The 43,119-nt window shown below is 67.1% G+C and carries 28 protein-coding genes, 3 rRNA genes and 1 pseudogene; 8 read left to right on the top strand and 24 right to left on the bottom strand.

The genetic code is table 11. The features are described from left to right. The first annotated feature begins 245 nt into the window (after window positions 1-245). The 3 genes from E3T40_RS13195 to rrf all read left to right on the top strand — a co-directional run bounded on the left by E3T40_RS13195 (window position 246) and on the right by rrf (window position 5,628). Window positions 246-1,767 (top strand): 16S ribosomal RNA (locus tag E3T40_RS13195). Between the two features lie 463 nt (window positions 1,768-2,230). Further along, a 23S ribosomal RNA gene (locus tag E3T40_RS13190) occupies window positions 2,231-5,376 on the top strand. A gap of 135 nt (window positions 5,377-5,511) precedes the next feature. Then, window positions 5,512-5,628 (top strand): 5S ribosomal RNA (rrf, locus tag E3T40_RS13185). Together the 16S, 23S and 5S rRNA genes form the textbook arrangement of a ribosomal RNA operon. Window positions 5,629-6,109: 481 nt before the next feature. On the opposite strand, the gene E3T40_RS13175 is transcribed toward rrf, so the two are convergent. From E3T40_RS13175 to E3T40_RS13145, 7 genes are all read right to left on the bottom strand, one after another. Beyond that, window positions 6,110-6,721 (bottom strand): histidine phosphatase family protein, encoded by a 612-nt coding sequence (locus E3T40_RS13175; protein ID WP_134544068.1) that lies wholly within the window; start codon window positions 6,719-6,721, stop codon window positions 6,110-6,112. A 96-nt stretch (window positions 6,722-6,817) separates the two neighbouring features. Further along, window positions 6,818-7,702: a fructose-bisphosphatase class II family protein gene (locus tag E3T40_RS13170; protein WP_134544066.1), complete on the bottom strand. Its 885-nt coding sequence runs from the start codon at window positions 7,700-7,702 to the stop codon at window positions 6,818-6,820. Window positions 7,703-7,838: 136 nt separating this feature from the next. Continuing rightward, window positions 7,839-11,144, bottom strand: a complete 3,306-nt coding sequence (locus tag E3T40_RS13165) for a DEAD/DEAH box helicase (RefSeq protein ID WP_166786638.1) — start codon at window positions 11,142-11,144, stop codon at window positions 7,839-7,841. A gap of 63 nt (window positions 11,145-11,207) precedes the next feature. Beyond that, the gene (locus E3T40_RS13160) at window positions 11,208-12,761 is read right to left on the bottom strand and encodes an APC family permease (RefSeq protein WP_104170722.1); all 1,554 of its coding nucleotides are present in this window, start codon (window positions 12,759-12,761) and stop codon (window positions 11,208-11,210) included. 15 nt (window positions 12,762-12,776) lie between these two features. After that, the gene (locus E3T40_RS13155; protein ID WP_241981780.1) at window positions 12,777-13,664 is read right to left on the bottom strand and encodes a universal stress protein; all 888 of its coding nucleotides are present in this window, start codon (window positions 13,662-13,664) and stop codon (window positions 12,777-12,779) included. A gap of 36 nt (window positions 13,665-13,700) precedes the next feature. After that, window positions 13,701-15,674, bottom strand: coding sequence for a primary-amine oxidase (locus tag E3T40_RS13150; RefSeq protein ID WP_134544062.1), 1,974 nt, complete (start codon window positions 15,672-15,674; stop codon window positions 13,701-13,703). 67 nt (window positions 15,675-15,741) lie between these two features. Continuing rightward, the gene (locus E3T40_RS13145; protein ID WP_370287924.1) at window positions 15,742-17,172 is read right to left on the bottom strand and encodes an aminobutyraldehyde dehydrogenase; all 1,431 of its coding nucleotides are present in this window, start codon (window positions 17,170-17,172) and stop codon (window positions 15,742-15,744) included. Between the two features lie 240 nt (window positions 17,173-17,412). Here E3T40_RS13145 and E3T40_RS13140 point away from each other — a divergent pair, with 240 nt between their 5' ends. After that, window positions 17,413-19,602: an ATP-dependent Clp protease ATP-binding subunit gene (locus tag E3T40_RS13140; RefSeq protein ID WP_134544058.1), complete on the top strand. Its 2,190-nt coding sequence runs from the start codon at window positions 17,413-17,415 to the stop codon at window positions 19,600-19,602. Window positions 19,603-19,705: 103 nt separating this feature from the next. Further along, window positions 19,706-20,752, top strand: coding sequence for a zinc-dependent alcohol dehydrogenase family protein (locus E3T40_RS13135; RefSeq protein WP_104194295.1), 1,047 nt, complete (start codon window positions 19,706-19,708; stop codon window positions 20,750-20,752). Here E3T40_RS13135 and E3T40_RS13130 read toward each other — a convergent pair. From E3T40_RS13130 to E3T40_RS13095, 8 genes are all read right to left on the bottom strand, one after another. Next, entirely contained in the window at window positions 20,730-22,244 is a 1,515-nt protein-coding gene (locus E3T40_RS13130; protein ID WP_104170717.1) for an NAD(P)/FAD-dependent oxidoreductase, read from the bottom strand. The genes E3T40_RS13135 and E3T40_RS13130 overlap by 23 nt on opposite strands. After that, complete coding sequence (locus tag E3T40_RS13125) at window positions 22,225-22,980, bottom strand: nitroreductase family protein (protein WP_134544056.1); 756 nt, start codon at window positions 22,978-22,980, stop codon at window positions 22,225-22,227. Before E3T40_RS13125 ends, E3T40_RS13130 begins: the two co-directional genes overlap by 20 nt. Window positions 22,981-23,166: 186 nt before the next feature. Next, window positions 23,167-24,858 carry a long-chain-fatty-acid--CoA ligase gene (locus E3T40_RS13120; protein WP_104170715.1) on the bottom strand — a complete coding sequence of 564 codons (1,692 nt, stop codon included), beginning with the start codon at window positions 24,856-24,858 and terminating at the stop codon, window positions 23,167-23,169. After that, window positions 24,855-25,943 carry a low specificity L-threonine aldolase gene (locus E3T40_RS13115; protein WP_104170714.1) on the bottom strand — a complete coding sequence of 363 codons (1,089 nt, stop codon included), beginning with the start codon at window positions 25,941-25,943 and terminating at the stop codon, window positions 24,855-24,857. The genes E3T40_RS13120 and E3T40_RS13115 overlap by 4 nt, the downstream gene beginning before the upstream one ends. Window positions 25,944-26,113: 170 nt before the next feature. Further along, the gene (locus E3T40_RS13110) at window positions 26,114-27,151 is read right to left on the bottom strand and encodes an ABC transporter permease (RefSeq protein WP_134544074.1); all 1,038 of its coding nucleotides are present in this window, start codon (window positions 27,149-27,151) and stop codon (window positions 26,114-26,116) included. Window positions 27,152-27,267: 116 nt separating this feature from the next. After that, entirely contained in the window at window positions 27,268-28,152 is an 885-nt protein-coding gene (locus E3T40_RS13105) for an ABC transporter ATP-binding protein (RefSeq protein ID WP_104170734.1), read from the bottom strand. 58 nt (window positions 28,153-28,210) lie between these two features. Next, window positions 28,211-28,882: an SDR family NAD(P)-dependent oxidoreductase gene (locus tag E3T40_RS13100; RefSeq protein ID WP_233199278.1), complete on the bottom strand. Its 672-nt coding sequence runs from the start codon at window positions 28,880-28,882 to the stop codon at window positions 28,211-28,213. Further along, window positions 28,875-30,272 carry a DUF6421 family protein gene (locus E3T40_RS13095; protein WP_134544054.1) on the bottom strand — a complete coding sequence of 466 codons (1,398 nt, stop codon included), beginning with the start codon at window positions 30,270-30,272 and terminating at the stop codon, window positions 28,875-28,877. The genes E3T40_RS13100 and E3T40_RS13095 overlap by 8 nt, the downstream gene beginning before the upstream one ends. A 442-nt stretch (window positions 30,273-30,714) precedes the next feature. Between E3T40_RS13095 and E3T40_RS13090 the strand changes: the two genes are divergently transcribed. After that, on the top strand, window positions 30,715-31,095 hold the full coding sequence (locus E3T40_RS13090; protein ID WP_134544052.1) for a DUF1622 domain-containing protein: 381 nt from the start codon (window positions 30,715-30,717) through the stop codon (window positions 31,093-31,095). 59 nt (window positions 31,096-31,154) lie between these two features. Here the strand turns inward: E3T40_RS13090 and E3T40_RS13085 are convergent, their stop codons facing one another. Both E3T40_RS13085 and E3T40_RS13080 read right to left on the bottom strand, forming a co-directional pair. Then, entirely contained in the window at window positions 31,155-32,393 is a 1,239-nt protein-coding gene (locus E3T40_RS13085) for a class I SAM-dependent methyltransferase (RefSeq protein WP_104170710.1), read from the bottom strand. A gap of 78 nt (window positions 32,394-32,471) precedes the next feature. After that, window positions 32,472-33,464 (bottom strand): LLM class F420-dependent oxidoreductase, encoded by a 993-nt coding sequence (locus E3T40_RS13080; protein WP_104170709.1) that lies wholly within the window; start codon window positions 33,462-33,464, stop codon window positions 32,472-32,474. Between the two features lie 86 nt (window positions 33,465-33,550). On the opposite strand from E3T40_RS13080, the gene E3T40_RS13075 reads away from it, so the two are divergent. After that, complete coding sequence (locus E3T40_RS13075) at window positions 33,551-34,717, top strand: glycerate kinase (protein ID WP_134544049.1); 1,167 nt, start codon at window positions 33,551-33,553, stop codon at window positions 34,715-34,717. A 66-nt stretch (window positions 34,718-34,783) separates the two neighbouring features. Here E3T40_RS13075 and E3T40_RS13070 read toward each other — a convergent pair whose 3' ends face one another. From E3T40_RS13070 to E3T40_RS13040, 6 genes are all read right to left on the bottom strand, one after another. After that, window positions 34,784-35,596, bottom strand: a complete 813-nt coding sequence (locus tag E3T40_RS13070; RefSeq protein WP_134544047.1) for a 2,3-bisphosphoglycerate-dependent phosphoglycerate mutase — start codon at window positions 35,594-35,596, stop codon at window positions 34,784-34,786. Window positions 35,597-35,763: 167 nt separating this feature from the next. Then, window positions 35,764-36,345 (bottom strand): hypothetical protein, encoded by a 582-nt coding sequence (locus tag E3T40_RS13065; RefSeq protein ID WP_134544044.1) that lies wholly within the window; start codon window positions 36,343-36,345, stop codon window positions 35,764-35,766. An 83-nt stretch (window positions 36,346-36,428) separates the two neighbouring features. Then, window positions 36,429-38,516: an acetate--CoA ligase gene (acs, locus tag E3T40_RS13060; RefSeq protein ID WP_241981779.1), complete on the bottom strand. Its 2,088-nt coding sequence runs from the start codon at window positions 38,514-38,516 to the stop codon at window positions 36,429-36,431. Further along, the gene (locus E3T40_RS13055; RefSeq protein ID WP_134544041.1) at window positions 38,507-39,412 is read right to left on the bottom strand and encodes an ABC transporter permease; all 906 of its coding nucleotides are present in this window, start codon (window positions 39,410-39,412) and stop codon (window positions 38,507-38,509) included. Before E3T40_RS13055 ends, acs begins: the two co-directional genes overlap by 10 nt. A 118-nt stretch (window positions 39,413-39,530) precedes the next feature. Next, complete coding sequence (locus E3T40_RS13045) at window positions 39,531-40,589, bottom strand: aliphatic sulfonate ABC transporter substrate-binding protein (RefSeq protein WP_134544038.1); 1,059 nt, start codon at window positions 40,587-40,589, stop codon at window positions 39,531-39,533. A gap of 95 nt (window positions 40,590-40,684) precedes the next feature. Next, complete coding sequence (locus E3T40_RS13040) at window positions 40,685-41,617, bottom strand: ABC transporter ATP-binding protein (RefSeq protein WP_134544035.1); 933 nt, start codon at window positions 41,615-41,617, stop codon at window positions 40,685-40,687. A gap of 120 nt (window positions 41,618-41,737) precedes the next feature. On the opposite strand from E3T40_RS13040, the gene E3T40_RS13035 reads away from it, so the two are divergent. Continuing rightward, complete coding sequence (locus E3T40_RS13035) at window positions 41,738-42,574, top strand: SDR family NAD(P)-dependent oxidoreductase (protein WP_134544032.1); 837 nt, start codon at window positions 41,738-41,740, stop codon at window positions 42,572-42,574. Between the two features lie 103 nt (window positions 42,575-42,677). Here the strand turns inward: E3T40_RS13035 and E3T40_RS16405 are convergent. Further along, window positions 42,678-43,119: pseudogene (locus tag E3T40_RS16405) on the bottom strand (hypothetical protein); the annotation flags it as partial.

The raw sequence follows: 43,119 nt of genomic DNA, 5'->3' as shown, positions 1-43,119 counted from the left end.
TGAAGTCGAGTGCGTCCGATCCTTGAGAACTCAACAGCGTGCACAATGTCAAATGCCAAAAACCTCGGCCGTAGGGCTCCTTTCTAGGGGGTACCGCGGAAGAGATTCCTTTGGAAAACATTTAAACAACAAAGCAAGTCAGTAATGATTTGTTCTGTCAGTTTCAAACTTGCAGATTGTTCGCCTATTCCGGTGGCTTTCTGCACTAGATGTGCCGGTCACTTCGGTGGCCGTGCAGTCAAACATTTACGGAGAGTTTGATCCTGGCTCAGGACGAACGCTGGCGGCGTGCTTAACACATGCAAGTCGAACGGTGATGAGGAGCTTGCTCTTTTGATCAGTGGCGAACGGGTGAGTAACACGTGAGCAATCTGCCCTTGACTCTGGGATAAGCGTTGGAAACGACGTCTAATACCGGATACGACCTTGGAAGGCATCTTCTGGGGTGGAAAGAATTTTGGTCAAGGATGAGCTCGCGGCCTATCAGCTAGTTGGTGAGGTAATGGCTCACCAAGGCGACGACGGGTAGCCGGCCTGAGAGGGTGACCGGCCACACTGGGACTGAGACACGGCCCAGACTCCTACGGGAGGCAGCAGTGGGGAATATTGCACAATGGGCGAAAGCCTGATGCAGCAACGCCGCGTGAGGGACGACGGCCTTCGGGTTGTAAACCTCTTTTAGTAGGGAAGAAGCGTTAAAGTGACGGTACCTGCAGAAAAAGCACCGGCTAACTACGTGCCAGCAGCCGCGGTAATACGTAGGGTGCAAGCGTTGTCCGGAATTATTGGGCGTAAAGAGCTCGTAGGCGGTTTGTCGCGTCTGCTGTGAAAACCCGAGGCTCAACCTCGGGCCTGCAGTGGGTACGGGCAGACTAGAGTGCGGTAGGGGAGATTGGAATTCCTGGTGTAGCGGTGGAATGCGCAGATATCAGGAGGAACACCAATGGCGAAGGCAGATCTCTGGGCCGTAACTGACGCTGAGGAGCGAAAGCATGGGGAGCGAACAGGATTAGATACCCTGGTAGTCCATGCCGTAAACGTTGGGAACTAGATGTGGGGACCATTCCACGGTCTCCGTGTCGCAGCTAACGCATTAAGTTCCCCGCCTGGGGAGTACGGCCGCAAGGCTAAAACTCAAAGGAATTGACGGGGGCCCGCACAAGCGGCGGAGCATGCGGATTAATTCGATGCAACGCGAAGAACCTTACCAAGGCTTGACATATAGAGGAAACGGTTGGAAACAGTCGCCCCGCAAGGTCTCTATACAGGTGGTGCATGGTTGTCGTCAGCTCGTGTCGTGAGATGTTGGGTTAAGTCCCGCAACGAGCGCAACCCTCGTCCTATGTTGCCAGCACGTAATGGTGGGAACTCATGGGATACTGCCGGGGTCAACTCGGAGGAAGGTGGGGATGACGTCAAATCATCATGCCCCTTATGTCTTGGGCTTCACGCATGCTACAATGGCCGGTACAAAGGGCTGCAATACCGCAAGGTGGAGCGAATCCCAAAAAGCCGGTCTCAGTTCGGATTGAGGTCTGCAACTCGACCTCATGAAGTCGGAGTCGCTAGTAATCGCAGATCAGCAACGCTGCGGTGAATACGTTCCCGGGCCTTGTACACACCGCCCGTCAAGTCATGAAAGTCGGTAACACCCGAAGCCAGTGGCCTAACCCGCAAGGGGAGGAGCTGTCGAAGGTGGGATCGGTGATTAGGACTAAGTCGTAACAAGGTAGCCGTACCGGAAGGTGCGGCTGGATCACCTCCTTTCTAAGGAGCACAGCAGTGCCGTCTGTCTACAGCGGAGTAACACTGCCAAGCCATTTCGGGAGCACATGTTTCCCGGTGGCGCTCATGGGTGGAACATTGACATTGATGCGCAGAGTTCACTTTTGAATCCAGTACGCCTGGTGTTGCTTGCAACGCCTCGTTGGAGCGGTTTGGTTGTGGATGACGCGCATATGCACGCTGTTGGGTCCTGAGGGACCGGAACGACTGGGGCTTCGGCTTGGGTTGGACTGTTCCTCTGGACCTTTTCCTGTCTCCATCAATCGGTGGCAGGTGAGGGTACCGCCCGTACTTTGAGAACTACACAGTGGACGCGAGCATCTTATATTTGACAGTCTTCGGACTGCGAATTACAAAGATCAACACACTTTTTGAGTGTGTGATCATTGGTCAATTTCGGTCGCGAATTTATTCGCGGCACTTAATCGATTCAAACTCATGTGATGATCAAATTTCTAAGAGCAAACGGTGAATGCCTTGGCATGTAGAGCCGAAGAAGGACGTAGTAATCTGCGATAAGCCTCGGGGAGTTGATAAACGAACTGTGATCCGAGGATTTCCGAATGGGGAAACCCCGCCAGGCCCTTTGGGTGACCTGGTGACTCCCGCCTGAATATATAGGGCGGGTAGAGGGAACGTGGGGAAGTGAAACATCTCAGTACCCACAGGAAGAGAAAACAATAGTGATTCCGTTAGTAGTGGCGAGCGAAACCGGATGAGGCTAAACCGATCATGTGTGATAGCCGGCAGGCGTTGCATGGTCGGGGTTGCGGGACTTTTCTGCTGCTTCTGCCGAACAGTGAGGGTTAGAGCGTTGTATAGACGAACAGGATTGAAAGCCTGGTCATAGAGGGTGCGAACCCCGTAGTCGAAATGCAGTTATCGCCCGAAGAGTATCCCAAGTAGCACGGGGCCCGAGAAATCCCGTGTGAATCCGTCAGGACCACCTGATAAGCCTAAATACTCCTACATGACCGATAGTGAACAAGTACCGTGAGGGAAAGGTGAAAAGTACCCCGGGAGGGGAGTGAAATAGTACCTGAAACCGTTTGCTTACAAACCGTTGGAGCCAGGCTGTGCCATTCGTGGTGCGGATTTCTGGTGACAGCGTGCCTTTTGAAGAATGAGCCTGCGAGTTAGTGATATGTGGCGAGCTTAACCCGAGAGGGGAATGCGTAGCGAAAGCGAGTCTGAATAGGGCGATTCAGTCGCATGTCCTAGACCCGAAGCGAAGTGATCTATCCATGGCCAGGTTGAAGCGACGGTAAGACGTCGTGGAGGACCGAACCCACTTCAGTTGAAAATGGAGGGGATGAGCTGTGGATAGGGGTGAAAGGCCAATCAAACTTCGTGATAGCTGGTTCTCTCCGAAATGCATTTAGGTGCAGCGTTGCGTGTTTCTTGCCGGAGGTAGAGCTACTGGATGGCCGATGGGGCCTAAAAGCTTACTGACGTCAGCCAAACTCCGAATGCCGGTAAGTGAGAGCGCAGCAGTGAGACGGTGGGGGATAAGCTTCATCGTCGAGAGGGAAACAACCCAGACCACCAACTAAGGTCCCAAAGCGCGTGCTAAGTGGGAAAGGATGTGGAGTTGCACAGACAACCAGGAGGTTGGCTTAGAAGCAGCCACCCTTGAAAGAGTGCGTAATAGCTCACTGGTCAAGTGATTCCGCGCCGACAATGTAACGGGGCTCAAGCACGCCACCGAAGTTGTGGCATTGATATTTTTGGTAAGCCGCACCCTTGTGGTGTTGGTTCAGCCGTGTTGATGGGTAGGAGAGCGTCGTGTGGCCAGCGAAGCGGCGGTGTAAACCAGCCGTGGAGGCTACACGAGTGAGAATGCAGGCATGAGTAGCGAAAGACGGGTGAGAAACCCGTCCTCCGAAAGATCAAGGTTTCCAGGGCCAGGCTAATCCGCCCTGGGTAAGTCGGGACCTAAGGCGAGGCCGACAGGCGTAGTCGATGGACAACGGGTTTATATTCCCGTACTGGCGAAAAACCGCCCAAACTAATCCAGTAATGCTAAGCATCTGAATCCTCTAGATGGATCCCTTCGGGGTGAAGCGTGGGGCCTAGCGTGCGACCCTATGCTGGTGCGGTTAGCGTATTAACAGGTGTGACGCAGGAAGGTAGCTGAGCCGGGCGATGGTTGTCCCGGTCTAAGGATGTAGGCCGAGAGATAGGCAAATCCGTCTCTCATGAAGGTTGAGACCCGATGGGTAGTCCTCACGGACGAAATCAGTGATCCTATGCTGCCAAGAAAAGCATCGACGCGAGGTTTTAGTCACCCGTACCCCAAACCGACTCAGGTGATCAGGTAGAGAATACTAAGGAGATCGAGAGAATCGTGGTTAAGGAACTCGGCAAAATGCCCCCGTAACTTCGGGAGAAGGGGGGCCTGAGGCGTGAAGGGATTTACTCCTGGAGCGTTCGAAGGCCGCAGAGACCAGTGGGAAGCGACTGTTTACTAAAAACACAGGTCCGTGCCAAGTCGCAAGACGATGTATACGGACTGACGCCTGCCCGGTGCTGGAAGGTTAAGAGGAACGGTTAGCCGCAAGGCGAAGCTGAGAATTTAAGCCCCAGTAAACGGCGGTGGTAACTATAACCATCCTAAGGTAGCGAAATTCCTTGTCGGGTAAGTTCCGACCTGCACGAATGGCGTAACGACTTCCCAGCTGTCTCAACCGCGAACTCGGCGAAATTGCATTACGAGTAAAGATGCTCGTTACGCGCAGCAGGACGGAAAGACCCCGTGACCTTTACTACAGCTTGGTATTGGTGTTCGGTGTGGCTTGTGTAGGATAGGTGGGAGACTGTGAAGCTTGGACGCTAGTTCAGGTGGAGTCAACGTTGAAATACCACTCTGGTCATATTGGATATCTAACTTCGAACCGTGATCCGGTTCAGGGACAGTGCCTGGTGGGTAGTTTAACTGGGGCGGTTGCCTCCTAAAAAGTAACGGAGGCGCCCAAAGGTTCCCTCAACCTGGTTGGCAATCAGGTGTCGAGTGTAAGTGCACAAGGGAGCTTGACTGTGAGACTGACAAGTCGAGCAGGGACGAAAGTCGGGACTAGTGATCCGGCAGTGGCTTGTGGAAGCGCTGTCGCTCAACGGATAAAAGGTACCTCGGGGATAACAGGCTGATCTTGCCCAAGAGTCCATATCGACGGCATGGTTTGGCACCTCGATGTCGGCTCGTCGCATCCTGGGGCTGGAGTAGGTCCCAAGGGTTGGGCTGTTCGCCCATTAAAGCGGTACGCGAGCTGGGTTTAGAACGTCGTGAGACAGTTCGGTCCCTATCCGCTGCGCGCGCAGGAAATTTGAGAAGATCTATCCCTAGTACGAGAGGACCGGGATGGACGAACCTCTGGTGTGTCAGTTGTTCCGCCAGGAGCACCGCTGATTAGCTACGTTCGGAACGGATAACCGCTGAAAGCATCTAAGCGGGAAGCCGGCTTCGAGATGAGATTTCCATCCCTTCGGGGGAGAGGCTCGCAGCTAGACTACTGCGTTGATAGGCCGGATGTGGAAGAGGGGACTAAAGACCCTCGGAGCTGACCGGTACTAATAAGCCAATAATTTGATAACACACCAGTTTGAATAAGCTGCAAGCGTCCACTATGTGGTTCTCGATGTACGGTCGAGAACAACGCCCCACGGTGCCTCATAAACACCGAGGGGCTCTATAACTAAAAAATATAGGTTCGATTCATCGAAAGATGTTTCGGCGGCTATAGCGAGAGGGAAACGCCCGGTCACATTCCGAACCCGGAAGCTAAGACTCTCAGCGCCGATGGTACTGCAGGGGGGACCCTGTGGGAGAGTAGGACACCGCCGGACTCAACGTAGCAACACACACAATGGCCACCCTAACGGGTGGCCATTGTGCGTTAACCAGCACCACCAGCACCAGCACCACCACCACCACCACCGCCCCGCCCCGGTGGCCCTCCGACAGCAACAGCCCCGCCCCATCCGTTCACCGCCGCACACGACCCGGCGGTACACCAGCCGAACCCACACAAACCAAGCGCGCACCACCCCCCACCCCGCGGCGCACATCTGGGAGCGGTCGTGGCCAACTCAGGAGATCCAGCCGGGCCGTGCCGGGCATCCGCACCTATGCCGCACTAACCCGCGGCGGCCGTCTACTGCGGGCAACGGATGTCCTGAGTTAGCCACACACACGCGGGCCCTGGTGCGAGGGCGCACACCTGCACCAACGACAGAGGGCCACCCCGCGAGGGGGCCTGCCGTCGTTAAGCGAGGGTGAGTAGGCCCGTTCCGGGAACAGTCATGCGGGGTGCGGGACCGGCGGCTGCTAGTTGATGGGGAGGAGGTTGCCGGCGGAGACGGGCTCGCCGTTGAGGATGTCGAGGGTCCAGCCGGCCTGGTCATGGACGACCACGTTGAGGGAGGCGTTCCTGATCGTGTCGACGGGCTTCTCGAGCGCCTGCATCAGCGTCAGTCGGATCAGCGTTCCGTGGCTGACGACGATGATGCGGGCACCCGGGTGGTTGCGGGCGAGCAGCTGCAGGGCCTCGACTCCGCGGTCGGCGACACTGGCCTCGGTTTCGGCGCCGTGGAAGCCGCCGATTCCGGTGGGGCCGCCGGGGACGCGGAGCGCGTCCAGCTCGGGGCCTGCGCTCAGTCCCTCGGCGGAACCGTAGTTGCGCTCGACGATCCCAGGGATGCGACCGGTGACGGTCAGGCCGAGGCCTCGGGCGATGAGATCGGCCGTCTCGGCTGCGCGGCTGAGCGGTGAGGAGACGATGAAGTCCCACTCCTGTGCGGCCAGGTGGCCGACGGCATCCGCTGCCTGGCCACGCCCGGTGTCATTGAGCGGGATGTCGGAGTGGCCCTGGATACGCAGAGCGGCATTCCAGTCGGTCTGGCCGTGGCGGATCAGGGCGAAGGTAGTTGTGGAACTCACCGTTCTATTCTGCCTCGGGCTGAGGTCGGGAGATGAATCGGGTCTCGACCGGGTCGAACATCGGGCGGATCGACTTTTGGAACAGAGCGCGGTGGCTTAGGTGACCGGGGACGACGCGAAAAGCACGTGCTTGCTCGCCACCAGGTCTGCTGCGTTGTAGATGCGGGCGAGGTCGAGGCCCGCGGCCCGGGCGCCGCGCTCTTCGGGCTCACTCTGCGGGGCCATCCGCCCGAGCATCACGCCGCCGAGGGCGCGCACGGCGCAGGCCGCGATGACGCCTTCCGGGGTACCGCCGATTCCCATCGAGAGGTCGACCGCGGCATCCGTCGATGCGGCGGCGATGGCCGTGGAGACGTCACCCTCGGCCGTGCGGAGCACGCGTGCTCCGGCGCACTCGAGTTCGCGGATGAGTTCGACGTGGCGCGGTTTGTCGAGCACAGCGACGGTGAGCGCGGTCTCGGGGATGCCGCTGGCGAGCGAGAACGCACGGAGGTTGCGGGTGGCGGAGACGTGCAGGTCCAGCACGCCGTGACCGGCTGGGCCTGAGATGAGCTTCTCCATGTAGAAGACACCGGCGGGATCGAACATCGTGCCTCGGGGGGAGATGGCGATCACGCACACCGCCCCGGGCAGGTTCCGGGCGACGAGGGTCGTGCCGTCGAGCGGGTCGACTGCGATGTCGCAGTCCGGTCCGTTCCCCGTGCCGAGCTGCTCCCCGTTGGCAAGCATGGGGGCCTGGTCCTTCTCGCCCTCGCCGATCACGACGGTTCCGCGAAAAGGCGCGGCCAGGAGAACGGCACGCATGGCGGTGACGGCCGCCTGGTCGGCGGCGATCTTGTCGCCGCGACCCACCCAGGGCAGTGTGGCGCGTGCCGCCGCCTCGGTCGACGCGCGCACGGCGGCGACCAGCCCGGCCGGCCAGCCCTCGGCTCCGATCACGGTGGATTCGGCCAGGGGAGCGAACGGGCGGTGCTGCGGCATGGGCTACCTCTTGCTGGGACGGCGGTCTCGTGACCGGCAGCTGAAAGCCTACTCGCGTGCCCGGGGCGGGCACTCGTGCGGGCGACAGCGCTGGCGACAGCGCGGGCGACCCAGCGGACGGGTACCGGTGCGTGGGCTAAGCGAGCAGCTCACGGATGTCGGCGGCCGTCAGGGCGGTCCCGCGCGCGGCGCCATCCGTCATCACGCTCTCGAAGAGACGGGCCTTCGTGGCCTTGAGGGCCATCACCTTTTCCTCGATCGTGTCCCGGGAGACCAGGCGGTAGACGAAGACGTTCTTCGTCTGGCCGATCCGGTGCATGCGGTCCACGGCCTGCGCCTCGGTGGCCGGGTTCCACCACGGGTCGAGCAGGATGGCGTAGTCGGCCTCGGTCAGGTTCAGGCCGAACCCGCCGGCCTTGAGGCTGATCAGGAAGACCGAATTGTCGCCGGTCTTGAAGCTCTCGATCACCTGCGCCCGGTTGCGGGTCTTGCCGTCGAGGTAGGAATAGCTGATGCCCGCGGCGTCGAGGCGTGCGCGTGCCTTGCCCAGGTACTTTGTGAACTGGCTGAAAATGAGGGTGCGATGCCCGCCGGCGACGACGTCCTCCAGCAGTTCGAGGAGCACGTCGAGCTTGGTCGACGGGATGTCGTCGTACTTCGTGTCGTAGAGGCTGGCATCGAGGCTGAGTTGGCGCAGCATGGTGAGCGAGCGGAAGATCTCGAAACGGTTGGAGTTCATGTCGTCGATCAGGCCGAGCACCTTCTGCCGTTCCCGCTGCAGGTGGGTGTCGTAGACCGCGCGGTGCTTCGGGTGCAGCGTGAGCTCAAGCACCTGCTCCTGCTTGGTGGGCAGGTCGCCGGCCACCTGCTCCTTCGTGCGGCGCAGCATGAACGGGCGGATGCGGCGGCGCAGCTGGTCGAGCCGGTCGCCGTCGGCATCCTTCTCGATCGGTTTCTGGTAGTAGTCGCCGAAGCGGCCGGGGCTGGGGAACAGTCCCGGTGCCGTGATTGAGAGCAGCGACCAGAACTCCATCAGGTTGTTCTCCAGCGGCGTGCCCGTGATCGCGAGCTTGAACGGGGTGGCCAGGCGGCGGGCGCACTGGTGGGCGCGGGACTTGCGGTTCTTGACGAACTGGGCTTCGTCGAGCAGTAGCCCGGACCAGGCCAGGGCCTCGTAGTCGCCGAAGTCCAGCCGGAATAGCGTGTACGAGGTGACGACGACGTCCGCGCCGGCGTGCAGCGAGGCCAGGGTGCTGCTGCGCTTGCCGGCGGTCTCGGTGATCGCGGCCACTCGCAGGCCGGGCGCGAATCGGGCGCACTCGGCCGCCCAGTTGGAGACCACGCTGGTGGGTGCCACGACCAGGAACGGCGCGCTCTGCCCCGGCTGCTCCCGCACGCGTTCCATCAGGGCGATGGCCTGCAGGGTCTTGCCGAGGCCCATGTCGTCGGCGAGGATGCCGCCCAGTTGATGGTCGTAGAGAAAGCTCACCCACTCGAAACCGGCCTGCTGATAGCCGCGCAGGGTGGCGTCGACCCCGGCCGGCAGCGGCTGTTCCGGAATCTGGGCGACGTCGGTGAGCCCGGACACGGTGTCGCGCCACGCGGCCGCCTGGCCGGCGACGACCCCGAGGGACTGCAGCTCCTCCCAGAGGTCGGCCTGGAACGGGCTGATCCCCAGGGACTCGGCGCCGGCGTCCTGCAGCCCTCGGGCCTCCTCGATCAGCCGGCGGAGCGTGTGCAGTTCGGGGCGGTCGAGGTTGAACCAGGTGCCGCTGGGCAGGATCATCAGCTGCTGACCGACCGCCAGGGCCCGGAACAGGCTGTCGAACGGGATCTCCTCCCCGTCGATGCTGACGGCCACCTGCAGGTCGAACCAGTCCCGGTCATCCGGGCGTTCGGTGGTGCCCACGGTGATCACCGGCGCCTCGTCGGCCTGGCGGTAGTCGGGGGCATCGCCGGCGACCAGCACGGTGACATGGTCTGCGGCCGCCAGGGTCGGCACCACGGAGTCGAGGAAGCCGAGCATGGCGGTGTCGGCCAGGGTGGCGCGCTCGATCAGTACCGGCAGGCCGCTCTGCTGCCCTACCAGGGCCGGCACGGAGGTGAGGAGCGCCTGCACGTCGTGCAGGATCTGTCCCTCCCGGGTGCCGTCGCGAAACCTGTCATCGTCCGGCACCGGGCGGAGTGGCTGGTGGTATTCCGGGTAGTGCCACACCCAGTGCAGGGTGATGCGGGCATCCATCTGGTGCGTGACGGTCAGGGCCAGCACGGGCTGCGGGGTCTCGGGCAGGGCGAACGACTCGTCCCGGCTGGTCACGGTGACCCGGTGTCGAAGGAACGGGTAGAACTCGGCCAGGAAGTCGGCCTCGTCCGCGCCGGGCACCGCGATGGTGTCGGAGGCCGCCATGGCCCGCAGCTCCCGGCTGATCTCGCCCGACAGCGGGGCGAGGGTGATCTGCGGGGAATCGCTGCCGGACTGGCCCGCCCAGGTGTAGACGCCGTGGGCGGGGTTGCCGATGAACCCGAACGTGCCGCGCGCCTGCGGCTCGTCGCCCAGCAGCAGGACGGGGCGTAGCGTGAGGCCTTCGGACACACGACGGATGTCCAGCTCGAGGCACGCAGGAACGGGCGAGACGAGCACGGGATCCTGCTGCGCCGTGGCAGAGACCAGGGGGAGCCCGGCGTTCGCCGCGTCGTCGAGCAGGTCCCAGAGCGCTCGGTCGGGGAAAGCGTCGACCGGAATCCACTGGGTGGAGGTGGCGTAGTACGGGCGGGCCGCGAACTGCAGCGCGTAGAGCACCGAGAGCACCCGCAGCTGGCCGCGGTCGAGCGCCCCGTCGGTGGTCAGGTTCTCCCAGGTGACGCTGCCCCGGATCCACTTGCCCTGCTTGCCCATCATCACGGGCCGCGCCGCCAGCCGGCGCAGCCCCGGCTGACTGGCGAAACGCCCGTGCTCAGGAGCGAGAAGTTGGAACTGGAGGGCGAGGCGGGTGTCTGCGGACGGCGCGGAATCCGGTCGCGCCAGAGGAGCCAGCGTACTTCGCCATGCTGCCCTTGCGGAGAACCCGGCGGTGCCGACGGCCGACCCGGGCTCGCGGCCCAGGGCGGTGGCGGGGGCACCCGGCACTCCGCCGAGGCTGCGGCCCACGGCGCCGCCCTGGCTCGCGATCAGCAGCGCGGCGACATGCTTGCAGTTGCGCTTCATCGGGCAGGTGCAGACGCCGGATGCCCGCACCGCGGCGCCGGCGGAATCAAGGGTGAACGAGACGGTCACCGAATAGGGCGTCGGGTGAGAACCGCGCACCATGCCGAAGAGCTGGGTGTTCGAGCCGAACCAGGTCTCGGCATCAACGTGGCCGTTGCGGGCGTAGCGTTCGCCGCGTGAGAACGCCTGGCTGCCCACAAGGAGCGCGATGTCGTGGGAGCTGAACGTGTGGGCCATGGCGGGAACCATTCTTTCATGCCCCGGCCCGGCCGTGCAGGCCCGGCCGGGCGCATCAGGGAGCTACTCGACGTGCCCGTGTTCCTTCGAGGACCCCTTCGTCAACGTCTTTCCCTGGAAGAAGGCCGGGTTGACGCTGCGCTGGATCAGCATCAGCACGAGGCCGCCGATGAACAGCACCATCGCGAGGATGAACACGAGCCCGACCCCGCCGATGTTCGATCCGCTGCCGTAGTCGGGGTTCATGCTGTCGTAGAGAGTGGTTGCGAAGATGACCAGCAGGATGACCCCGCCGATCAGCGGCGCCAGGAGTTTGAGCAGGATGGCCCGGGGCCCGTTCAGCGAGTCGCGGAAGTACCAGACGCAGGCAAACGCGGTGACCCCGTAGTAGAAGCAGATCATCATGCCCAGGGTCAGGATCGTGTCGGTGAGCACATCGGTGCTGAGCACGCGCATGATCGCGTAGAAGCCCCAGGCCACGATTCCTGCCATTACGGTGGCGAAGGCCGGGGACTTGTAGCGCGGGCTGATTGAGGCGAACCGCTTCGGGAACGCTTTGTAGTGGCCCATCGAGAGCATGGTGCGTGCCGGCCCGACGAAGGTCGACTGCAGCGACGCGGCCGAGCTGGACAACACGGCCAGCGACATCAGAATGGCGAAGGGACCCATCACCGGTCCGGCGAGGGCGGCGAACACGTTGCCCTGGATCTCCTCATTGCCGAGTCCGAATTCGCCGGCGCCGATGCCGGAGAACATCAGGGCGGCGACCGCCACGAGGATGTAGAGCGCGAAGATGATGCCCACGGTCAACGTCGCCGCACGCCCGGGGGTTGTCTTCGGGTTCTTGGTCTCCTCGTTCATGGTCAGGGTGACGTCCCAGCCCCAGAAGATGAAGATCGAGAGCGAGACCCCGGCCGCGAAGGCCGAGAACGAAGGGGCGAGGAACGGGTTGAACCAGTCGGCGCTGAACGCAAGGGCATCGAAGGCGGTGCCTTCTACGACCTGCAGCAGGGCGGCGACGCTGAACCAGACCAGCACGATCAGCTGGAAGGCCACGAGCACGTACTGCACGGCCTTCGTGGTCTCCATGCCGCGGTACGAGACATAACAGGCCGCCACCATGAACACCAGACAGGTGAGCACGTTGATCACAACATTGTTCGTCAGGTCGGCGAGGCTCGGGTTGCCGAGAAGCTGGGCGAGCATCAGATAGAAGAAGTCGACGGCGACTCCGGCGAGGTTGGAGAGCACGACCACCGTCGCGACGATCAGACCCCAGCCGCCCATCCAGCCGAGCCACGGCCCGAAGGCGCGGGTGGCCCACGTGAAGGAGGTGCCGGCATCCGGCATGGCGTTGTTGAGCTCGCGGTAGCCGAGCGCCACCAGCAGCATGGGGATGAACCCGACCAGGAAGATGCCCGGCATCTGGGTGCCGACGGCCGCGACCGTCGGGCCGAGGGAGGCCGTCAGGGTGTACGCCGGCGCGATGCACGAGATGCCGATGACCGTGGCGCCGAGAAGCCCGATGGAGCCAGCGCTGAGGCCCTTCTCGGAAAGGCCGCCGGTGAGGGTGGAGGTGCCGGGCGTGGAGCCCGAGGAGGGAGATTGGCTAGTCATGGACTGTCCTTAGGGTCAGTGCGGCTTACGGGCGTCAGTGCCGGTGGGAACCACGATGAGGGGAACGGGGAGCGCGTGCAGCATGCGGTGCGCGGTGATGCCGAGGAAAATCGTGGTGGGCTGAGCCAGCCGGCTGGAGCCGACGAAGGCGATTTCGGACGGCTGCCAGTCGAGGGCCTCGACGGCGGCCTCGACGGTGTGCCCGGACGCGACCTCGGTGGTGATGGTGCCGCGCGCCTTCGACCGACTCTGGAAGTACTCCAGGACGCCGTCGAGGTGGGCCTGGCTCTCGCTCTCGTCGACCGGGTGCCGACGACCGGCGTCGACCTCCACGAGCGTGACGAAACGCAGGTCGACCGTGAGGTCCGCCGAGAAGGCCACCAGTGAGTCGAGCAGCGTCTTCCAGCCCGGCCGGGTGCCGATGGCGCAGGTGATCCGGGTCAGCTGTGCGGGAGCCTTGTAGCCGCGGGGCGCGAGGGCGACGGGCGCCGGCGAGGCGTGCAGGAGCGCGTTGGCCACGCTGCCGATCGTGAATCGGTTCATCAGGCCGCGGCGTGAGGCCCCGACGACGATGCGGTCCGAGTCGAACGCGCGAGCGGCCTGGAGCAGCCCTTCCGTGGTGGAGTCGGCGTAGAGGAGATGCATGGTGGCGACCACGTCATCGGGAACCAGGGCCTTGCCCTGTTCCAGCCATTCGAGGGCCTGCTCCTCGAGCAGAGCCTGGTAGTCGGGGGAGGTGGAAGCACCGACCCGGGCCGGGACGGTGGATGAATGATGCGGAAGCACGAGGCACAGACGCAGCTCGGAGCGGGTCAGGCGCGCCAGCGCGACACCCAGCTCGACGGTGTCATTGCCCCGTTCGGTCGCTTCGTATGCGATGACGTAGTTGGCTACTCGGGTCACGCTGGTTTCTCCCTCGGTTCGCGACGGGTGTCGCACTCAGTGGTCATAGTGGTGTGGATTATGGGCGGGCTGGTCATGTTCATGGTCATGCCCGGCGTGCTCGCCCGGCGCACAGTGCGCCGGGCTGCGTTCCACGTCGAGCGACGGATTGCGGTCGAAGAAGCCGACCGGCTTGAGCCAGAACGACACGGTGTCGACCGGCATGATCGGCCACTCTTCCGGTCGGGTGATGTGGTGGATACCGAAGACGTACCAGAGCACGATATCGGCGTTCCGCACCGGCCGGCGAGCCTGGATCCACTCGGGCAGGCCGTGGTCGACCGCGCTCTGATTGACGAACTCGCCGCAGGGCCAGCGTTCGGACTCGTCGTTCGGGGTGACCCAGACCGTGTGCCCGATCACCTGGGCGCGTTGGAGGGCAGGCGCCGCCTGGTCGAAGAAGGACGGGATGGCTCCGCCGGGCACCAGCTTGTAGGACACGGGGGTGCCGAGGCCGTTGAGCGAGTTCTCGTTCACGACCTTCCAGGTCCGTTGGGTGTCCCAGTTGTAGTCGTCGAACCCCTCGGTCTCGATCGGGGTGTTCAGCTGGGTGATCGCGAGGCCGAGCGGGTTTGCGGCGCTGATCGGCTCGGCCTGCGTCTCGGTGCGGAACACCGTGTTCTCGCGGCCGTCGACGTCGAGGTCCATCCGGGCCACGATGAAGTGCTGGTGGAACGGCGCGTAGGTGCGCGTGTCGACCAGGGTTCCGTTGGGGTGCGGCTGGCCCTCGTCGAGGTGCGTCACCACCATGATCCCGGTGGCGCGCACCTCGCATTCCATGTTGCCGTCCTGGTAGAAGCGCCAATAGACGAGGTACTCGTAGTTCGCGACCGTGACGTGGAAGGACACGACGAGCCGGCGCATCCGTCGCACCTCGGCACTGCCGTTGTGGTCGACGTGCTTCCAGAGCACCGCGTTGTCTTCCTCGTGGATGCAGAACGCGTTCGGGATGCTGTACGGCTCGCCCTTGCTGTTGTGCAGCACGGCATCGAGGTAGCGGATTTCGCCGAGGCAGTCGCAGCCGAGCTCGAGCGAGGTGGTCATGAAGCCGAGGCCCCACTCGCCGATGTCGAAGGCGGTGCGACGGAAATGGTCGACGCTGGGGTCGCGGTAGGGCACGACCATCTCCGCGAACGACAACCGGTTGGCGATGGGCCGCACCCGGCCGCCGTCCCGGTCGCCCACGGTGTGCAGGGTCATGCCCTCGCGGTAGTTGAAGCCCACCCGGAGCGACCAGTTCTGCCACTCGACCAGGTTGCCGTCGAGCGTGAAGCTCGGGCCGTCGGGCTGCCCGATGTCGAGCGGGGTGAGCGGCGGGCGCGGGCTTCGATCCCGGATGCGCCGGGGCACCAGGTGCGGCACGTATTCGCCCATTCCCGCCGGCGGTTCGACCGTGAACGAGTCCTCCACCTCGAGCAGTTCCATGGTGTTGACGTCGAGCACGAAGTGCAGGCCGCTGACCGGTCCCGCATAGGGGTTGGCGTCGGTGGACGCCCGGACCCAGACGTCTGACCAGCCCAGGCGGCGGCCGCGATACCGGTCGGGGATTACCGCGTCGCCGTAGGTCCAGGTGTCGATGAAGACCAGGTCGAGGTCGGTGATGCCCCGGCGGGCGAGAGCGGCGATCACGTCGGGGTGGGCGCGAAGGGCGGCGTCGGCTTCCTCCCACTCGTCGACGGTGAAGTTCGCCTGCATCCCCGGCACCGTTTCCCACTCGAGCAGGGCGTCGGTCGTGAGCGAGACGACGCTCACCCAGGTGGTGTTCTCGGCGCGGTGGAGCACGACCAGCCGTGCGCGTCGGTCGGGAACCGCGCTGGTGGCTGTGAACTCGGCGACGGCGCTCCGGGGCGGCTCGACCAGCTCGATCGAAGTGAACCGCCACCCGTCGGCGACGCCGCGCTCGCGGGCGAGGATGGCGACGGCGGAGGTGAACTCAGCGGCGGAGAGCGGGTCGAGCGGATGGAAAGTCATCGAGGGGCCTCTGTTCTCGTTGGAGGTGGTCGAGCCTGGCGGTGGTCGAGCCTGTCGAGACCCGTGTTTATTCCAGCGCGCTCATCACGTGCTTGATCCGGGTGTAGTCCTCGACGCCGTACATCGACAGGTCTTTGCCGTATCCGGACTGCTTGAAACCGCCGTGTGGCATCTCGGCGGTCAGCAGGAGGTGGGTGTTGATCCACACCGCGCCGAAGTCGAGGTCGCGGGAGACCCGCATGGCCGTGGCGTGGTCGAGGGTCCACACGCTGGAGGCGAGCGCGTAGTTGACATCGTTCGCGAGCGTGACCGCGTGCTCCTCCGACGTGAAGGGCTGCACCGTGATCACCGGGCCGAACGTTTCCTCCTGCACGATCGCATCCGTTTGGCGCACCTGCGTGACGACTGTGGGCTCGAAAAAGAAGCCCTCGGTGCCGACCTGGTGTCCGCCGGTGGCAATGACAGCGTGGTCGGGCAGGGCCGCGACCTTGCGCAAGACGTCGCCGAAATGGTTGACGTTGTTGAGCGGCCCGAAGTAGTTGTCGGCGTCGTCGGCCGACCCGGTAGTGCGGCTGCGGGCCTCGGCGACGAGTGCGTCGACGAACTCGTCATGGATGGACTCGTGCACGAGCACTCGCGTGATGGCCGTGCAGTCCTGCCCGGCGTTATAGAAGGAGAAGTCGGCGATGGCGGCGGCGGTCACGCTGACGTCGACGCCGGCGAAGACCAGGGCCGGCGCCTTGCCGCCGAGCTCGAGATGTGCCCGCTTGAGCGTCTTCGCGGCGCCGGCGGCGACGGCCATACCGGCCCGCACGCTGCCAGTGATCGAGACCAGGCCGGGTACCGGATGCTCGACGATCGCGGCCCCGGTGCCGCCGTTGCCGAGCACGATGTTCATCACGCCGTCGGGGAGGATGCCCTGGCTGATCCGGGCGAGTTCGAGGGTCGACTCCGGGGTGGTGTCGCTGGGCTTGAGCACGAGGGTGTTGCCGGCCGCCAGCGCGGGGCCGATCTTCCAGATGGCCATCAGGAAGGGGAAGTTCCACGGGGTGACCTGCCCGACCACGCCGATCGGTTCGCGGCGTACCCAGGAAGTCATGCCGGGCAGATATTCACCGGCGGACTTGCCCTCGAGCAGTCGGGCGGCACCGGCGAAGAAGCGGAGCTGATCGGCGCCGGCCGCGACCTCGTCAACGGCGATCGTGGCGCGAGGCTGGCCCGTGTTGCGGTGCTGGGCCTCCACGATGGCGTCGCTCTCGGCGTCGATCGCGTCGGCGAGGCGAAGCAGCGCGCGCTGCCGCTCGGCGGGAGTGGTGCGGCCCCAGGTGCCGAAGGCGGTCTTCGCGGCGGTCATCGCGTCGTCGACGTCGGCCGCGGTGGAGATCGGGGCCCGGGCAACCCGGCGTCCCGTTGTGGGATCGACGATGTCGAGCAGCTCGGTGCCGGAGGGAGTGACAAAGTGGCCGTTGATGAAGTTTTTAAGGGTGAGGGTGGCCACGGGTCTGATCCTCTGCGCTGAGTGTAGAAACGGGTCTTTTGTTCGGTAAGTATGGCATCCGACGGAGGAATTCGGATACCCGGACGAAAACTGGGTCGTGATGGGGCCGCCGCCGTAGCACCGCCGAGTTGTCTCCGGACCGCTGGCGCGTTTTCTCGATGTCCCCTAAACTTGAGTCCAACAGGCTCAGCTTTTTGCCGACCTGCGGCGCGAGCGGCCGGCCCGAGAGAGGATCTTCCGATGCAAGCAGGTCAGCAACCGCCCCAGGAAGAAGCGAAGACGGCGTTGGAGCAGTACGGCGTCAACCTCACCGAGATCGCCCGGACCGGCAAGCTTGACCCGGTGATCGGGCGGGACGCGGAGATTCGGCGGGTCAGTCAGGTGCTCACCCGCCGCACCAAGAACAACCCGGTGCTGATCGGTGAACCCGGCGTGGGCAAGACCGCCGTTGTGGAGGGACTGGCCCAGCGCATCGTGGCCGGCGATGTGGCCGACTCCCTCAAGGGCAAGCAGCTGGTCTCCCTCGACCTGGCGGCCCTGGTGGCGGGGGCCAAGTACCGCGGCGAGTTCGAGGAGCGGCTCAAGGCCGTGCTCAAGGAAATCAACGACGCGCAGGGGCAGATCATTACCTTCGTCGACGAGCTGCACACCCTGATGGGTGCCGGCGGCGGCGAAGGGTCCGTGGCGGCCTCCAACATGCTCAAGCCCATGCTCGCCCGCGGCGAGTTGCGCCTGATCGGTGCGACCACGCTCAACGAGTACCGCGAATTCATCGAGAAGGATGCCGCCCTCGAGCGCCGGTTCCAACCGGTGCTGGTCGACGAGCCCAGTGCGGAAGACACCGTGGCCATCCTGCGCGGGCTCAAGGAGCGCTACGAGGCCCATCATGAGGTGTCGATCGCGGACTCGGCGCTGGTGGCCGCGGCCTCCCTCTCCAACCGGTACATCACCGCCCGCCAGCTGCCGGACAAGGCCATCGACCTGATCGACGAGGCGGCCAGCCGGCTGCGGATGGAGATCGACTCCGCTCCCGTGGAAATCGACGAACTGCGTCGCAGGGTGCAGAGGCTGGAGTTGGAAGAGCTCGCGCTGAAAAAAGAGAAGGACGACGCCTCTAAGGCTCGCCTGGGGAAGTTGCGTGCTGACCTTGCCGAATACACGGTGGCCCTTGCTGAACTGCAGGACCGCTGGGACAAGGAGCGTTCCTCGCTCAACCGGATCGGCGATCTGAGGAAGCGCTTGGTGAGCACCCGCAGCCAGGCCGAGGTGGCCGAGCGCGAGGGCAACCTGGAGAAGGCTTCCAGGCTGCTGTACGGCGACATCCCGGTGATCGAACGGGAACTCGCCGAAGCGGAGCAGACCGAGCAGGATGGGCCGCGGATGGTCGGTGACCAGGTCACCGCGGAGGACATCGCCGCCGTGGTCGCGATGTGGACCGGCATTCCGGTAGGGCGGCTGCTGCAGGGCGAGACGGAGAAGCTGCTGAACCTCGAGGGTGAGCTCGGGCACCGCCTGGTCGGGCAGAAGCAGGCCGTGCGCGCGGTCGCCGACGCCGTGCGCCGCAGCCGGGCCGGCATCTCCGACCCGGACCGGCCGACCGGTTCGTTCCTCTTCCTCGGGCCGACCGGCGTGGGCAAGACGGAGCTGGCGAAGGCGCTCGCCGAGTTCCTCTTCGACGACGAAAAGGCGATGGTGCGCATCGACATGAGCGAGTACGGGGAAAAGTTTTCCGTGTCCCGTCTGGTCGGGGCACCTCCCGGCTATATCGGCTACGAGCAGGGCGGGCAGCTGACCGAGGCCGTGCGCCGCCGCCCGTATTCGGTGATTTTGTTCGACGAGGTTGAGAAGGCTCATCCGGAGGTCTTCGATGTCTTGCTGCAGGTGCTCGACGACGGCCGGCTCACGGATGGCCAGGGCCGCACCGTGGACTTCCGCAACACGATCCTGGTGCTGACCTCGAACCTCGGGTCGGCGTTCCTGATCGACCCGGTGCTCAGCCGGGACGAGAAGGAGGCGGCCGTGCAGGCACTCGTGCGCAAGACGTTCAAGCCCGAGTTCGTCAACCGTCTCGACGACATCGTCGTGTTCGAATCGCTGTCGATGGCGGAGCTCGGCCAGATCGTCGGGCTGCTCGTCGACCGGCTGGAGAAGCGGCTGATCGAGCGGCGGCTCGAGCTGGGCGTGACCCCGGATGCCCGCACGTGGCTGGCGGAACGCGGCTACGACCCGATCTACGGTGCGCGCCCGCTGAGGCGGCTGATGCAGACCGAGATCGACGACAGGTTGGCGACCGCGATCCTGTCGGGCGCCGTGCGGGACGGCGAGACGGTGCGGGTGGATCTGGCGCCGGACGGGGAATCGCTCAGCGTCGCATCCGCCCCGGTGCTGGTCGTGGACCCGGCCGACCTCGACGACGACGCGCTGCTGTAGCTCTGTCCGTCGCCGGATTTCGCGTCCAGCGGAATTCGGCGGGAATACGACGGAACGGGCCCCTGCCCCGGTGACGGTCAGGGGGCTGGCATAGGGTCGAAGCATGCGTGCAACAGTGATTTACGGGGAACGGGACATCCGCCTCGAAAAAGTATCCGATCCGATTCTCTCCACCGGCGGTGACGCCATCGTGCGCGTCGTCGCAGCCTGCGTCTGCGGCTCAGATCTCTGGCCCTACCGCGGCATCCAGCCCACCGAGGAGCCGAAACGAATCGGCCACGAGTTCGTCGGTATCGTCGAGGAAATCGGCGCCGACGTCAGCCGGGTCAAGGTCGGCGACTTCGTCATCGCGCCGTTCTACGACTGCGATAACACCTGCATCAACTGCCAGAACGGCACCAGCACCTCCTGCCTGAACGGCGGCTGGTGGGGCTCGGACGACCAGCTCGGCGGCTTCGCCGACGGCGCCCAGGGCGAGAAAGTGCGTGTGCCGCACGCCGACGGGTCGCTCGTTGCGACGCCGACCCTGCCCACCGACGCCCAGGTTCCCGGTCTCCTGACCCTCGCCGACGTCATGGGCACCGGCCACCACGCCGCGGTCTCCGCCGGTGTGACCGCGGGCAGCACGGTCGTCGTCGTCGGCGACGGCGCGGTCGGCCTCTGCGCCATCATCGCGGCCAAGCGGCTCGGGGCCTCCCGGATCGTGGCCATGTCGCGTCACCCCGAACGGCAGCTCGTGGCCCGCGAGTTCGGCGCGACCGAGATCGTCGAGGAGCGCGGCGAGGCCGGCGTGGCCCGCATCCGTGAGCTGTTCGACGGCATCGGCGCGGACTGCGTGCTCGAGTGCGTCGGCACCAAGGAGTCGATGGAGCAGGCCATCGCGTCGGCCCGTCCCGGCGGAATGGTCGGCTACGTGGGCGTGCCCACCGGCGGACCGATCGAGGTTCGCCCGCTGTTCGGGCGGAACGTGGGCCTGAACGGCGGCGTCGCATCCGTGCGCGGCTACGTCGAAGAGTTGCTGCCGGAAGTGCTCTCGGGTGCTATCAACCCCGGCCGCGTGTTCGACCTGCAGCTGCCGCTGGCCGAGGTCGCCGAGGCCTACGCCGCCATGGACGAGCGCCGCGCCATCAAGGTGATGCTGCTCCCGTAGGCACGGAGATCACATGTGTCGGGACGGGAATCTCGACGGGCTCGATCACCGCGACTGGCAGGATCACCGCGACGGGCAGGATCACTGCGGCCGGCTTCGGCGCTTCCAGCAGTAGTCGACGGGCCGTGAGGCCGATGACGGCACTGTAGGTGGGGTAGGCGAAGCGCACCCGGGCCAGAGTGGCGACGTCGACGCCGGCGGCCATCGCCGTCGTCACGGATTGGATCACTTCGACCGCGTTCTCCCCGGTGGCATGGGCGCCGAGGATCAGCTCCCGCCGCCGGTCGGCGATCAGCTTGAGGAAGCCGGGTTCCCGGCCGTCGATCACAGCGCGGTCGAGTTCGGCGTAGGGCACTGTCGCGACGACGCAGTGCGGGTCGCGAGCCCTGGCCTCCTCCTCGGTGAAGCCCACGCCCGCGTAGTCGGGGTCGGTGAAACCGCCGGCCGGGAGCAGGTGGTGCGGCGTTCTGCGATTGGCGCCCAGCACCGCGTTCTCGGCCGCGGCCTCGCCCTCGAATTGGGCCGCCTGTACGAGCATGTCCCGGCCGTTCGCGTCGCCGACCGCGAAAATATGGGGCACGACACTCCGGAAGTACTGGTCCACCGGGATGGCGGAACGTTCGATAGTGATGCCAGCCCGGTCGAGCCCGAGGTCGTCGACATCCGCCGGCCAACCGGTGGACATAATGACGGCGTCGAAGGCGGAAGACTGTTCCGTTCCTTTTTCGCGCCAGGACAGGGTGAGGGTTCCGTCGGCGTCCTGTTCGATCGCCGTCACCGCTTCAATGCCCGTGTGCACGGCCACGCCCTGCTCGCGGAACGCCGCCGAGACCGTGGCGGAGATGTCGGAATCCGACGCCATCAGGATGCGCGGTGCCACATCGAGCACGGTCACGTCGGAGCCGAAGGAGCTGAACACCGTGACCAATTGGGCGCCGGTGTTTCCGGCGCCGATCACGGCCACCCGTCGGGGCAGCGACGGCAGCTTCAGAATGTCTTCCGGGACCGTCGCCAAGTGCGCCCCCGGCACGGCGAGTCGCCGAGAATGCCCGCCGACGCAGACCAGGAACGTGGCGGCGGTGAGGATGCGGCCGGTGTCCAGGACCACGGAATGCGGGTCGATGAATCGCGCCCGACCTTCCAGAACCAGTTCGACTCCGGCGGCCGCGAACCTCTCGGCCTCGCTCTTGATCGAGCGCACCTTGTTCACTCGCGACTGCACCCGGTCTCCCATGGTGGCCCAGTCGATGCCGGGGTCGTTGACTACGATTCCGTAGGTATCTGCCGCGCGCACCTCGCGCATCAAGCGCGCCGCTTTGGCGAGCACCCTCGTCGGCACGCACCCCGTGTTCACGCAGGTCCCGCCGAGCTGGTCGGCCTCCGCCACGGCGACCCGGGCTCCCAGTTCGGCGGCACGGAGCGCCGCGGCCGTTCCCGCCGGCCCCGCGCCGATGACGACGACATCAAAGTGATTAGGGGTGTGTTCGGTCATCGTGGTCTCCACCGGTGTTCACTGCTGGGAGCAGCCGGGCGCGTTGCCGGGAAAAATAGTCGAGTTCTGTTCTTACCTGACGGGGCTGTGGAGTTACTGTGTCGGGGCGGGCTCTTGCTGCTGGTTGTTGACTAGTCGTTGACCAGTCGTTGACCAGGAGAAGCTCGATGAGAGGCTTGCGGGTGCGCGGGGCGGACTCGCGTTCGAGCAGCTCGGGGGAGAGCAGGGAGACGTCGCCGAGCACGCCGAGGGCGGTGATGGAGACGGTGGCCTGGTCCTCGGCGAGCCCGAAGGCCAGGGCGAGGGCGGTGCCGTCGAAGCCGCCGAGCTGGTGGGTGTGCAGTCCCTCGTGCCAAGCTTGTATCGTCAGATGGGCGACGGCCTGACCCAGGTCGTAGCGGGCCCACGGGTTCTCGCGGGTCACGTCGATCGGCAGGGTGGCGACGTTGACGATCAGCACGGAGGCGGCATCCGCCGACGCCTTGTTGAAGCCCATCAGCGTCTCATGGATCTTCGCGAAGCTGTCCGAGCCTCGGCGGGCGACGATGAAGCGGGCCGGCTGCATATTGCTGGCCGAGGGAGCCCAACGGGCGGCCTCGAGCACGGTGGTCAGAGTGGCTTCGTCGACGAGGGCCGTCGGGTAGAAGCCGCGGGGGCTCCAGCGCCCGGCGAGCACGGGGAGGAGGGGCGACGCCGTGTGGGCGGCGCGGCTGAGGGTGTTGGTGATGAGGTTCATAGGCCTATCTTTCGCCGGAGTCTGGCTGGGATGGCGGGGCAACGCTGACCCATCCACTCCAACGCGGGCGGCGGCACACTATTCCGCTACGACCTGCCGCTGCGGTATACGCATCGCCGAAGCATCTCACGAGCGGGTAAGCGTCGGAATGCGGCGTCGAAACCGACGCTCTACCCGCTCTCGCGGCTACTCCTTGATCAAGCCGGCTCGCACCTCGCGGCGCAGCACCTTGCCGATCAGCGACCGGGGCAGCTCGTCGACCTCCACGACGGTGCGGGGCACCTTGTAGGCGGAGAGCCGGGTGCGGCAATACGTGCGGATGGCGTCGACGTCGAGGGTGGCCCCCGCCGCCAACACGACGGCGGCGGCGACGTCTTCGCCGCCGTTCGCGCTCGGCAGCCCGACGACGGCGGCATCGGCGACATCCGGATGCGACAAAAGAGCGGCCTCGACCTCGGAGGGCGCCACATTGAAGCCGCCGGTGATGATGAGTTCCTTGATACGGTCGACGACCGTGACGAAGCCGTCGGAGGAGACGCGGACGATGTCGCCGGTGCGCAGCCAGCCTCCGTCGAGAAGCGTCTTGGCGGTCTCGGTCGGCTGGTCCCAGTAGCCGGAAGAGACCTGTGGGCCACGGATGAGTAGCTCACCTTCCTCTTCGATCCCGCGGTTCACGGTCGGGTCGTCCGGGTCCACCACGCGGATCTCGGTGCTCGGGAACGGCACGCCCACCGTGCCGGGGCGCCGGCTCGGGCCCATCGGGTTGCCGACGGCGATCGGCGAGGCCTCGGTCATGCCGTAGCCCTCGACCAACAGCCCGCCGGTGGCGGCCTCCCAGCGTTCCACGATCGACACCGGCAGGCTCATCGCGCCCGAGATGGCGTAACGGATGCTGCGCAGGCTTACATTCTTCGCCGTCGCCGCCATAACGAGCCGGTCGTAGATCGGCGGGACGGCCGGCATGAATGTGGGTGGGGTGCGCCGGGCCGCATCGAGCAGCAGTCCCTCGTCGAACTTGGGGAACAGCACGAGCCGGGCGCCGGTGGCCATCGCGAACGTCAGACAGAGGGTCAGGCCGTAGGCGTGGAACATGGGCAGGACCGCGTAGAAGACCTCCTCGCCAGGGCGCAGCCCCTGCACCCAGGCCTCGCCCTGCAGGGCGTTCGAGCGCAGGTTGAAGTGGCTGAGGATGGCACCCTTCGGGGTGCCGGTGGTGCCGCTGGTGTATTGGAGCGCGGCGGTGTCGGTGACCTTCGGGCGCGGGTGGCCGGGGCGCAGCTTGCGTGAGCCGACGATGCCGGACCAGGTGAAGGCATCCTTGCCCAGAGGGCCCGAGGTCAGGGCGTCTCGCGACTCGCGGGCTTTAGCGATCGGCAGCTTGAGCAGGAGCCGCTTGGCGAGCGGCATCGCTTCCGTCAGGTTCACCGCGATCACGGTGCGCAGGCCCAGGTCGGCGGGGAAATCGGTGACGGTCTGGTAGATCTTGTCCCAGACGATGGCGACGCGGGCGCCGTGGTCTTCGAACTGGTGTCGGAGTTCGCGTTCGGTGTAGAGCGGGTTGTGCTCGACGACGATCGCGCCCAGGCGTAGCACGGCGTAGAAAGCCACCACGTGCTGAGGGCAGTTCGGCAGCACAAGGGCCACCCGGTCGCCGGGTTTGACGCCGAGGCGCAGGAGGCCGTTTGCGGCCCGAGAGATCTGCTCGCCGAGCTCGGCGTAGGTGGTGGTGGCGCCGAAGAAGTCGAGGGCCACGCTGGGGCCGAACCGGCGCGCCGAGGTCTCGATCATGTCGGAGAGCGTGTCGGTCGGTTCCTGGATGGTACTCGGAACGCCGGGGGCGTAGGAGCCGAGCCAGGGTTTATTCTCGAAGACGTTCATCGGGCGGCCAGTTCTCTGATCAGGGCCGCGACGAATGCGTCGATGTCGGCCTCCTCGGTGTCGAAGCCGCACATCCAGCGCACCTCGTTGGTCGCGGGGTCCCAATCGTAGAACCGGAAGTGCCCGCGCAGGCGATCGGCCACGCCGGGGGGCAGGATCGCGAAGATCGCGTTGGCCTGGGTGTTCTGGGTGAAGGACAAGCCCTCGATCTCGCCGGCGGCGATACCGGTCTCGAGGGCGTGGCGCATCCGTGTGGCCATGGCGTTGGCGTGGCCGGCGTTTCGCTGCCAGAGGTCGCCGCCGAGCAGCGCGATCAGCTGGGCCGAGATGAAGCGCATCTTCGAGGCCAGCTGCATGTTCAGTTTGCGCAGGTAGAGCAGGCCCGCGGATGCCTCAGGGTTCAGGACCACGACGCACTCGCCGTACATCATGCCGTTCTTGGTGCCGCCGAAGCTGAGCACGTCGACGCCGGCGTCACGGGTGAAGGTGCGGAACGGCAGGCCCAGCGAGGTGGCGGCGTTGGACAGGCGGGCGCCGTCCATGTGCAGCTTCATGCCGTGGGCGTGTGCGTGGTCGGCGATGGCCCGCACCTCGTCGACCGTGTACGCGGTGCCGAGCTCGGTGGTCTGGGTGATCGACACCACGAGCGGTTGGGCGCGGTGTTCGTCGCCCCAGCCCCAGGCCTGCTGGTCGATCAGTGCGGGGGTGAGTTTGCCGTCGAGGGTGTCGACGGTGAGGAGCTTGATGCCGGCCACCTTTTCGGGGGCGCCCGCCTCATCCGTGTTGATATGAGCGGTGGATGCGCAGATCACGGCGCCCCAGCGCGGCAGCATCGACTGCAGGCCGATCACATTGGCGCCGGTGCCGTTGAAGACCGGGAAGGCTTCGACGCCCGCGCCGAAGTGTTCGGTGAAGACCTGCTGCAGCCGGGCAGTGTAGACGTCTTCGCCGTAGGCGATCTGGTGCGCGCCGTTGGCGGCGACGATCGCCTCGAGAATCTCGGGGTGCACCCCGGAGTAGTTGTCGGAGGCGAACCCGCGCGAAGAAAGGTCATGGAGTTGAGTCACCCCTCCATCTTCGCGCATCCGTCTGCTCCGCTTCTGTGCGCTCGGTGTGCGAATTCGACGGAGATTTTGCGTTGAAACGGTGATTTCGGGCCGAAACCGGCCCGTGGGAGCAAAATCACCGTCGAATTGGTTCGGGGCCGGGGCCGGGTTCGGGTTCGGGGCCGGGATCGGGCTGGCGGGGCGGCAGGTCAGCCGCGCAGGGCCTGGCGCAACGTAACGCGGGCGCCCATCCGCAGCAGGGAGTTCGAGTAGATGCGGGAGCCCAGCAGGATGACCACGGCCGTCGAGGCGAGCAGGATGGCCAGCGAGAGCAGCGGCTCCCACCAGGCGGCCGTGCCGAGGAAGATGCGCATCGGCATGCCGACCGGGGCCGAGAACGGGATGTAGGACATGACGGCGAGCACGGTGGGGTTGTCGTTGAAGAAGATCACCAGGAAATAGGGAATCATCACGAGGAACAGCACGGGCGAGGTGGCCGAGCCCACGTCTTCCTGGCGGGAGACCATCGACGCGGTCGCGGCGAACAGCGCCGCAAGCATGACGAAGCCGAACGCGAAGAACACGGCGAACCAGACGATCGACGGCCCCACGGTGCCCAGCAACCCGAGCTGGCCGGTCGTGGCCATGCCGATCGCCACCAGCAGGCCGATCGCCACGATCTGCCCGAAGGCCATGATGCTGTTGCCCACCACCTTGCCGCCGAGCAGGGCGCGCACCGGGATGGTGGTCATCAGGATCTCGACGACCCGGGTCTGCTTCTCCTCGACGACGCTCTGCGCGATGGTCGAGCCGAACGTGATCGCCGACATGAAGAAGACCAGCCCGAAGCCCAGGGAGACGAGGTAGACCAGGCCACCGCTCTGCCGCGATGTCGGCTCGAGCAGGCTCACCGCGGGGGTGACGCTCAGGGCCGCGAGCACACCCACCGGCGGGGAGTCGAGGGCGATGACGCGCACGCCGAGCAGGGCATCCGCCCGGGTGGACGGAACGACCGCCGCGGAGACGGTGCCGTCCCGCACCAGGGACTCGGCAGCGCCGACGTCATCGGCCTTCACCATCGTGAACGACTCGGTCTGCTCGACGACCTGAGCGGCGGACCCCACGACGGCCACCTTCGGCATGGTCAGGTTCTGACTCGCAATGCTGCCGGCGACGACGGAACCGATCGAGATGAGCAGCAGGATGCCGGTCGAGATCAGGAAGGCCTTGCTGCGCAGCCGGGCCATGATCTCGCGGGTCGCGACAAGCCACACACTCCGGGCGAAGCTCGGCGCCGGATACCGGGGGCGAACCTGCGGGCGTCCGATGTGTGGCGTGCCGGCGCGGTCGTTCCAGATGGTGCTCACTGCACGATCTCCTTGAAGATGGTGGCGAGGCTGGGCCGCTGCTGGCTGAACTGTGTCACCGGGGCCCGGGTGAGGGCCTGGCGCAGAACGGACTGGCTGGCGGCATCCGTTTCGGCTTCGAACACGGCGACACCCCCGGAGAGGTCGAGCACGGAGATGCCGGGCACGGCGTGGATCCACTCAGCGTCGGCCGCGGTGCGCAATTCGAACCGGGGGCTGCTGTGCTGCTCGCGCAGCCGCTCTCGGGGGCCGTTGGCCCGGATCTCGCCGTCGGCGATGATGACGACGTCGTCGCAGAGGCGCTCGACGATGTCGAGCTGGTGCGAGGAGAACAGCACCGGCGCGCCCTGGGCGGCGAAGCCGGAAAGCACGCTCATGACCACTTCCACCGCGAGCGGGTCAAGGCCGGAGAACGGTTCGTCGAGCACGAGGAACTCCGGGTCGTGCACGAGCGCGGCCGCGATCTGGGCGCGCTGCTGGTTGCCGAGCGAGAGAGACTGCACCAGGTCACCGGCCCGCTCGCCGAGGCCGAGCCGGTCGAGCAACTCGGCGGTGTTGCGGCGGGCGGATGCCGGGCCCAACCCGTGCAGGCGGGCCAGGTAGACGAGATGCTCGCCCACCTTCATCTTCGGGTAGAGGCCGCGCTCCTCCGGCATGTAGCCGAAGCGGCGGCGGTCGTCGCTGGTCAGCGGAACGCCGTCTTGCAGCACGGTGCCGGAGTCGGCCGACAGCACCCCCAGGATGATCCGCATGGTGGTTGTCTTGCCGGCGCCGTTCGCGCCGACGAAGCCGGTAAGGCGTCCGCTCTCGACGCCGAAACTCACGTCGGTCAGCACCTGCCGGGTGCCATAACGCTTGTTTATGGTCCTGATGTCGAGCATGCCCACCCCTCTGTAGCCTGGTTCCACGCTAGCGCGCCGCGGGGTGCCGCCGTCGGGTTCAGGGGGCCAAAAGCACGCGAGAAGTGTTGACGGATGCCGCCGACGCGTCCCACAGGCCGACCACCGCGGTCGCAAGTTCGGTTTCCAGCCCGGCGAGGGCACGCACGACGAAGATGACCGCCGCGGCATCCGTGCCTGCTTTCGCGAAGCCCTGGCCGACCGCGCGGGTCCAGGTTTCGGCGGCGGCCTTCGCGGCGGCGTAGTTCGCGCCGCCCGGGGCCGGCTTGTCGACCGACACCGACGACACGATCGCCAGGCGCCCGGCCGGCGAGGCCAGCAGGTCGTCGTTGAACGCGCGGGTGGTGTTGCGCAGCGTGGCGACGACGTGCGCGTGCAGGAAATCCCAGTCCCCGTCGGACTGGCCGGCCAGCCCGCCGCCGCCGCGCCAGCCGCCGACCAGGTGGATCAGGCCGTCGATCGGACCGTGCTCGCCGTGCACGGCGTCGGCCAGGGCCGTGACCTGGGCGAAGTCGCCGAGGTCGCAGACATAGGTTGCGGCACCGGGAACCTCGGCGCGGAAGCCGTGCAGGCGCTCGGCGTTGGTGCCGACCGCGATCACGTGCGCGCCGGCATCCGTCAGCGCGGTGGCCACGGCGCGGCCGGCCGCGCTGGTCGCACCGGCGATGAGCACGGTGCGACCAGCGACGGCCCTGCCTGCGGTATCAGTCACGCCCGGTGAGCCCGGCCGTCGACTCGATCACGGGCTTCATCTTCTTGTCGAGCGCCTCGAAGAACATCGACAGCGGGAACTCGTCGTCCAGAACGAGGTCGGTGTAGCCCTTCGGTGCGCCGGCAAGCACGTCCAGCGGCAGGCCGCGAGCCCACTGCGACGCCGGGTTCGGCGTGAGCGTCTCCGCGATCATGTCGTAGGCGGCCAGCCAGTGGGCCTTCTTCGGCCGGTCGATCGACGCCCAGTAGAGGTCGTCGATTCGCTTGCCCAGCGCGATGACCACGTCGGGCACGGCTTCCCAGTCGAAGGTGAGCCGGGTGTCGGTCCAGTGCAGCACGTGGTGCTGGTGCATCCACGCGAAGAGCAGCTGCCCGCCCAGCCCGTCGTAGTTCCGCACCCGGGTGCCGCTGATCGAGAATCGGAAGATCCGGTCGAAGATCACGGCGTACTGCACGAGTTTCGCGTGCCGGCGCGCTTCCGGGCTGGCGTTCTCGTCGCGTTCGATCGTGACCGATTCGCGGAACGCGGTCAGGTCGCAGCGCAGTTCCTCCAGGGAGTAGAGGAAGAACGGCATCCGCTGCTTGATCATGAACGGGTCGAACGGAAGGTCGCCGCGCATGTGCGTGCGGTCGTGGATGAGGTCCCACATGACGAAGGTTTCCTCGGTCAGGTGCTGGTCGTCGAGCAGCGCCGCCGCATCGGCAGGCAGTTCGAGACGCGTGATCTCGGCGGCCGCGCGCACGACCCGGCGGAACCGGGCAGCTTCGCGGTCGGCGAAGATCGCACCCCAGGTGAAGGAGGGGATCTGGCGCATGGCGACGGTCTCGGGGAATAAAACGGCCGAGTTGGTGTCGTAGCCTGGCGTGAAATCGAGGAAACGGATCGGCACGAACAGCTCGTTCGTGTACTCCTGCTCGAGCTCGTCGATGAATTCCGGCCAGATCACCTCGATCAGCACGGCCTCGACAAAGCGGTTCGCGCTGCCGTTCTGCGTGTACATCGGGAACACGACCAGGTGACGGATGCCGTCGGCCCGCTGCTGCTGCGGCTGGAACGCCATCAGGGAGTCGAAGAAGTCCGGCACGCCGAAGCCCTCGGTGCTCCAGCGGGTGAAGTCCCGGGTCACGGCCGCGAGGTAGGCGGCGTCGTGCGGGAACAGCGGGGCGAGCTCGTCGATGGCGACGGCGATCACGCCGACGTGCGCCGCGGCATCCGCGTGGTCGGCGGCGACGGGGATGGAGCCGTCCTGCGCCTGGCTGGCCTGAAGCGAGGTGGCCGCGGACTTGAGCCGGAGCCAGGCCGGGCATGTGGCCGGGTTGGCGGCGGTGACGGCATCCTCGAGAACCTCGGGCTCACCGACCAGTGCATCGTGCGCAACGTAATTCGACATGGGAACCTCCGTTCTTCGTGAGTGCCGCGGTCGCGGCGGGGTCGTTCGTGGTGGTGCTGGGTGGTGCCGGTGGTGCCATTTGGCGCCACGGTCCAGAGTAGCGGGAGGGTGCGGGCGTTTTCTTGCCATATCTCGCAACGAATCGCCGTGTTCCGACCCTCCGGTCGTCGAAAGCCCCCGTTCCGGTTGAAAGTGCGCGTTGTTCCGGTCACTCTCCGAGAATCGCCCATTGTGCCGAGCGCCCCCTTCCGGCGGCGATTGTGTGCGCACACGGCGCTTTCGGTCTCAGCGGCGCGAGAGGGCGGTGCACGAGCACCGGCTGGCCGGGTCTCGACAGGCTCGACCACCGGATGGCTCGACCACCGGATGGCTCGACCGCGGGGGTGGCCTGCGCTATCGTCGAGGCGACCATGCAGCGACCATGCAGCGAGGAGCGCCGCCGATGAACTTTGACGAGGTGATCTCGGCGGTCGTGCGGATCGTCGAGGCGGCCGGTGCAGCCATCATGGTGCTCGGCGGCGCGGCCGCGATGATCACTGCGGTGCCGACCGCGCTGCGGGCCGACACCCGGCAGCGGGCCTATGAGAAGTTGCGCCGCAATCTGGGCCGGGCCATCCTGCTCGGGCTCGAAGTGCTGATCATCGCCGATATCATCCGCACGATTCTGGTGGATCCGACCCCGCAGAGCGTGCTGGTGCTCGGCGCGATCGTGGTGATCCGGGTGCTGCTCAGCTTCTCGCTTGAGGTGGAGATGGACGGCATCTGGCCCTGGTCCCGCTGGCGCCTCGCCGCGACCAAGGGCGGCACGCCGAACCTCAAGTAGCGCTCGAAACGACACGTTCGAGGGGTGGGCGCCGCCGCGCACCCCTTAAACCTGACGGTTCACCGAACGGCGTCGGGCGCGTCGGGGGCATCGTTAGTCGACTGGGCCGGCGGAGAGACGGCCCGCAACCGCCAGAGCGACGTCACTTCCTTCGACCGGGCGGCGTGCAGGGGATCGGACGCGTCGGCGGCGCGGCCGTGCACGGGTTTGGCGTCCAGGCGGGCGACGACCTCGAGGCCCGCGTCCTCGATCAGGTCGAGGAGTTCGCCGCGGGAGCGCAACCCGAGGTGCTCGGCGATGTCGGAGAGCACGAGCCAGCCCTCCCCGGCCGCCTGGAGGTGGTCGGCCAGCCCGGCCAGGAAGCCCCGCAACATCCGGCTGTCGGGGTCGTAGACGGCGAAGTCGGTGGCGGTGACGGCGGACGCGGGAATCCACGGCGGGTTGCAGACCACGAGGTCGGCGCGGCCGGCGGGGAACAGATCGGCCTTGATGATCTCGACCGCACCGGCCAGCCCGAGCCGCCCGATGTTCGCGCGCGCGCAGGTCAGCGCCCGTGGCTCCTGGTCGGTGCCGACCACGTGACGGATGCCGCGTCGCGCCAGCACCGCAGCGAGCACCCCGGTGCCCGTGCCGATGTCGAACGCGGTGGCGGCCCCGGCGATCGAGCCGGCCTCAGCCGCAGAACCTCCGGCCCAGGCTGCCGGCAGCGGGGCCGTGTTCACCAGGTCGAGGTATTCGCCGCGCACGGGCGAGAACACCCCGTAGTGCGGGTGGATGCGGGCGCCGAGCGCGGGCACGTCGACCCCGGTCGTGCGCCACTCGTGCGCCCCGATGACGCCGAGGAGCTCGCGCAGAGCGGTGACCGAGGCATCCGTCGCCGGGCCGTAGGTCTCGGTGCAGGCCTGGCGCACGTCGGGCGCGCGGCGGAGCGGAACGGTGTAGTCGGCGTCGAGCGGCACGAGCACCAGGCCGAGCAGCCGGGAGCGGCGCAGCGCCTCGGAGCGGTAGTGCCGGAAAGCGGCGGCCAGGTCGGTGGCGGGCGCGTGCCGGCCGTGGTCGATGCGGCGGGCGAGGGCGCTGAGCAACTGGCGGGCACCCAGGAAATCGCCGCGCCAGAGCATGCCGGTGCCAGCCTTCGTGTGGCGGTAGGCGGCATCCCCGGTCATCGTGTCGTCGGCGATGACGACGCGTTCCGGCGGCGCCCAACCGCTCTCCGAGTGCCAGAGGGCCGACCGGGTCCGCCCGGCCTCCGCCCAGGTGATGCGGGCGGGCGCGGTCGCCGTGTTCGTGCTGGTCATGGGTTCCATCTTTGCGCGGGTGGGGTGGGGTGGGGTGGGCGTGCCGGGGCCGGCGGGAGAGCGCGGGGTGCGGCCCGATCAACGCAGCGCGGGCATGACCTCGCGTTCGAAGAGTTCCAGACCCGAGCGGTCGTAGGCGGCCTCCGGGAAGTAGTGGATGGCGTAGCCGAGGCCGCGTGCCTTCATGCCGTTCAGGCGCTCGACGACCTGTTCCGGTGTGCCGACGCCCTGCGCCTCGCCGCTGCGGTACTCGGCCATGAATGCCGCCGCGCCCTCCGAACCGAGGTAGGGGGTGACCCGGGCCTCGATGGCGTCGAGACGGTCGGCGACCTCGGCCTCCGTCGCCGCGATCACGGTGTTGTAGTTCGCCGAGCGGGTGATCGCGCCGAAATCGGTGCCTTCCGCCATGCAGTGCGCCTCGAGCAACTCGCTCTTGTGCGAGAAGCCCTCGGGGGAGCCGTCGAAGTTCGTGTAGTTCGCATACTTCGCCGCGATCTTGAGGGTGACCTTCTCGCCGCCGCCGGCGATCCAGACCGGGATGCCTCCGTCCTGCAGTGGTAGCGGCCGCACGATGGCGCCGTCCACCTGGTAATGCTGTCCGTCGAGGGTGGCCTTACCGGTGGCCCAGGCCTGGCGCATGATCTGCACGCCCTCGTCGAGGCGTGCGAGGCGCTCGCCGGCGCGCGGGAAGCCATAGCCGTAAGCGCGCCATTCGTGCTCGTACCAGCCGGCGCCGATGCCCATTTCGACGCGTCCGCCGGAGATGATGTCGATGGTCGAGGCGACCTTCGCGAGGTAGGCCGGGTTGCGGTAGCTGATGCAGGTGCACATCTGGCCGAGGCGCACCCGTGTCGTGGTGGCGGCGAACGCGCTCATCAGCGTCCAGGCTTCGTGGGTGGCCTCCTCGCTCGGCACCGGCACGGTGTGGAAGTGGTCGTACACCCAGATCGACTCCCACTCGCCGGCGTCGGCGTGCGCGGCGAGGCCGCTCATGGTCGCCCACTGTTCGACGGGATCGATGTCGACCAGGTCGTGGCGCCAGCCCTGAGGTATGAAGAGTCCGAATCGCATGGTTTCGAGCCTACGCGGGGGTTGCGGATGCTGCGTCCTGCGCCCTGCAGTTGCAGCTGGTGCCCGGGACCGGGAAGATCAACACCATGAAGTTCGTTCTGGCCCCCGACTCGTTCAAGGAATCCATGTCGGCCGCCGAGGCCGCCACGGCCCTGGAGCGCGGCATCCGTTCCGTCTTCCCCGGCGCCGAGTGCGTGCGGGTGCCGATGGCCGACGGCGGCGAGGGCACCGTGAACGCGATGGTTGCCGCCTGTGGCGGCGAGATCGTGGAGACCGAGGTTCAGGATGCCCGCGGACGCCCGGTACTGGCCGCCTACGGCTATGTGGCCGCCGAGCAGCTGGCGATCATCGAGGTTGCGGCGTCGGCCGGCATCCATCTCGTCGCCGCAGCCGACCGGGACGCGCGCACCGCCAGCACGTACGGCGTCGGGCAGCTCATCACCGACGCGCTGGACCGCGGTGCGAGCCGGTTCGTGATCGGGCTGGGCGGCTCGGTGACCAACGACGGAGGGGCTGGCATGCTTCACGCCCTCGGCGCTCGTCTGTTCGATTCCGCCGAACGTGACCTGAACTGCGGGGGAGCGGCGCTTGCGCGGCTCTGCCGGATCGACCTGGAAGGACTCGACCCGCGGGCGCGGTCCGCGTCGTTCGAGATCGCGAGCGATGTCGCCAATCCGCTGCTCGGTCCGGGCGGCGCCACCGCCGTCTTCGGCCCGCAGAAAGGCGCCGATCCGCAGGCCGTGCGGGACCTCGAGGAGGCCCTCACGGTCTTCGCGCGGGTGCTGACCGCGGATTCCGGGCGTTCCGTGGCGGAGCTGCCCGGCGCCGGCGCGGCCGGCGGGCTCGGCGCGGCCTTCCTCGCCTACTTCGACTCCCGCATGCGGCGGGGCGTCGAGGTGGTGATGGAGGCCGCCCTCCTCGAGCGTCGCCTGAGCGGGGCCGACTTCGTTTTCACCGGCGAGGGCAGCATCGACGGGCAGACCCTGCACGGCAAGACCCCGCTCGGCGTGGCCGAGGCTGCCGCGCGCAACGGTGTGCCCGTGATCGCGTTCGCGGGCCGGGTAGGACCCGGGTCCGAGGTGCTCTATGACCAGGGCTTCGCCGCGCTGGTGCCGATCGTTCAGGAGGTCAGCGACCTCCCGCAGGCACTGACGGATGGCCCGGCGAACCTCGAACGGGCCGCCGCCACGGTGTGCCGTATCCTCGCCCTCGGGCTGTCGGCCGGGGCGGCCCGCGGGGCGCAGACAAGCTAGGCGACGGGAGCCGGAACGTCACGAACGGCTCGAGATCACACGCCCGAGATCACACGCTCGAGATCGTCAGGTACCGCCCTCATTCGCGAGGGTGAGGGCGACCGCCAGCGCGGTGACGGAGTCGAGGTAGCGGCCGCCGAACGGCACGGGACGCCCCCGGGCGTCGAAACGGTAGACCAACGGCTGTCCGGTGGGCAGGTTCAGGTCGCGGATCTGCCCGTCGGACAGGCCGTCGATCACCGCGCACAGAGCCTGCAGGGAGTTGCCGTGGGCCACCACGAGCACGGTCTCGCCGCGGGCGAGAAGCGGGTCGACGTGCTCGGTGAGGAAGGCATCCACTCGGGTGATGACGTCGCTGAGCGCCTCGGTGCGGTTCAGTGCGGCCGCCGGCAGCGCGCGGAACAGGGCGGTGCCGGCGAACTCGTCGTAGAGCAGGTCGCCCATGGCGGGCGGGGCCTCGGCGACCGAGCGGCGCCAGGCCACGAACTGTTCCTCGCCGAACTCGGCGCGCACATCGTCTTTGGAACGGCCGGTCAGCGCGCTGTAATTGTGTTCGTTCAGTCGCCAGTCGGCGCCGCAGCCGACCGGCGGGCGGGCCAGACCGGCGGCGACGATCGCGGCGGTCTGCCGGGCGCGCGTCAGCGTCGAGGTGAACAGGGTGACAGGTGCTGCAGCGGGTGCTGGTGCCGTGATCATGGCCGGAGAGCCGGTGCCGGTGCCGGTGGTCGGTGGCCGTTCGCCCGGCAGCGCAAGGTTGAGGAGGACGGTGGCCGTGTGCGCCTCGCGGATCCCCTGATCCGACAGCGGCGCATCCAGAACGCCCGTGAACAGCCCGGCGGCGTTCGCGGTGCTCTGGCCGTGCCGCAGCACGATCAACACCCCCGTTTCACGAACGGTGACAGGCCCAGTTCGAGTCTCAGCCGGCGGATGCCTCAGCCGTCGCGGATCTTCCGCCGCGAATCCTCAGGCTACAGCCCCGCAGTGACCACCGCCCGGCGGGGAGTGGCCGGGTTGAGCGGGAGCGACTCTCGCGGGAGGGGGTGGGCTCAGAAGCCGAAATCGCCGCCGCCGAAATCGCCGCCGCCGGAGTCGCCGCCGGAACCCGCGTCGCCGCCGGAATCGCCGCCGGAATCGCCGGCGGAGTCGCCGGAACCGGAGTCGGCGCCCGAGGCATCCGCGCCGCCGGAGTCCATGGGCAGGAAGGCGCTCATCAGCGTCGACGCGATGACATAGCCCGCCACGGTGCCGAGCAGGGAGCTGCCGACCATGCTGCCGAAGCTCGGCCCGCCCTGGCCCTGGTTGCCGAAGGCGCGGGTGAGGGTGCCGGGCTGGCGCAGCTCCGCCCGGGTGGCCACCTGGGCCAGTGTTGCCGGTTCGGCGTTCGCCGGGCGCTCGCTGGCGTTGGCGTTCTCGCTCAGCTGGCGGAACAGCAGGTCGCGTTGCTCATCGTTCAGTTTGCTGAAGGCCTCCGCGTGCACCTGCTCGATCGTCTCGGGCGGTGCCGTGCGCAGTAGGTACTGATAGCGATCGACGGCGATCTCGTCGTCGGTGCGCTGCGGTGCGGCCGCGCGTCGCTGCTGTTCCGGCTGCTGGGGCTCGGTTCCGAAGAGGCGGTCGAAGAATCCCATGGTGTGCTCCTCTGGCTCGGGTGGTCTGGGGCGTTGGTCCCTACGATTCCACCCGTCGCTGGGTAGGTGCTGGAACCGTGCGCTCAGCGCTGCCGCGCGGCCGCCACGATCACGGCGATGCGGCCCGGAACCGAGTCGTCCTGGAGCGCAGTCACGTCGCCGAGCGCACGACCGGCCACGATATCGCCGAGGAGGCGGCGCATGATCTTGCCCGAGCGGGTCTTGGGCAGGTCAGGCACAACGAACACCTCCTGCGGCCGGGCGACGACCCCGATGGCCTGTGTGACGTGCGCGCGCAGCAGCGGCTCGAGGGTGCCGCGGGCGGCCAGCCAGACCGCGGGGTCGCCCAGGTTGCCGCGCTCGCCGGAACCGCTGGTGGGGCGCGGTGCCGCGGCCGGGATCACGAAGGCCGCGATGGCCTCGCCTGTTCTCGCATCCGTCACGCCGACGACGCCGGCCTCGCCGACCAGCGGATGTGCGACGAGCGCCGACTCTATCTCGATCGTCGACAAGCGGTGCCCGGACACGTTGATGACGTCGTCGACGCGGCCGAGGAGCCAGATGTCGCCGTCGTCGTCGTATTTCGCGCCGTCGCCGGAGAAGAAGAAGCCCTGCTTCGCGAACCGGGCCCAGTAGGAGTCGCGGTAGCGCTCGGGGTCGCCCCAGACCGTGCGGGCCATGCCTGGCCAGGTGCCCTCGATCACGAGGTAGCCGCCGGAGCCGAACGGCACCGGCCGGCCGTGGTCGTCGACGACGTGGGTCGTCAGGCCCGGCAGGGCGCGCAGGGCCGAACCGGGCTTGAGCGTGCTGACGCCCGGTAGCGGCGCCATCACGGCGGCGCCGGTCTCAGACTGCCACCAGGTGTCTACAATGGGGGCGCTGCCGGCGCCGATGTTCTCGCGGAACCACACCCAGGCCTCCGGGTTGATGGCCTCGCCGACCGACCCGAGCAGACGGATGCTGGACAGGTCGAACTCGCTCGGCAGCCCTTCCGGGAACCACGTCATCAACGTGCGGATGAGTGTTGGCGCCGTGTAATAGGTGGTCACCCCGTAGCGCTCGATGATCTCGAGGTGCCGGCCCGGATGCGGGGTGTTCGGCGTTCCCTCGTAGATCACCGAGGTGGTGCCGTTGGAGAGCGGCCCGTAGTGCACATAGCTGTGAGCGGTAACCCAGGCCAGGTCGGCCGTGCACCAGTGCACGTCGTCGTCCTTGACGTCGAAGACGGCCCAGTGGCTCCAGGAGGTGTGCGTGAGGTACCCGCCGCTGGTGTGCACGAGCCCCTTCGGAGTACCCGTCGTGCCCGAGGTGTAGATGATGAACAGCGGGGTCTCCGCGTCGAAGTACGCGGGTTCGTGCACGGGGGAGGCGAGGTCGACGCTGTCGTGCCACCAGACATCCCGGCCCGGCGTGAAGGGGATGTCGGGGGTCAGATCGCCGGTGCGGCGCACCACGAGCACGTGCTCGATCGAGTCCACGCCCGCGACGGCCTCGTCGGCCGCGGCCTTGACCGGCACGGCCTGACCCCGGCGGAACTGGCCGTCGGTGGTCACGAGCAGCTTCGCGCCGGTGTCCTCGACCCGGAACCGCAGCGCCTCGGCGGAGAAGCCGCCGAAGACGAGCGAGTGCACGGCGCCGAGGCGCGCGATGGCGAGGGTGATGATGATGGTTTCGAGGATCACCGGCAGGTAGAGCACGACCCGGTCGCCTGGCACGATGCCGAGGTCGGTAAGCGTGTTGGCGGCGCGGTTCACCGCGCGTTCGAGTTCGGCATAGGTGATCGTTCGGCGGTCGCCGGGCTCTCCCTCGAAGTAGAAGGCGACCTTGTCGCCCTTGCCGGCGGCCACGTGCCGGTCGACGCAGTTGACGGCCACGTTGAGCTTGCCGCCCGCGAACCACTCGGCGCGGGGAATGGAGAGCACGCCGTTGGCGTCCGCCCTGGCCGGCTGCCAGGTGTGGTCGGTGTGCCACGGCTCGGCCCAGTCGAGGCGGTTGGCCTGCTCGGCCCAGAACGCGATCGGATCGGCGGCGGCCCGGTCCCACCAGGTGGCGTCCACGTTGGCCTGCGCCGCGAAGGCGGCCGGGGCCGGGTAGCGCCGGGTTTCGGTCAGGAGATTACGGATGGTGGCGCTCGCCGGATCGAGCGGGGCCGGCATCGGCGTCAGGCCCATTTGCGGTTCGCCCAGCGCTCGAAGAGGCCAACGGCGGCATCCGTCAGCTTGCCGAGGATGGCGAGCAGGATGATGGCGAGCAGGATGCGGTCGATGCGGCCGTTGTTCTGGGAGTCGATCAGCAGGAAGCCCAGCCCCATCGAGGAGGCGATCAGCTCGGCGGCCACGAGGAACAGCCAGGCCTGGGCCAGAGCCAGCCGCAGCCCTGAGACCACGGCGGGGATCACCGCAGGCAGCTGCACGGCCGTGAACAGGCGCGCCCCGCGCAGGCCGAACGCGCGGCCCGCCTCCACGAGCTGACGGTCGACGTGCCGCAGCGCCGCCGACACGGTCGTGTAAACGGGGAAGAAGGCGCCGATGGCGATCAGGGTGAGCTTGGACTCCTCGCCGATCTTCAGCCAGAGGATGAGCAGGGGAACCCAGGCGAGCGACGGCACCGCCCGGATGGCGCCGAGGGTAGGGGCGAACAGTACGTCGGCGGCTCGGGACAGGCCGACCAGGGCGCCCAGGGCGATGCCCAGGGCGGCGCCGACGGCGAAACCGATGAGCACCCGCTGGGTGGAGATCGCCGCGTACTGGCCGAGCAGCCCGCTCGCGAACAGGTCGACGCCGGCCTGCCAGACCATCGCGGGGGAGGGCAGTTGGGCCATCGTGAACACGCCGAGCGCGGTGGTGAGCTGCCAGGTCGCGAGGATCAGGACCGGCAGGACCGCTCCGCCGCCGAGGGCGATCCAGCCGCGCGAGGCGAGCGGCCGGCGCGGGGCACGCGCCGTGGGGGCGGCGGGGGCGGATGCAGCGAATGCGAATGCGGTGGCGGCGGCGGTGGCGTCGGGCACGGTCCGGGCCGACGTGCGCGGCAGCGTGCGGGGCAGTGTGCGGGGCACAGTCTCGGTCATCGTCGCGTCCTCTCGGTGGGTGGCGCTGGTGGGGCCGGGGTGCTGGGTGCAGGGGGTGCTGGTGGTGCGGGTGTCCGGGGCGGTTGCCCGCCCCGGACGGCGCTACGGTAGTTCCTGATTACTCCGTGACGACCGACGGGTCGGCCTTCGTGGCGAAGCTGTCGTTGACGATCGTGTCGAGGGCGTCGTCGATCTGGCTCTGCGCTGCCACGTCACCGGCGGCGACGAAGGTCAGGCCGATCTTCTTAAGCACCGTGAGCTGGGCCTTGCCGGGCACGTTGTCCACGTCGAGGTTGGAGCGCTCGGTGATCACCGTGGTGGCCACGGCGAGGTCGAGGCCCGAGACGCCGGCCAGGATCTCGGCGGTCTGGTTGGGGTTCTCCAGCGCCCAGGCGCGGGCGTGCTCGTAGACGTCGACGACGGTCTGGGCCACATCGGGCTTCTCGGTCAGGAAGCTTTCGGTGGCGTTGAGGAACCCGTAGCTGTTGAAGTCGACGTTGCGGTAGAGCAGCTCCGCGCCGGCAGCCTCGGCACCGGCCATGATCGGGTCGAGTCCGGCCCAGGCGTCGACCGAGCCGTTCTGGAGGGCAGCCCAGCCGTCGGCGTGCTGCAGGTTCTGCACGGTCACGTCGTCGAGGGTGAGTCCGGCCTCCTCCAGAGACTGGAGCAGGAAGAAGTAGGGGTCGGTGCCCTTGGTGGCGGCGATCTGCTTGCCCTTGAGATCGGCGACGTCGGTGATCGCGGAGTCGCCGGGAACGACGAGGGCCGCCCACTCGGGCTGCGAGAAGATGTCGATGACCTGGATCGGCGAGCCGTTCGAGCGGAACAGCAGCGCAGCCGAGCCGGCGGTGGAACCCACGTCGATGGCATTGGCGCGCAGTGCCTCGTTGGCCTTGTTGGAGCCGGCCGACTGCACCCAGTTCACGGCGATGTCCTGGTCGCTGAGGGCATCCTCGAGCCAGCCCTGGTCCTTGATCACCAGGCTGAGCGGGTTGTAGGTGGCGAAGTCGATGTTGAGGGTGCCGCCGGTGGTGACGGTGGCCTTACCCGCTTCGGCGGCCTCGGCAGGCTCGGCGACCGGCTGGTTTTCACCCGCGACGCAGCCGGTGAGCAGCAGGGCGGCGGCGGTTGCGACGGCAAGGAGCGCGATTCGTGTGGTGGAGCGGTGCTGTGTCATCGGGATCTCTCAGTTGATTGGGCAGCGGATGCTGCACCCGGTGTGGGAAAGCGGTGGTGAAAGCAGTGCGGTGGTGAAGTGGTGAGGCAGAAAAGTCAGTAGGGGAAGGCCGGGATGGTAGAGGTCACGGCGAGCCCGCGTGCCTCGCCGTGGCGGTCGATGCCGAGCCCGGCGAGAAGTCGTCCGCGCAGTTCGGCGAGTTCCGCCGAGCCGCGGTCGCGGGGGCGGGCCCCGGGAACGGTGAGTTCCTGCACGATGGTCGCGCCGGCGCGGGTGTCGTTGTCGGGCCGGCCGAGCAGGATGATCCGGTCGGCCAATTGCAGCGCCTCGTCGACGTCGTGCGTGACCAGGAGGACCGTCGTCGGCGCCTGGGCGTGCACGTCGAGCAGGAGGTCCTGCATCTTCAGGCGGGTGAGCGCGTCGAGGGCACCGAACGGTTCGTCGAGCAGCAGAACGCCCGGGTTGCGGGCCAACGCCCGGGCGAGGGAGGCGCGCTGCGCCATCCCGCCGGAGATGGCCTGGGGGCGGTGGCCGGCGAACGCGGCCAGACCGACCAGCTCGATCAGTTCGGCGACGCGGGCGCGGCCGGCGGCCCGCGGGGTGCCGCGGGGCAGTCCCAGTGCGATGTTCTCGGTGACGGTGCGCCAGGGCAGCAGGCGCGGCTCCTGAAATCCGACCGCGCAGCGCGGGTCGATGCCGGCGACGGGCGAGCCGTCGATTCTCACCTGGCCGGTGGTCGGGGAGTCGAGGCCGCCCGCGATGCGGAGCAGAGTGGACTTGCCGCATCCGCTCGTGCCCAGAATCGCCAGCACCTCGCCGGGCCGCACCGTGAGGGAAACGTCGCGGAGCACCGGGGGTAGGGCGGTGGCCCCGCGGGTCGTGGCGGGGGCGAACGTGCGGCCGATCGCCTCGAACTCGACTGTGCAGGCCGAGTTTCCGGTCGTGGTCGTGGCCGTGGTTCTGGACGCCGCGCCGCGCACGGACGCCGGATCGGCGAACGCCTCGTGTGGTGCGGCGCGGTGCGGCATGGGCGGCTTTCGGTCGAGGGAGGGAAGAGTTGCTTGACGTTAGCCGAGGGCAGACGGATGCTGCTGGGCCGGCCGCAACCCGACGTAACACGCGGCGCTTCTTCTTGGGATGATGGGGCCATGACTCGAACCGTTTCCGGAGCTCGTGTGCTCATTACCGGTGCCGCCAGCGGCATGGGCCGCCTCTATGCCGAGCGGGCCGTCGCCGAGGGCGCGAAGGCCGTGATCCTCTGGGACCGGGACGCCGGGGCGCTGACCCGTGTGGCCGGCATCCTCGGCGATCGGGCCGGCGAGGGCACGCTCGTTGTCCCGTATGTCGTGGACGTCGCCGACCTCGGCGCGATCGCCCAGACCGCCCAGCGGGTGCGCACGGAGGTCGGCGACCCGGACATCGTGATCAACAACGCCGGCATCGTGCGCGGAGCCTTCTTCTGGGAGCACGACAACGGCGCGGACACGCGGCCGACCATGCAGATCAACGCGCTCGCGCCGATGTACATCGCCCGGGAGTTCCTCCCGGCGATGATGGCCAATCGCGGTCGTGCGTCGCGCATCGTGAACATCGCGTCGGCGGCCGGGATGCTCTCGAACCCCCGGATGAGCGTCTATGCAGCGTCGAAGGCGGCCCTGATCGGGTGGGGCGACTCGCTGCGTCTGGAGCTCAAGCAGCAACGGTTCGGGCACGTGAAGGTCACGACCGTCTGCCCCAGCTACATTTCGACCGGGATGTTCGAGGGTGCCCGCGGTCCGCTGCTGACGCCGGTGCTGACGCCGGAATATGTGGTCGAACGGGTCTGGCAGGCGATGCTCGCGGGCAAGCCCATGCTCACCATGCCGTGGACGGTCGTGCTCTCGAAGGTGGTCCGCGGTCTGCTGCCGCTGCCCCTGTGGGACGTCGTCGCGGGTCGCGTCTTCGGTGTCTACGGCTCCATGGACAAATTCACCGGTCGCCCCTGACCCGAGCCCCGGTGGTCGAGCCTGCCGAGACCCGGCGACCCGCCCTCCCGAGGTTCCCACGACGCTGGTCGAGCCTGCCGAGATCCGGTGCCAGAGCCACGCCCTACAGCCCCACCGCCTTGCTCGGCAGTGCGATCAGTGTCTGTTCCGGATCGTTTTCCACCGGTGGCCGGAGCCAATACTGGGTTTCGGTGCGGGTGATCTTCCAGTGCTGGTTGTGCAGCAGCAGGTGGTGCGGGTGGCAGAGCAGTACTCCGTCGGCGAGGTTGGTGTCTCCGCTGTCTGTGAGCCATTCGTTGATGTGGTGGGCTTCGCTCCAGGCCGGTGATCGGTCGCAGTCGACCCAGAGGCATCCGCCGTCGCGCACTCCCATCGCGGCGCGTTGTGCCTCGGTGAAGAGTCGTTCGTCGCGGCCGACGTTGATGATTTGGCCGATGTCGTCGAATTTGATGCCGCGGGTGCCGGTGTCGCAGAGCAACCGGTCGATGGTTTCCTGCGAGATCGGGATCGGGTTGCCTTCGATCTGCCCGTGAGCGGCGGGTTCG

Origin of the sequence: Cryobacterium sp. TMT1-19 (assembly GCF_004403055.1) — a bacterium.
Taxonomy (GTDB): Bacteria; Actinomycetota; Actinomycetes; order Actinomycetales; family Microbacteriaceae; genus Cryobacterium; species Cryobacterium sandaracinum.
This window is presented reverse-complemented; position numbering and strand designations above follow the sequence as displayed.

Bases quoted from the DNA above. Each gene is read 5' to 3' on its own strand.
- E3T40_RS13170 (WP_134544066.1), bottom strand. From the start codon at position 7,702: ATGCCGCAGCACCGCCCGTTCGCTCCCCTGGCCGAATCCACCGTGATC.
- E3T40_RS13165 (WP_166786638.1), bottom strand. From the start codon at position 11,144: ATGGCCCACACGTTCAGCTCCCACGACATCGCGCTCCTTGTGGGCAGC.
- E3T40_RS13160 (WP_104170722.1), bottom strand. From the start codon at position 12,761: ATGACTAGCCAATCTCCCTCCTCGGGCTCCACGCCCGGCACCTCCACC.
- E3T40_RS13150 (WP_134544062.1), bottom strand. From the start codon at position 15,674: ATGACTTTCCATCCGCTCGACCCGCTCTCCGCCGCTGAGTTCACCTCC.
- E3T40_RS13140 (WP_134544058.1), top strand. From the start codon at position 17,413: ATGCAAGCAGGTCAGCAACCGCCCCAGGAAGAAGCGAAGACGGCGTTG.
- E3T40_RS13135 (WP_104194295.1), top strand. From the start codon at position 19,706: ATGCGTGCAACAGTGATTTACGGGGAACGGGACATCCGCCTCGAAAAA.
- E3T40_RS13130 (WP_104170717.1), bottom strand. From the start codon at position 22,244: ATGACCGAACACACCCCTAATCACTTTGATGTCGTCGTCATCGGCGCG.
- E3T40_RS13125 (WP_134544056.1), bottom strand. From the start codon at position 22,980: ATGAACCTCATCACCAACACCCTCAGCCGCGCCGCCCACACGGCGTCG.
- E3T40_RS13120 (WP_104170715.1), bottom strand. From the start codon at position 24,858: ATGAACGTCTTCGAGAATAAACCCTGGCTCGGCTCCTACGCCCCCGGC.
- E3T40_RS13115 (WP_104170714.1), bottom strand. From the start codon at position 25,943: ATGCGCGAAGATGGAGGGGTGACTCAACTCCATGACCTTTCTTCGCGC.
- E3T40_RS13110 (WP_134544074.1), bottom strand. From the start codon at position 27,151: ATGGCCCGGCTGCGCAGCAAGGCCTTCCTGATCTCGACCGGCATCCTG.
- E3T40_RS13105 (WP_104170734.1), bottom strand. From the start codon at position 28,152: ATGCTCGACATCAGGACCATAAACAAGCGTTATGGCACCCGGCAGGTG.
- E3T40_RS13095 (WP_134544054.1), bottom strand. From the start codon at position 30,272: ATGTCGAATTACGTTGCGCACGATGCACTGGTCGGTGAGCCCGAGGTT.
- E3T40_RS13090 (WP_134544052.1), top strand. From the start codon at position 30,715: ATGAACTTTGACGAGGTGATCTCGGCGGTCGTGCGGATCGTCGAGGCG.
- E3T40_RS13085 (WP_104170710.1), bottom strand. From the start codon at position 32,393: ATGACCAGCACGAACACGGCGACCGCGCCCGCCCGCATCACCTGGGCG.
- E3T40_RS13080 (WP_104170709.1), bottom strand. From the start codon at position 33,464: ATGCGATTCGGACTCTTCATACCTCAGGGCTGGCGCCACGACCTGGTC.
- E3T40_RS13075 (WP_134544049.1), top strand. From the start codon at position 33,551: ATGAAGTTCGTTCTGGCCCCCGACTCGTTCAAGGAATCCATGTCGGCC.
- E3T40_RS13065 (WP_134544044.1), bottom strand. From the start codon at position 36,345: ATGGGATTCTTCGACCGCCTCTTCGGAACCGAGCCCCAGCAGCCGGAA.
- acs (WP_241981779.1), bottom strand. From the start codon at position 38,516: ATGGGCCTGACGCCGATGCCGGCCCCGCTCGATCCGGCGAGCGCCACC.
- E3T40_RS13055 (WP_134544041.1), bottom strand. From the start codon at position 39,412: ATGACCGAGACTGTGCCCCGCACACTGCCCCGCACGCTGCCGCGCACG.
- E3T40_RS13045 (WP_134544038.1), bottom strand. From the start codon at position 40,589: ATGACACAGCACCGCTCCACCACACGAATCGCGCTCCTTGCCGTCGCA.
- E3T40_RS13040 (WP_134544035.1), bottom strand. From the start codon at position 41,617: ATGCCGCACCGCGCCGCACCACACGAGGCGTTCGCCGATCCGGCGTCC.
- E3T40_RS13035 (WP_134544032.1), top strand. From the start codon at position 41,738: ATGACTCGAACCGTTTCCGGAGCTCGTGTGCTCATTACCGGTGCCGCC.